Source organism: Methanoculleus taiwanensis (genome assembly GCF_004102725.1).
Lineage (GTDB): Archaea > Halobacteriota > Methanomicrobia > Methanomicrobiales > Methanoculleaceae > Methanoculleus_A > Methanoculleus_A taiwanensis.
The window spans coordinates 876,157-933,561 of the sequence record NZ_LHQS01000002.1 but is presented as its reverse complement, the minus strand read 5'-3'; the positions used below and the strand labels follow the sequence as shown (position 1 = coordinate 933,561).

53 protein-coding genes and 1 pseudogene (1 of these 54 only partly in view) are annotated in these 57,405 nt (G+C 60.3%); 20 read left to right on the top strand and 34 right to left on the bottom strand.

Annotated elements, in window-relative coordinates:
• The 3 genes from ABH15_RS09355 to ABH15_RS09345 form a co-directional block, all read right to left on the bottom strand.
• Positions 1–740: the 5' portion of an NAD(P)-dependent oxidoreductase gene (locus ABH15_RS09355; protein ID WP_128694069.1), read on the bottom strand. Its footprint begins 316 nt before the window's first position; only the first 740 of its 1,056 coding nucleotides appear in the window; its start codon is at positions 738–740; its stop codon lies off the left edge, out of view.
• A gap of 43 nt (positions 741–783) precedes the next feature.
• A complete protein-coding gene (gene gap / locus ABH15_RS09350) occupies positions 784–1,797 on the bottom strand; it encodes a type I glyceraldehyde-3-phosphate dehydrogenase (RefSeq protein ID WP_128694068.1) in 1,014 nt (337 codons plus the stop codon).
• A 194-nt stretch (positions 1,798–1,991) separates the two neighbouring features.
• Positions 1,992–2,324: a hypothetical protein gene (locus ABH15_RS09345; RefSeq protein WP_128694067.1), complete on the bottom strand. Its 333-nt coding sequence runs from the start codon at positions 2,322–2,324 to the stop codon at positions 1,992–1,994.
• 272 nt (positions 2,325–2,596) lie between these two features.
• On the opposite strand from ABH15_RS09345, the gene pfkA reads away from it, so the two are divergent.
• The gene (gene pfkA, locus ABH15_RS09340; protein ID WP_128694066.1) at positions 2,597–3,565 is read left to right on the top strand and encodes a 6-phosphofructokinase; all 969 of its coding nucleotides are present in this window, start codon (positions 2,597–2,599) and stop codon (positions 3,563–3,565) included.
• Positions 3,566–3,588: 23 nt separating this feature from the next.
• Here the strand turns inward: pfkA and ABH15_RS09335 are convergent, their stop codons facing one another.
• From ABH15_RS09335 to ABH15_RS09325, 3 genes are all read right to left on the bottom strand, one after another.
• Positions 3,589–4,824, bottom strand: coding sequence for a glycosyltransferase (locus ABH15_RS09335; RefSeq protein WP_128694065.1), 1,236 nt, complete (start codon positions 4,822–4,824; stop codon positions 3,589–3,591).
• Between the two features lie 125 nt (positions 4,825–4,949).
• The gene (galT, locus tag ABH15_RS09330; protein WP_164913698.1) at positions 4,950–5,945 is read right to left on the bottom strand and encodes a galactose-1-phosphate uridylyltransferase; all 996 of its coding nucleotides are present in this window, start codon (positions 5,943–5,945) and stop codon (positions 4,950–4,952) included.
• A 198-nt stretch (positions 5,946–6,143) separates the two neighbouring features.
• Complete coding sequence (locus ABH15_RS09325; RefSeq protein ID WP_128694063.1) at positions 6,144–6,596, bottom strand: CBS domain-containing protein; 453 nt, start codon at positions 6,594–6,596, stop codon at positions 6,144–6,146.
• A gap of 541 nt (positions 6,597–7,137) precedes the next feature.
• Here ABH15_RS09325 and glgP point away from each other — a divergent pair.
• Together glgP and ABH15_RS09315 are read left to right on the top strand one after the other, a co-directional pair.
• Positions 7,138–8,904 (top strand): alpha-glucan family phosphorylase, encoded by a 1,767-nt coding sequence (gene glgP, locus ABH15_RS09320; protein ID WP_206633434.1) that lies wholly within the window; start codon positions 7,138–7,140, stop codon positions 8,902–8,904.
• A 245-nt stretch (positions 8,905–9,149) separates the two neighbouring features.
• Complete coding sequence (locus tag ABH15_RS09315; protein ID WP_128694062.1) at positions 9,150–11,597, top strand: plasma-membrane proton-efflux P-type ATPase; 2,448 nt, start codon at positions 9,150–9,152, stop codon at positions 11,595–11,597.
• A gap of 110 nt (positions 11,598–11,707) precedes the next feature.
• Here ABH15_RS09315 and ABH15_RS09310 read toward each other — a convergent pair whose 3' ends face one another.
• Both ABH15_RS09310 and gpmA read right to left on the bottom strand, forming a co-directional pair.
• Entirely contained in the window at positions 11,708–13,066 is a 1,359-nt protein-coding gene (locus ABH15_RS09310; protein ID WP_128694061.1) for a phosphomannomutase/phosphoglucomutase, read from the bottom strand.
• A 5-nt stretch (positions 13,067–13,071) separates the two neighbouring features.
• On the bottom strand, positions 13,072–13,824 hold the full coding sequence (gene gpmA, locus ABH15_RS09305) for a 2,3-diphosphoglycerate-dependent phosphoglycerate mutase (RefSeq protein WP_128694060.1): 753 nt from the start codon (positions 13,822–13,824) through the stop codon (positions 13,072–13,074).
• A 212-nt stretch (positions 13,825–14,036) separates the two neighbouring features.
• Between gpmA and ABH15_RS09300 the strand changes: the two genes are divergently transcribed.
• The 10 genes and pseudogenes from ABH15_RS09300 to ABH15_RS09260 all read left to right on the top strand — a co-directional run bounded on the left by ABH15_RS09300 (position 14,037) and on the right by ABH15_RS09260 (position 25,145).
• On the top strand, positions 14,037–15,470 hold the full coding sequence (locus ABH15_RS09300) for a sugar porter family MFS transporter (RefSeq protein ID WP_241648063.1): 1,434 nt from the start codon (positions 14,037–14,039) through the stop codon (positions 15,468–15,470).
• A 1-nt stretch (position 15,471) separates the two neighbouring features.
• Positions 15,472–15,687: pseudogene (locus tag ABH15_RS14135) on the top strand (trehalase-like domain-containing protein); the annotation flags it as partial.
• A 95-nt stretch (positions 15,688–15,782) separates the two neighbouring features.
• Positions 15,783–17,366 (top strand): glycoside hydrolase family 15 protein, encoded by a 1,584-nt coding sequence (locus ABH15_RS09295; protein ID WP_206633433.1) that lies wholly within the window; start codon positions 15,783–15,785, stop codon positions 17,364–17,366.
• 110 nt (positions 17,367–17,476) lie between these two features.
• Positions 17,477–18,811 (top strand): APC family permease, encoded by a 1,335-nt coding sequence (locus ABH15_RS09290; protein ID WP_128694059.1) that lies wholly within the window; start codon positions 17,477–17,479, stop codon positions 18,809–18,811.
• Positions 18,812–19,032: 221 nt separating this feature from the next.
• Positions 19,033–20,328 carry an APC family permease gene (locus ABH15_RS09285; protein ID WP_128694058.1) on the top strand — a complete coding sequence of 432 codons (1,296 nt, stop codon included), beginning with the start codon at positions 19,033–19,035 and terminating at the stop codon, positions 20,326–20,328.
• A gap of 88 nt (positions 20,329–20,416) precedes the next feature.
• The gene (locus ABH15_RS09280) at positions 20,417–20,806 is read left to right on the top strand and encodes a hypothetical protein (RefSeq protein WP_128694057.1); all 390 of its coding nucleotides are present in this window, start codon (positions 20,417–20,419) and stop codon (positions 20,804–20,806) included.
• Entirely contained in the window at positions 20,766–20,978 is a 213-nt protein-coding gene (locus ABH15_RS09275; protein WP_128694056.1) for a hypothetical protein, read from the top strand. Before ABH15_RS09280 ends, ABH15_RS09275 begins: the two co-directional genes overlap by 41 nt.
• Before the next feature lie 370 nt (positions 20,979–21,348).
• Entirely contained in the window at positions 21,349–23,445 is a 2,097-nt protein-coding gene (locus ABH15_RS09270) for a PAS domain S-box protein (RefSeq protein WP_128694055.1), read from the top strand.
• 87 nt (positions 23,446–23,532) lie between these two features.
• Positions 23,533–23,868, top strand: coding sequence for a hypothetical protein (locus tag ABH15_RS09265; RefSeq protein ID WP_128694054.1), 336 nt, complete (start codon positions 23,533–23,535; stop codon positions 23,866–23,868).
• Complete coding sequence (locus ABH15_RS09260; RefSeq protein WP_128694053.1) at positions 23,856–25,145, top strand: chloride channel protein; 1,290 nt, start codon at positions 23,856–23,858, stop codon at positions 25,143–25,145. The genes ABH15_RS09265 and ABH15_RS09260 overlap by 13 nt, the downstream gene beginning before the upstream one ends.
• A gap of 686 nt (positions 25,146–25,831) precedes the next feature.
• On the opposite strand, the gene ABH15_RS09255 is transcribed toward ABH15_RS09260, so the two are convergent.
• From ABH15_RS09255 to ABH15_RS09245, 3 genes are all read right to left on the bottom strand, one after another.
• Complete coding sequence (locus ABH15_RS09255) at positions 25,832–26,335, bottom strand: hypothetical protein (RefSeq protein WP_128694052.1); 504 nt, start codon at positions 26,333–26,335, stop codon at positions 25,832–25,834.
• Between the two features lie 111 nt (positions 26,336–26,446).
• Positions 26,447–27,814 (bottom strand): hypothetical protein, encoded by a 1,368-nt coding sequence (locus ABH15_RS09250; RefSeq protein WP_128694051.1) that lies wholly within the window; start codon positions 27,812–27,814, stop codon positions 26,447–26,449.
• A 149-nt stretch (positions 27,815–27,963) separates the two neighbouring features.
• Positions 27,964–30,342, bottom strand: a complete 2,379-nt coding sequence (locus ABH15_RS09245; protein ID WP_164913697.1) for a hypothetical protein — start codon at positions 30,340–30,342, stop codon at positions 27,964–27,966.
• Positions 30,343–30,650: 308 nt separating this feature from the next.
• On the opposite strand from ABH15_RS09245, the gene ABH15_RS09240 reads away from it, so the two are divergent.
• Positions 30,651–30,896 (top strand): hypothetical protein, encoded by a 246-nt coding sequence (locus ABH15_RS09240; protein ID WP_128694049.1) that lies wholly within the window; start codon positions 30,651–30,653, stop codon positions 30,894–30,896.
• Between the two features lie 157 nt (positions 30,897–31,053).
• On the opposite strand, the gene ABH15_RS09235 is transcribed toward ABH15_RS09240, so the two are convergent.
• The 14 genes from ABH15_RS09235 to ABH15_RS09175 form a co-directional block, all read right to left on the bottom strand.
• Complete coding sequence (locus tag ABH15_RS09235; RefSeq protein WP_128694048.1) at positions 31,054–31,284, bottom strand: hypothetical protein; 231 nt, start codon at positions 31,282–31,284, stop codon at positions 31,054–31,056.
• A 132-nt stretch (positions 31,285–31,416) separates the two neighbouring features.
• Positions 31,417–32,010: a DUF1016 N-terminal domain-containing protein gene (locus ABH15_RS09230; protein ID WP_241648062.1), complete on the bottom strand. Its 594-nt coding sequence runs from the start codon at positions 32,008–32,010 to the stop codon at positions 31,417–31,419.
• Between the two features lie 174 nt (positions 32,011–32,184).
• Complete coding sequence (locus ABH15_RS09225; RefSeq protein ID WP_128694046.1) at positions 32,185–32,652, bottom strand: hypothetical protein; 468 nt, start codon at positions 32,650–32,652, stop codon at positions 32,185–32,187.
• Between the two features lie 142 nt (positions 32,653–32,794).
• Positions 32,795–33,019: a Fic family protein gene (locus ABH15_RS14130; protein ID WP_394342496.1), complete on the bottom strand. Its 225-nt coding sequence runs from the start codon at positions 33,017–33,019 to the stop codon at positions 32,795–32,797.
• The gene (locus tag ABH15_RS14000) at positions 32,913–33,182 is read right to left on the bottom strand and encodes a hypothetical protein (protein ID WP_241648085.1); all 270 of its coding nucleotides are present in this window, start codon (positions 33,180–33,182) and stop codon (positions 32,913–32,915) included. Before ABH15_RS14000 ends, ABH15_RS14130 begins: the two co-directional genes overlap by 107 nt.
• Before the next feature lie 123 nt (positions 33,183–33,305).
• Positions 33,306–34,808, bottom strand: coding sequence for an ATP-binding protein (locus ABH15_RS09210; RefSeq protein ID WP_128694045.1), 1,503 nt, complete (start codon positions 34,806–34,808; stop codon positions 33,306–33,308).
• Positions 34,809–34,991: 183 nt separating this feature from the next.
• Positions 34,992–35,228 carry a hypothetical protein gene (locus tag ABH15_RS09205; RefSeq protein ID WP_128694044.1) on the bottom strand — a complete coding sequence of 79 codons (237 nt, stop codon included), beginning with the start codon at positions 35,226–35,228 and terminating at the stop codon, positions 34,992–34,994.
• Between the two features lie 39 nt (positions 35,229–35,267).
• Complete coding sequence (locus ABH15_RS09200) at positions 35,268–38,129, bottom strand: hypothetical protein (protein ID WP_128694043.1); 2,862 nt, start codon at positions 38,127–38,129, stop codon at positions 35,268–35,270.
• The gene (locus ABH15_RS09195) at positions 38,126–38,464 is read right to left on the bottom strand and encodes a hypothetical protein (protein ID WP_128694042.1); all 339 of its coding nucleotides are present in this window, start codon (positions 38,462–38,464) and stop codon (positions 38,126–38,128) included. Before ABH15_RS09195 ends, ABH15_RS09200 begins: the two co-directional genes overlap by 4 nt.
• On the bottom strand, positions 38,457–38,630 hold the full coding sequence (locus ABH15_RS13660) for a hypothetical protein (RefSeq protein WP_206633432.1): 174 nt from the start codon (positions 38,628–38,630) through the stop codon (positions 38,457–38,459). Before ABH15_RS13660 ends, ABH15_RS09195 begins: the two co-directional genes overlap by 8 nt.
• Positions 38,631–39,041: 411 nt before the next feature.
• The gene (locus ABH15_RS09190) at positions 39,042–40,196 is read right to left on the bottom strand and encodes an ORC1-type DNA replication protein (RefSeq protein ID WP_164913695.1); all 1,155 of its coding nucleotides are present in this window, start codon (positions 40,194–40,196) and stop codon (positions 39,042–39,044) included.
• Positions 40,197–40,365: 169 nt separating this feature from the next.
• Positions 40,366–40,755 (bottom strand): HIT family protein, encoded by a 390-nt coding sequence (locus ABH15_RS09185; RefSeq protein ID WP_128694040.1) that lies wholly within the window; start codon positions 40,753–40,755, stop codon positions 40,366–40,368.
• Positions 40,731–41,894, bottom strand: a complete 1,164-nt coding sequence (locus tag ABH15_RS09180) for an HNH endonuclease domain-containing protein (protein ID WP_128694039.1) — start codon at positions 41,892–41,894, stop codon at positions 40,731–40,733. Before ABH15_RS09180 ends, ABH15_RS09185 begins: the two co-directional genes overlap by 25 nt.
• Positions 41,895–42,077: 183 nt before the next feature.
• The gene (locus ABH15_RS09175; RefSeq protein ID WP_128694038.1) at positions 42,078–42,257 is read right to left on the bottom strand and encodes a hypothetical protein; all 180 of its coding nucleotides are present in this window, start codon (positions 42,255–42,257) and stop codon (positions 42,078–42,080) included.
• A 203-nt stretch (positions 42,258–42,460) separates the two neighbouring features.
• On the opposite strand from ABH15_RS09175, the gene ABH15_RS09170 reads away from it, so the two are divergent.
• The 3 genes from ABH15_RS09170 to ABH15_RS09160 all read left to right on the top strand — a co-directional run bounded on the left by ABH15_RS09170 (position 42,461) and on the right by ABH15_RS09160 (position 45,178).
• Complete coding sequence (locus tag ABH15_RS09170) at positions 42,461–42,664, top strand: type II toxin-antitoxin system HicB family antitoxin (RefSeq protein WP_128694037.1); 204 nt, start codon at positions 42,461–42,463, stop codon at positions 42,662–42,664.
• Positions 42,661–42,888 carry a type II toxin-antitoxin system HicA family toxin gene (locus ABH15_RS09165; RefSeq protein ID WP_128694036.1) on the top strand — a complete coding sequence of 76 codons (228 nt, stop codon included), beginning with the start codon at positions 42,661–42,663 and terminating at the stop codon, positions 42,886–42,888. Before ABH15_RS09170 ends, ABH15_RS09165 begins: the two co-directional genes overlap by 4 nt.
• A gap of 799 nt (positions 42,889–43,687) precedes the next feature.
• A complete protein-coding gene (locus ABH15_RS09160; RefSeq protein ID WP_128694035.1) occupies positions 43,688–45,178 on the top strand; it encodes an arylsulfatase in 1,491 nt (496 codons plus the stop codon).
• A gap of 159 nt (positions 45,179–45,337) precedes the next feature.
• Here the strand turns inward: ABH15_RS09160 and ABH15_RS09155 are convergent, their stop codons facing one another.
• The 3 genes from ABH15_RS09155 to ABH15_RS09145 are packed head-to-tail and all read right to left on the bottom strand — an operon-like array spanning position 45,338 to position 48,546.
• Positions 45,338–46,417 (bottom strand): mechanosensitive ion channel family protein, encoded by a 1,080-nt coding sequence (locus ABH15_RS09155; RefSeq protein WP_128694034.1) that lies wholly within the window; start codon positions 46,415–46,417, stop codon positions 45,338–45,340.
• 1 nt (position 46,418) lies between these two features.
• Positions 46,419–47,786 carry a DUF2254 domain-containing protein gene (locus tag ABH15_RS09150; protein WP_128694033.1) on the bottom strand — a complete coding sequence of 456 codons (1,368 nt, stop codon included), beginning with the start codon at positions 47,784–47,786 and terminating at the stop codon, positions 46,419–46,421.
• A gap of 13 nt (positions 47,787–47,799) precedes the next feature.
• The gene (locus ABH15_RS09145; protein WP_206633431.1) at positions 47,800–48,546 is read right to left on the bottom strand and encodes a hypothetical protein; all 747 of its coding nucleotides are present in this window, start codon (positions 48,544–48,546) and stop codon (positions 47,800–47,802) included.
• 326 nt (positions 48,547–48,872) lie between these two features.
• Here ABH15_RS09145 and ABH15_RS09140 point away from each other — a divergent pair, with 326 nt between their 5' ends.
• Complete coding sequence (locus ABH15_RS09140) at positions 48,873–49,145, top strand: hypothetical protein (RefSeq protein WP_128694032.1); 273 nt, start codon at positions 48,873–48,875, stop codon at positions 49,143–49,145.
• Here ABH15_RS09140 and ABH15_RS13995 read toward each other — a convergent pair.
• From ABH15_RS13995 to ABH15_RS09110, 6 genes are all read right to left on the bottom strand, one after another.
• A complete protein-coding gene (locus ABH15_RS13995) occupies positions 49,138–49,911 on the bottom strand; it encodes a Fic family protein (RefSeq protein WP_241648061.1) in 774 nt (257 codons plus the stop codon). The genes ABH15_RS09140 and ABH15_RS13995 overlap by 8 nt on opposite strands.
• Positions 49,912–49,949: 38 nt before the next feature.
• Positions 49,950–50,906 (bottom strand): hypothetical protein, encoded by a 957-nt coding sequence (locus ABH15_RS09130; RefSeq protein WP_128694031.1) that lies wholly within the window; start codon positions 50,904–50,906, stop codon positions 49,950–49,952.
• On the bottom strand, positions 50,903–51,295 hold the full coding sequence (locus ABH15_RS09125) for a type IV pilin (protein WP_128694030.1): 393 nt from the start codon (positions 51,293–51,295) through the stop codon (positions 50,903–50,905). The genes ABH15_RS09130 and ABH15_RS09125 overlap by 4 nt, the downstream gene beginning before the upstream one ends.
• Before the next feature lie 2 nt (positions 51,296–51,297).
• Positions 51,298–53,112, bottom strand: coding sequence for a type II secretion system F family protein (locus ABH15_RS09120; RefSeq protein ID WP_128694029.1), 1,815 nt, complete (start codon positions 53,110–53,112; stop codon positions 51,298–51,300).
• Positions 53,090–54,547 (bottom strand): type II/IV secretion system ATPase subunit, encoded by a 1,458-nt coding sequence (locus ABH15_RS09115; RefSeq protein WP_164913694.1) that lies wholly within the window; start codon positions 54,545–54,547, stop codon positions 53,090–53,092. The genes ABH15_RS09120 and ABH15_RS09115 overlap by 23 nt, the downstream gene beginning before the upstream one ends.
• A gap of 322 nt (positions 54,548–54,869) precedes the next feature.
• Complete coding sequence (locus ABH15_RS09110) at positions 54,870–55,556, bottom strand: hypothetical protein (RefSeq protein ID WP_128694027.1); 687 nt, start codon at positions 55,554–55,556, stop codon at positions 54,870–54,872.
• Between the two features lie 527 nt (positions 55,557–56,083).
• Between ABH15_RS09110 and ABH15_RS09105 the strand changes: the two genes are divergently transcribed.
• Entirely contained in the window at positions 56,084–56,785 is a 702-nt protein-coding gene (locus tag ABH15_RS09105) for a type IV pilin (protein WP_128694026.1), read from the top strand.
• Between the two features lie 2 nt (positions 56,786–56,787).
• Entirely contained in the window at positions 56,788–57,354 is a 567-nt protein-coding gene (locus ABH15_RS13990) for a type IV pilin N-terminal domain-containing protein (protein ID WP_128694025.1), read from the top strand.
• Positions 57,355–57,405: the final 51 nt, after the last annotated feature.

The window sequence follows — 57,405 nt, the reverse complement described above, 5'->3', positions numbered from 1 at the left end:
GCATCGGAGACGGCCCCCGTGTCCACCACTCTTCCCCGGGAGGTGTTGATGAGCAGTGCGGTATGCTTAAGCAGCCCCAGCCGCTCGGCATTGATCAGGTGGTGCGTGGATTTCGTGTAGGGGACGTGCAGGCTGATGACGTCCGACTGCCCGAGGACCTCCTCGAGGCTCAGGTAGGTCACCCCGTACTGCTCGGCGAGATCAGGTTTCGGATGCGGGTCGTAGGCGATCACCGTCATGCCGGCCGCCCATGCAAGGCGTGCAAGGTGCGACCCAATATGGCCGGTGCCGATCAGCCCGAGGGTCTTTCCCTTCAGGTCCGATCCCCGCAGACCCTCGCGGCTGAACTCGCCCTGCTCGACCCGCCGGAACGTCGGCCGAAGCTTCCGGGTGAGCGCCAGCATAAGCCCGAACGCATACTCCGCCACGGTGTTGTCGCCATACGACGGCACATTGCAGACGGCGATGTTGCGCTTCCTGCAGGCTTCCAGATCGATATTGTCAAAGCCGGTGGACATAGCGGCGATCATCCGAAGATTCGGCAATGTGTCCAGGATCTCACGCGTGACATGTGATTGAACGAATACCCCTACCCCGTCTGCATCCCGGGCAAGCGGTGCACTCTGGATTGTAAGCGGTTCGCCGTGCACGGCAACATCGTAGCCGCTCTCTCCCGCGAACGCATCACGGATTACAGCCTGCTCCTGCTCATCCAGATCGAAAAAAACCAGTTTTGTCATGATGATTCCCCCATATGGGCAGTCCGATCGTGTGGCTTTGGCATCATCCCTCCTCCCGGGACGCCATGTACGAAGCGAGGTCGACCATGCGCCGGGCATACCCGAACTCATTGTCGTACCAGACCATGACCCGGGCCATCCGCCCGTCGACGACGCTCGTGGATCGTCCGTCGACCACGCCGGAATGAGGGTCGTTGATGATGTCCGCCGAAACCAGGTATTCCTCCGTATACGCAAGGATTCCCTGCATGTGCCCCTCGGCAGCCGTTTTCATGGCCGCATTCACCTCATCCGCCGTCACCTTCCGCTGCAGCTCTGCAACGATATCGATGATCGATCCGTCCGGGATGGGTGCCCGCACCGCGATCGCATCCATCCTGCCGGCGAGTTCCGGCAGGACGTGCGTGGTGGCGACGGCGGCGCCGGTCGTCGTCGGAATCAGCGAGACCGCCGCAGCACGTCCGCGGCGCACTTTCTTCGCGGCCTTATCGACCAGCGCCTGGGTGGCGGTATAGGCATGAATCGCCGTCGCCATCAGGTGGTCGACGCCGAAGGCATCGTTGAGCACCTTCGCTGCCGGCGCCAGAGCGTTGGTCGTGCAGGATGCGTTCGAGACGACGGTATGCCCGGCCGGATCGTAGGCCGATTCGTTGACACCCAGCACGACCGTCAGATCGGGATTGTGCGACGGTGCGCTGATGATGACCCGGGACGCCCCGGCCTCGAGATGCTTTGCAGCATCGTTCCTGTCGGTGAACCGCCCGGTGCATTCGAGCACCAGATCGACGCCGAGATCGTTCCACGGCAGGGCGGCAGGGTTCCGCTCGCCGAGCACGGCCACCTCCCGCGACCCGAACCGGAGGCGGTCCTGCCCCGCCTCGACCGGGAAGGGCGCTTTCCCGTGCACCGAGTCGTACTTCACCAGGTAGGCGAGCACCTCCGGCGGTTTCGGATCGTTGACCGCAACTATCTCGATGTTGCCCGGTGGGTCGATCAGGTAATTAGAGAGAATCATCCGCCCGATACGCCCGAATCCATTTATTGCAACTTTTTTCATGGCAGTCCCCCCTCGCGGACGGGTGCCTATGCCACCCGAGTGTATAACCTTTGCCCCAATCCGCAGATGCCGGAATCGGTCGTGGCGGATGCTACTGACAGACGCAGTTCTACCCGCTCGTTTCGTGTGAGAAAGCCCCGTTCCAACCAAGCCTGCTTTACCACTGCCTCGGCAGCCCGGATTGTTGTCGAGGTCTATTGGATCACTGCACGGGGACTGCTTCCGTGCGCCGGGATCAGGGCGGTCTTGCCGCCCTGGAAGCGTGCCGTTATAGGATCGTGCCGGTACGGCAACGTCCGGTTGAGCGTATCATGCAGCGATTCGGTCGCCGGGAGGTCAGCAGGCTCCGGGTCTGGATAGCGGCGTCCCACGGGGGCGTCATAGCCGCGCCGCCGGAGGTGCACCTGTACTGTGCCGTACATTTCGGCGGTTTCATGTTTATCGAGACGCTGCAGGACGCCGTAACTCTCCTCGTTCAGCCCCCAGAACCGGTGCACGGCGATCTCCATGAGATCCGTATCGTCCATCACGACCTAGCGCACACCGGGAATGGATGCGACCCTGCCGAAGTCGCATCGACAGGAGAGCCGGAATGCGAAACATTCCCTGCCCCGAGAGGACGGCTGAGCCAACTCGCGCTCCATGGGGGAGAGGTGAGCAACATCATTATATGGTACTCACGCGCTGCATCGACGTATTCCTGCGGGAAAAACACTGCCCGGAGTGGAGGTGCTCCGGGATGCAGAAGCGTGAAGATATGAGAGAGGAGAAACCTGTTTTCCGGAGGAGCGGATGAAGCATGAGACGAATCGGTATTTTAACAAGCGGCGGTGACGCACCGGGCATGAACGCCTGTATCCGTGCTGCGGTACGCACCGCACTGGCAAACGGATTGGAGATCGTCGGAATACGCCGGGGGTACGCCGGCCTTCTCGAGGGAGATACCGTGCCGCTTGACCGGACGGCCATCCGTAATACCATTCATCTCGGCGGCACCATCCTCGAGACGTCCAGAAGCCCGGAATTCATGACCCGGGAGGGGCGGGCGCGAGCTGCGGAGGTTATCAGGCAGGCAGGCCTGGACGGTTTGATACTCATCGGCGGCGAAGGGACGTTCCACGGGGCAAGCCTGCTGGCTGCCGAGTGGGGAACGACACTTGTGGGGGTGCCGGGAAGCATCGATAACGACGTATACGGAACCGACTCATGCATCGGTTTTGATACCGCCGCGAACTGCGCTCTGAGCGCCATCGACCGGATCCGCGACACGGCACGGTCGCACGATCGTCTCTTCTTCGTGGAGGTGATGGGGCACCATACCGGGTTCCTGGCACTGGAGAGCGGCATCGCCGGGGGTGCCGAAGAACTGGTCATCCCCGAAGAGCCGCTCTCCAGTGCCGAGCTGAGCGACCGGCTCAAAGAGGGTTTTAAAATCGGCAAGAAAAGTGCGATTGTAGTGGTGGCGGAGGGGAAAAAACCGGGGAAGAGTTTCCGGATCGCCGACGAGGTTCGGAAATTCCTGAACTACGAGTCCCGTGTCGTTGTGCTCGGGCATCTCCAGCGGGGCGGACCTCCCACCGTGCGCGACCGCGTGCTCGGAAGTGTACTGGGCGTAGCAGCCGTTACTGCGCTCCAGGATGGTCGAAGCGGCTGTATGGCGGGGGAAGTGAAGGGAGAGATTGCGTATACGCCGTTCGACGATACCTGGCAGAAGAAAAAACCGCTCGATGCCGACGTCATGAGAATATTCTCGCTCCTCTCGGAATGATGGTGCGGGCATGAACGCCGCCATCACTCATACATTTTCACCGCATCGGAAAGCCGGAACTCAGGCTTAATTGCACCGATAAGGTCGAGGTCCTGTTCTATTGAGCGTGTAAGCAGGAAGTTCCGGCGCACCGATTCATGCGCTTCCCGCCCCAGCCGGTCTCTGAGGTCGGGATCGTTGATCACCTGCACGATCCGGTCGGCCGCCTCCTCCACGGACGATACCAGGAATCCATTCACACCGTCACGAATCTGGTAGCGGATGCCCCCCACATCCCCGCCGATGACCGGCGTGCCCTTCCACATCGCCTCGGCCACGGTGAGACCGAACCCCTCGCGGATCGATTTCTGCAGGACAACCGCTGCCCGACGCTGCAGGGCATTGACGAGCGCGCTATCCTGACGGCTGATAATGATGATGCGCTCTTCCCGGTTCTTCATGAGCGAACGATACACAGCCGGGCCTTCCGGATCGTCCGTCGCCACATTGCCCAGCAGCACGAGCGTACACGCTACCTTCTTCCTGGCGATCTTGAACGCCTCGATAACGCCTTCCGGGTCTTTCCAGCGGTCGAAGCGGGATATCTGCACGACGAGCGGAAGATCGGTGGGGATATTGTAGTGCTCCAGGCGCTCGTCGATCTCCTCCTCGGTCAGCTCTTTATTGGTAATGGTGAAAGGATCGATGCTCGGCATGAAGAAAACCTGCGGGATGTCCAGGTCCTGCCTGTAATCCCTGCTGCTCAGAATAACGGCATCGTACCGGCGGATAAACCGGAGGAGGTAGTCCCAGACCTTCTTGTCCGGCCGGGTCAGGTCGACATGGCATCGCCATATCCAGGGGTCGTCCTTCCGGTAATGACTGATCAGGGGAAGGGGCTGCGGATCATGAACGAAGACGATATCATGGTCGAGGTGATTGCGCAGTGCGTTCTCGTAAACGACCTGCTCGTAGAGCTGGATCTTCCTGTCGGTGAGGTTGATATCCGCCCCCTGGAGAGCATTGTGGAACTTCTTGGTGACGCTGAAGAAGTCCGGAGAGCCGTGAACCACCCGCCACCCGGTCTTGATACCCAGGCTATTCATCAGAAGTGTCGTCGATGAAAGAAACTGGGAGACGCCTCCCCCGTAATAGGTCGAATTGACGTTAACGATGTGGAGGTCCCGAAGCTGCCGTGCTTTATCCCGAATGCGTCTGACAGTTTCGGCCCCGATGTACTTTTCATAGTCTTTTATCCCTATGCCGGGTATTGCATCCATACGTGACTTCGCCTCCACTCACGGACAGTGTGCTCAACCAAAAACCCCCGCGCCTGCATACACGGGGCATCCGGATGGCCACGCCACCGGCATATCTGCAACACATCTTTAATAGATTCCGACCGCTATTTTTCCGATAGATCACGTATGAACTGTGCGGTATCCTCAGGCATGGCAGGATTGATGTATAGACCGGATCCGAGCTCGAATCCTGCCATTGCAGAGAGCCTGGGAATGATCTGCAGGTGCCAGAGGAAATACGTCGTATCCTCCTCCCCCACAGGGGCAGAGTAGACGATGTAGTTGTAATCCGGGTTATTGAGTCCATGATCCAGCCATTGAAGCGTTTTTTGAAGTACCCCCGCAAGCGGCATCAGATCTTCATCAGGAACGGTGCCGAATGACGCGTCTTGGGTTTTCGGCATGATCCAGGTTTCAAACGGTCGCTTTGATGCAAATGGATGAAATACCACGAACCGCTCCGTCTCGAGTATGATGCGCCGGCCTGCCCGGCATTCGTGCTCTCTCAGGTCAGGATACAGGCAACGGCCGGTCTTATCGTAGTATTCTGCGGCTACAGCGTGGCGGAGCCTCATCGTCCGTGGTATCACCGGCGTTGCTATCAGCTGCGAATGAGAATGTGCAAGCGACGTGCCTGCCGACGGGCCGTGGTTCTTGAAGATGACAATTGCCCTGACAAACGCTACGGTGCGGAGCGCGTTGTACCGCTCCCGGTAAGCCCGCAGAACACGCTCTATGTCCCGCAGATCCATCCGGGCGAGGCGTTCGTTATGCAGGGGTGTCTCGACGATGACTTCGTGCGCCCCTACACCGTCCATAACCCAAAAAAAACCGTCTTCCGTATGGTGTGCCGTACTGCCGACGGGGGAGAGGGCAGGGTATTTGTTGGCAAAGACCCGCACCTGCCAGCGTCCGGTGCCCTGATCCTGATACGAGAGGAACTCCGGCGGCGTCATGCTCTCATTGCCGGGACAGAACGGACAGGTGGGCGAATAGTCAGGTAGAGACGGCCGATCGTGCTTCTGTACAAACTCGTGGGGTCTTTTTGCCCGGTCTCGGGCGATAATGACCCATTCCTTCGTCGTCGGATCCCGCCGCATCTCAGTTTTTGTGCCCCCCGCACCAGGGAGAGACTGCTCAATCCGATCTGTTTCATCAGGCATCTGTTTCAACCACACGAATCTTGAGAAGATTTGCCGCTCCGACCCCAACCGACGGAATACCTCCTCAAAAGGCATCGTCCGTCACTGCCATCCCATGATCGTCCGGAAAGCAGGTTATTGAACGTGGAAGCACGGTTATACGATGGGATACGGGTAAAAGGGGGAGCCCGGCAGGCTCTGCTTCTCGATATTCCGGGTAATGTACGATATCTCGTCGCCCAGCAGGCGAATGATGTCGTCCGGGATTACAATCCCGGTTAACCTGCCATTCCGATCTACGATCGGCATTCTGCGGATCCCCTCTTTCATCATCCGCTCCATGGCATCCGTGACCTGCATGCCTTCCGTGAAGGCGGTGGGATTTCGGGTCATGATGTCCCGGGCTTTCATCTCCTCGGGACGTTTATCCCTGGCGACGACCCGCACGATCATATCGCGGTCGGTGATGATCCCGGTCGGCCTGCCGTCCCCGTCGACGACGACGACACTCCCGACGTTCTTCTGCTCCATGATCTTTGCCACATCAACGCCGGACGTGTCGGGCGATACTGATACGACATCTTCACGGAGGTATTTCATTGGGTCCATGCATCATCTGCTCCTGCCGCCGCGACCCTTTACACCTGGAGTAATATGAAGGTAACCCGACGGGGAACATCAGCAGATCCGGCTTTGATCAGGCATTGCACCCCGAAGGGAGATGCAGTATCCATCTTGCCACGCGTTCTGCCGCCGTTCTATCAAGAGTACGATCCGGCCTTGATAAGGAGTGCACCATCTGCCGGGGCCGGAGCACTCTGGAGGCAGGCGGCCGTCCGAGATGCGGCAGTGGCCCGGCTGTCCGGGTGATCGGTGCAGTATTGCCCCCGTCTATACAATAACGGCGTCTGTCGCTCCCCGTTTGATGGCGGAACCTGTCCGGCCGGCAGGTAGTGTCCGTGATCCGCATAATCCCAAAGAGCGATACCTGTATATAGCACGGTCTATGAGACAGCCTCTCGATCGGGTATACAGCCCCATCCGGCCATGGCCGGTGTGATGCGGACTCCCTTGACAAGGGTTTCTGCAGCATGGATGGTCCGGCGACGTATGCCGGAGTGGTTCCACCCGAGGGGAGGCGAAATACGCCGTGATTGTAAAAGATCCCATATCCGGAAGCCCGGTCGACACCGAAACCGCGGAGTACAGGGCAGATGCCTGGGGGAAGACCTACTACTTCGACAGCGAGATTCACAGGCGCCGTTTTCTGGAAGGTTCACGCGTCGCATACTTTTCGATGGAGATCGGACTCTCAAGCGACATTCCGACATACAGCGGAGGGCTGGGAGTTCTCGCCGGAGATGCGGTCAGATCCAGTGCGGATCTCCGCATTCCGCTCGTCGCGGTCACGCTGGTCAGCAGAAAAGGATATCTGAGGCAGAAGATAACCGGGGACGGGGTGCAGCAGGAACTTCCGGACGAATGGAACCCCGCTCAGTACATGCGGCTCCTGCCCCGGACGGTCACCGTACGCATCGAGGGACGGGATGTCCATATCCGTGCCTGGTTCCATGACCATGAAAGCCCGGTAGGTGGCCTGGTTCCCGTCATCCTCCTCGATACGGATATGGAGGAGAATGCGCCGGACGATCGGCAGATTACCAGTTACCTCTATGGCAGTGACAGTGCCTATCGGCTCAGGCAGGAGATCGTGCTGGGTATCGGCGGTGTCAAGATGCTGAAAGCCCTGAACTTCAGGGTGGAACGATACCACATGAACGAGGGGCACTCCAGCCTTCTCACTCTCGAGCTCATGAGGATGAACGGCTATGATGCCGATACGGCAGGCGACATGTGTGTGTTTACGACGCATACGCCCGTTGCTGCTGCAATGGATACCTTTTCGTATGACGATGTCGAAAAGGCGCTCGACTTCCCCATCGATACCCTGAAGAAGTACGGAGGCGAGGATCGGCTGAACCTGACCCTGCTCGCGCTGAATATGAGCAAATACCACAACGGCGTTGCCAAAGCCCACCAGGAGTACTCCCAGAAGCTCTTTCACGGATACCACATTCGCGAGATTACCAACGGCGTCCACCCGTTCACCTGGACCAGTCCAGAGTTCCAGAGACTGTTCGACCGATACATGCATGGGTGGGCGAACGAACCCGAACTGCTCGTGCGGGTCGGGAAGATCCCGAACGAGGAGATCTGGGATGCCCACGTAAAGGCAAAAGCGGCACTCATCGACGACGTTCACGAATCGACCGGAGTGACCCTGGATCCCGAGGTCCTGACGATCGGGTTTGCACGCAGGGCCACCGGGTACAAACGGGCAACCCTGATCTTCTCCGATCTCGACCGGCTGAAAGAGATCAACCGGAAATGGCCGATCCAGTTGCTCTTTTCCGGAAAGGCGCACCCGCATGACGAGGGCGGTAAGCAGCTCATCAAGGATATCTATGCATTCCGCGATCGGCTGAAGGGGGAGATCGAGGTGGTTTATCTGGAGAACTACTCAATGGACCTGGCAGGCAAACTCACGTCCGGCGTGGATGTCTGGCTGAATACCCCGCTTCCCCCCATGGAGGCATCCGGGACGAGCGGGATGAAAGCAGCGTTTAACGGTGTCATGAACTTCAGCGTTCTGGACGGCTGGTGGGTCGAGGGGTGCGTCGAAGGCGTCACCGGCTGGGCGATTGGCCCGGGACCCGATGAACCGGTCACCGAAGAGCGGCGGAGAGCGCAGGAACTCCGGGATCTCTACAACAAACTCGAGTACGTCATTCTGCCCCTCTACTATAGCATGGAGGACGAGTGGACGCACCGTATGAAAAACGCCATCGGTTTGATTGCGTATTATTTCAACAGCCATGTGATGATGCGCAGATACGCCTCGGAAGCGTATCTGTAAGCTGCCGGGAGCGTCCGGCCTCCCCCATACACATTTTTCCGGAGTGACCGGACGCTCCTCTCGCCGTTCCTGATCGGTCCGTCCGGTATGGCGCCCTCCCCGGATGCATCGGGGCGTCTCTATGCTTCGATCGCTCACCCGATTCGATGCCGGATAAGCCCGGCAGAGAGGGAGCATCTCAGGCTCTTCCGGCGGCACCAGCAAATTATATACCCCCGGCGGTAAGAGGGGCGCGGGGGAGGTCCATGGGGAAGGATGCGATCAGCACGGACGATGCCAAAAAAGCGTCCGTGGATGATATATATCAGGCCCTGTCTACCGGCGGGAAAGGTCTTTCCGCATCGGAGGCGCAGAACCGGATTTTGCAGTACGGATATAACGAGATCCCGGAACAGAAAAAAAATCCGATTCTTGAGTTTTTACAGTATTTTAGAGGCCCTATCCCCTATATGATCGAGGCTGCGGTGGTCATCTCCGCAGTTACCCAGAAGTGGGAAGACTTCGCGTTCATCCTGGCGCTGCTCCTGATCAACGCGATCGTCGGTTTCTGGCAGGGCCGCCAGGCGGGAAACGCCATTGCAATGCTTAAAAAACAGCTTGCAGTAAAAGCACGGGTATTGCGGGACGAGGAATGGCAGGAGGTCGCTGCACGGGAGCTCGTCCCCGGCGATATCGTCCGTGTGCGGATGGGGGACATTATTCCCGCCGATATCAAGCTCGTCGAAGGAGACTACCTCTCGGCAGACGAATCCGCACTGACCGGGGAGTCGCTGCCGGTCGATAAACACGTAGCGGATGTTGCATACTCCGGCTCCATAGCAAAACAGGGCGAAATGACCGGTGTCGTGGTGACGACGGGACTGAAGACTTTCTTCGGGAAAACCGCCGAACTTGCCGAAGAGGCGGCAACCGTCAGCCATTTCCAGAAAGCCGTCCTGAAGATCGGGGATTACCTGATCGTCCTCGCACTCAGCCTGGTCGCAATCACGTTTTTTATCGCAATCGTCCGGCAGGAAAGCATTCTGTCTACACTCCAGTTCGCCCTCGTCCTGATCGTAGCAGCGATTCCCGCGGCAATGCCGGCCGTCCTGTCGATCACCATGGCCGTAGGAGCGGTGGCGCTCACCAAGTACAATGCGATCGTCAGCAAACTGGTTGCCATCGAGGAGATGGCCGGGGTCGACATCCTCTGTTCCGATAAAACAGGAACGATAACGGAGAACAAGCTCACCCTCTCCGAGATCGTGCCGTTCGGCGATGCCGGGAAGGAAGATGTACTGCTTGATGCCCTGCTCGCATCCAGAGGGGAAGATCGGGATCCCATCGATATCGCGATCATCGACTCAAAAGAGGGGCAGGCCCTCACAGAGAAACTCGGTACCTACACCGTTGCCAGGTTCGCGCCCTTCGATCCCGTGGTCAAACGCACAGAGGCCACGGTAAAAGACAGTGAAGGGCGTCAGTTCAAGGCGGCAAAGGGCGCTCCCCAGGTAATCCAGAACCTTGCGGGTGGAAACGAGGAGATCGGCAGGAAGATCGATGAGCTCTCGAATACGTTTGCGAAAAAAGGGTTCCGCATGCTCGGCGTCGCACGGAGCGGCGATGGGGATACCTGGACGTACGTCGGCGTGCTCGGGCTCTACGATCCGCCCCGTGAGGACTCGGCAGCGACCATCAAGACGGCGGAGGAGATGGGGCTGGACGTAAAGATGGTCACCGGGGATCACGTGGCGATAGCCAAAGAAATCGCAAAAGAGGTGAACTTAAAGACGAATATCACCACCGCCGATGCCTTCCTGAATGAGCATGACGCCGAAGCGGCGGAGATCGTGGAAAAGGCGGACGGGTTTGCCGAGGTGTTTCCCGAACACAAGTACCGTATCGTATCCCTCCTCCAGTCCCGGGGGCATATCGTCGGCATGACCGGCGACGGCGTGAACGATGCACCCGCTCTGAAGAGGGCCGATGTCGGCATTGCCGTTGCGGGTGCCACGGATGCGGCGAAGTCGGCGGCATCGATCGTGATCACGAAGCCGGGACTTTCGGTGATCATCGAGGCGATCAAGGAGAGCCGGAGAATCTTCCAGCGCATGGTTCATTACGTGATCTACCGTATCGCCGAGACCATCCGCGTGCTCTTCTTCGTCACGTCCATCATCATCATCTTCAACGTCTTCCCGATCACCGCACTGCTGATCGTGCTCCTCTCGCTCTTAAACGACCTCCCGATTATGACCATCGCCTACGATAACGTCCTCTACTCACAGTCTCCGGAACAGTGGAAGATGCGGGAGATCATCACCCTTGCGACACTCATCGGATTTGTGGGGGTCATTGCCACGGTTATTCTCTTCTATCTGGCCTATATAACGTTGGGATTGAGCCTTGCGGTCGTCCAGTCGCTCATCTTCCTGAAGCTGGCGGTGGCGGGGCACCTCACGATCTTCGTCTCCCGCACCAGGGGGCCGTTCTGGTCGATCAGGCCGGGATCGGCTCTGCTCTGGTCGGCGATCATCACCAAAGCCATTGCGACCGTCATCGTCGCCGTCGGTATCGGGGTCACGCCGATCGGCTGGTACCTGGCCGGGCTCGTCTGGCTGTACTCCATCGTCGAAGAACTCGTGATCATGGACTGGGTGAAAGTTCGGGTCTACAGGCTCATCGATCACGGCGAGATCAAATGGGCCAGGTAAACGGGGTGCGGGTTTTCCCGCCTTTCGCCACGTCATCCGCAAGACCGTCTTCGACCGAAACGAGGGGATACCGGAAGACGAGAGAGGTCTCGATCGTCCCGGCGGCGTTCTTACTCCATGATGCGCATAGCCGGGTCGGTCTTCGAAATGGCTGCCAGAAGTTCCCGTTTCCGCATCTCCATGGCCTCCTCGTCCCATGCCTCCAGGTTGAGCCGGAGGACGGGTTCGGTCTGGGAAGGGCGGATATTAAACCACCACGACGGATACTCGACCGTCAGGCCGTCGAGGTGATCGATCCCCGCGTCGCCGTAGCGCTCCTCAAGGCCGGCAAGGACGGCGTCCTTGTCCGTCACCCGGATGTTAATCTCGCCCGTCGACGCGTACTTCTTCAGCGGTGCGACGAGGCGGGAGAGCGGCTCCTGCTGCCCGGAGAGGAGGTTGAGCAGCTGGATCATCGTCATCACGGCGTTGTCGGTGTAGCCGGTATCCCGGTAATAGTAGTGCCCGGAGAGCTCTCCGGCGAACAGAGCCTCCTCCTCGCGCATCTGCGCCTTGATAAACGCGTGCCCCACCCGGCACCGCACCGCTCTCCCGCCGAACTGCCGGATCGTCTCCGGGACGATGCGGCTTGACCGGAGGTCGTAGAGGATCGTCGCCCCCGGATGGCGCTGCAGAAAAACCCGGGCGATGAGCGCCGTCACCAGGTCTTCCGGGACGCGGTTTCCCGCCTCGTCGATGAACCCGCACCGGTCGGCATCCCCGTCGAACGCGACGCCGATATCGGCCTGCTCCCGCACCACCGCCGCCTGCAGCTCCCGGGTCGTCGCGGGGATCAGGGGGTTTGCGATATGGTCGGGGAACCTGCCGTCGGGCTCCATGTCCCTGAAGATAAACGTCCATGCCGGGATCTCTGCCGCAAGGCGGGGGACCTCCGGCCCGGCCATGCCGCTGCCGGCATCGACGACGACCTTGAGCGGTCGGGCCGGCCGGACGAACGAAACGAGCGTCCCGATATAGCGTTCCATCACGGAGTCCCTGCGGTACGGCCCGGTTATCGGCCGCGGCGGGACCGGCGGCGATTCTGCGACCAGGCGTTCCAGTGCGGGCAGTCCCGCATCCCCGCTGAGCGGGATCGCTTTTGCGCGGCAGAGTTTGAACCCGTTCATCCGGCCGGGCAGGTGGGACGCCGTCACCATGGCGCCCCCGTCGAACCCCCCGTCGATGATGGCATGGTAGAGGAGCGGCGTGCTCACCATCCCGATATCGACCACCGACGCTCCTGCAGCGAGCGCCCCCTCGATGAAGGCTTCGGCAAGCGACGGCGAGGAGAGCCGCATGTCGCGCCCGACGACGACCGTCTCTGCCTGCAGGAGCCGGGCAAACCCGGCACCTATCCGGCGGGCCATGCCTTCATCGAGCTCGTCCGGATAGGCTCCCCGGATATCGTATGCTTTGAAGATCGTTCCCATACCTATCATCCCCGTGGGACCGTGGCCTGCTCTGCCACCGCCGCTGTAGCCCGGGCAATCTCGTCCGGATTTCCCAGGTAGTAGTGCCGGACGGCATGCAGGCCCTCGTCCAGTTCATAGATCAGCGGGTAGCCCGTGGGGATGTTGAGGTCCGCTATCACCTCGTCCGGGACGGCGTCGAGGTACTTGACCAGCGCCCGGAGGCTGTTGCCGTGCGCCGAGATAAGAACAGTCTTCCCGTCCTGCAGGCGTTCCGCAATCTGCTCGTGCCAGTAGGGGAGCGTCCGGTCGAGCGTGTCGTGCAGCGATTCGGTCGCCGGAAGGGCGTCCGGGTCCTGACCCGCGTAGCGGGGATCGAACCGGGGGTGCCGCGGGTCGTCCCACAGAAGCGGCGGCGGCCGGACATCGTAGCCGCGCCGCCAGAGGTGCACCTGCTCCGCACCGTACTCTTCAGCGGTCTCCTGTTTGTTGAGACCCTGCAGGGCGCCGTAGCTCTTCTCGTTCAGCCGCCATGACCTATGCACCGGGACGTACATACGATCCATATCGTCCATGACGATCCAGAGCGTCCGGATCGCGCGTTTGAGCACGGACGTGTAGGCGACGTCGAACGTATACCCGCCGTCCCGCAGGAGCCGTGCAGCATGGCGGGCTTCCGCGATACCGTTCTCGGAGAGATCCACATCGGTCCAGCCCGTGAACCTGCCGTCACGGTTCCAGAGGCTCTCGCCATGCCGCAGCAAAATCAGCAGTACCATTGCATTGCTCCTCCAGACCGGGTGCCCGCTGCACCCTTCCGCCCCTTCGATCTTCCTCCGCTCATTAATACCTATCGCACCTGGAATACCGTGCTCCGCCGCACCTGCCCCGCGACCCGGATTGGCCGTTGGAGAACGCAGGGCACACCTGCACCACTACCTTTATGCTGATACGGGTGAAGCGTCCCGCCGCCCGACAGAAGCCACACGGCATGGAGAGATGGAAAATGAAGGCACGAAGCAAAGAGCCGAGGAGGTCCGGTCTCACGCGATTCGTCTATATTGCCGTTGCAATAGCGGCCATCGGGGGGATCCTCTTCGGGTACGATACGGGCGTCATCTCCGGAGCAATCCTCTTCATCACCGGCGAGTTCGGCCTCTCGCCGACCCTGGAAGAGGTGGCGACCAGCTCCGTGCTCGTCGGCGCGATTCTGGGTGCGATCGCCGGCGGCCTCCTTGCCGACAGGATCGGGCGGCGGCGCTCGATCATCGCCGCATCGGCCGTGTTCCTCGCAGGCACGGGGATCGTCGTCGCTGCCACGGCCCTGCCCGTCTTCCTCGTCGGCCGCGTGCTGATCGGTATGGCCATCGGCGTCGCGTCGTTCGTCGTTCCCCTCTATATATCGGAGATTGCACCATCAGCGCTCCGCGGCGGCATGGTCTCGCTCAACCAGCTCTTCATCACGCTCGGGATTCTCGTGTCCTACGGCGTCGATTACCTCTTCTCCGCAACCGGCGACTGGCGCGCCATGTTCGCATTCGGTGCAGTGCCGGCAACCATTCTCCTCATCGGGATGTTCCTGCTCCCGGGCAGTCCCCGGTGGCTCGTGTCCCGGCACCGTTCCGACCAGGCGGCCGACGTTCTCCGGAAGATCCGCGGGACATCGGACGTGTCGGGCGAACTCGACGACATCGAGCGGTCGGTCGGGATACAGAAGGCCGGCAGCTGGTCCGACCTGCTGGCATCGGCGATGAGAATGCCCCTGATCGTCGGTCTCGGCCTGGCCGTCCTGCAGCAGCTGACCGGCATCAATACCGTCATCTATTACGCCCCGACGATCTTCCAGTTTGCCGGACTGCACTCTGCCGGCGCCTCGATCGCAGCGACTGCAGGCGTCGGTGCCGTAAACGTCCTGACAACCGCCGCTGCCGTCATTCTCGTAGATCGGGCAGGGCGCCGCCCGCTTCTGCTTGCGGGGATCGCCGGCATGGTCGTGAGCCTCGCCGTGCTCGGGGCCGGGTTTGCTCTCGGCGGCACGGTTCAGGGCGGCAATCTCCTGGGACTGATCACCGCGATCAGCCTGATGGCATACGTCGCCTCATTCGCCATCGGCCTCGGACCGGTCTTCTGGCTGCTGATCGCCGAGATTTACCCCCTCAATGTCCGAGGGCGTGCCATGAGCGTCGCAACCATCGCCAACTGGGCTGCGAACTTTTTCATCACCCTGACGTTCCTGACACTGGCAGGGGTACTGGGACGGGCAGGCGTCTTCTGGCTCTATGCACTGGTGGGCATCGTTGCCTGGGTTTTCGTCTTCCGGCTGGTGCCGGAGACAAAAGGACTCACACTCGAAGAGATCGAAGAGCACTTCAGAGCCGGCAGGCACCCCCGCGACCTGAAGGGTGCATCGGGGCAGGCCGATTGATATGGCGGACCGGTCACAGACTCCCATGCAGTCCCGCCGCCGTGATGAGTACCTGCCCATCGAAGACTATGGTATCATCGGGAACGGCCACACCGCAGCACTCATCAGCAGCCGCGGGTCCGTCGACTGGCTCTGCTTCCACCGGTTCGATTCGCCGTCGCTCTTTGCCCGCATTCTCGACCCGGATCGCGGTGGCTACTGGAGCATACAGCCGGAAGAACCGTCGACAGTTCGCACCGGTATCGTGAGGGAACAACCATCCTCGAGACGACGTTCCGGTGCACCGATGGGACCGTCGTCCTGCGGGACTTCATGGACATCGCACGTGTCGCCCGGTTCCGCCGGCTTCCGGCTCCGGGCAGAATCGTACGCATCGCGGAATGCACCGACGGGAAGGCAGAGATTGTCTCCACCTGTCTGCCCCGCCCGGACTACGCCCGCAGACACCCGGAGTTTGCGCGTCGCGGAGACCGGGTGACGTTCGGGACATTCACGATCGCCGGGCCGACGGCGTGGCAGGTGGATACCCCGGGCAGGGCACTGACCTGCCGGATCACGCTTCACGCCGGGGATGCGGCCGCGTTCACGCTCGCAACGGAGGAAGATGCTGCCCTGCCACAGCTTGCTCCGGAAGACGCCCTGAAGGTGACGACCGATTACTGGCGGAGATGGAGCGGTGCCTGCACGTACGAAGGGCCGTATCGCGATATCGTTATCCGCAGCGCCCTCACCCTCCAGCTGATGACCTATGCACCGTCCGGTGCTATCGTTGCGGCGCCGACGACGTCGCTCCCCGAAACCTTCGGGGGCGGGCGGAACTGGGACTACCGGTTCACATGGATCCGCGACGCATCGTTCACGCTGTACGCACTGCTCCTTGCCGGCTACCTCGATGACGAACGACCGTTCTTCGACTGGCTCGTGCGTACGGTCAGATTGAAAGGAACGGGTATTTCGATCCTGTACCCCGTCGTCCCGGAGAGCGGAACCGCCGAAGCGATACTCGAGAACTTCCGGGGATATCGGGACTCCCGGCCGGTGAGAATCGGGAACGGGGCGGCGACCCAGAAACAGCTCGACGTCTACGGAGAAGTTATGGGTGCCATTCAGTTTGCCTGGCGGATCGGGAAGTACGATCCGACGCCGATCTGGGAGACGGTACGGCAGATGCTCGACTGGGTGGCCGACCACTGGCGTGACCGGGGAAGCGGGATCTGGGAGGTCCGGGGCGGTGTGCGCCACTTCGTCTACAGCAAAGCCATGACATGGTTCGCCCTCACCTGCGGGATCGAGATCGCGGAAAGCATGCAGCTCCCGGGTGATGTTGACCGCTGGCGGCGTGAACGCGACCTGATCCGTGAGGAAGTATTCGAGAAAGGGTGGAGCGACGACCTGGGCGCATTCAAGCAGTCGTACGAAGACGAACTCCTCGATGCCGCGAACCTTCGTCTCTCTTCCATCAATTTCATCGCAGGAGACGATCCACGGATGCTCTCGACGATAGATGCCACGCTCGAGCACCTCGTCGTCGACGGTCTCTGCTATCGCTATATCGACGCTCCCGAAGGCGTAGGCGGGGAAGAGGCATCGTTCGTTGTCTGCACGACCTGGCTTATCAACGCGCTGATTCACGCCGGCCGCGTGAAGGAGGCAAACCGGCTGTTTCAAAACCTTCTTGCACGCGCAAGTCCGCTCGGCCTGTACGCCGAAGAGCTCGAACCACGGACAGGAATCCACAGGGGCAACTTTCCGCAGTCGCTCTCCCACATCGGGATAATAAACGCCGCCGTCTCGCTTGCCCACGCAGGATACGTCGGCACGGTCAGTCCGCACCACGCTGCCGCCGCAGATGCTGCAGGACACGGCGGCGGGGGTCAGCGCGGCCGCCGAACCTGAACGGACAGAGCCCGGCTTCCGCCATCGGAAATCTCTCGCCGGGCAGGCATGGGCACAGCCCGGCCCGCTGTTCGGAATCTTTTTGTATATTCAGCCGAATCCGGGATACTATGCAGAACGGTGCACGGCGGACCGGGGGCCTGAGCCTGTACGCCGCCATCGCGTTCGCAGTCGGGAATATGGTGGGTGCCGGGGTCTTCGTCCTGAGCGGCCTCGTCGTGAATATCGCCGGCCCCGCGGCGGTCTTCTCCTACCTCCTCTGCGGCCTCCTCGTCGTCTTCTCGGGCCTCTCCTATGCGGCGCTCGCCAGCATCTATCCCGAAGACGGAGGCGGATACCTCTACGCCCGGCGCATCCTCGGAGCCTATCCCGGATTCCTTGCGGGGTGGGCGATGTACATCAGCGTCACCATCGCCACTGCCTTTGTGCTCCTCGGGTTCGGGATCTACGCAAACCTCCTGACCGGGGCGAACCTCGACCCGCGGTACGGGGCCGTCGCCGCCCTGGTGCTGCTCACGGCGCTCAATCTCAGGGGGGTCTCGGAAGCCGGGAAGGCCGAAGTGGCCCTCGTCGCCGCGAAGGTGGCAATCCTCGTCGGCCTGATACTGGTCGGGCTCGTCCATATCCGGATCACCGATTTCACGCCGCTTCTCCCGGGGGGCGTGGGCGGCATGCTGCAGGGGGTGACGATGGTCTTCTTCGCCTACATCGGCTTTCAGGTCGTGGCCATGATGGGCGGGGAGGTGAAGGGCTCCTCGAAGAGCGTGCCGCTTGCCACCCTCGCCTCCATCGGCATCGTGGCAGCAATCTATACGGGGGTCATCGTTGCGCTGCTCGCAGCACGGCTCCCTACGTACGGGAGCGAGAGCGTCTTCGACGCAGCGGTCGTCCTCTTCGGGTCCGTCGGGGGAACCATCGTCGCACTGGGGGCACTCTTCTCGACGCTCTCGTCGGCGAATGCCAATATCATCGGTGCTTCGCGGATCATCCTGGAGATGGCGAGCGAAAAACAGATCCCGGGACGGTTTGCCCGGCTCAGGAAGGATCAGCCGATCAACTCCATCCTGCTCGGGGCCGGGCTTGCGCTCCTCCTCATTCTGATCGGGAACCTCTCGTTCATCGTCGAGCTCACCAATGTCACGATCCTCGTCACCATGGCGCTCGTGAACATAAGTGCTCTCATTCTGGTGAGGCAGGAGGCGCTTCTTCCCCCGGAGAAGAGCTATTTTGCCGTTCCGCTCGGGGTACTGTTCCCGCTGCTGGGCGCCGCATCCTGCGTGGCGATGCTCCTCACCCTCGCACTGCCGATCGTCCTGCTCGGCATCGGCGTCCTGTTAGCGGGCTCCGCCCTCTTCGTCCTCGAGGATACCCCGGAAGGAGAGAGGATTGTCCGGGAGATACGCCTTCTGCTTCGCCGGCCCGGAGACATGGAAACCGTGGATTAAAGCCAATCACGTGCTTGCAACCTCCCGAAGGCCATCCAACCGGATAGCGGCCGGAGCATGCCGAACCGTCATACCGCGCCAGGAACCTGCGGGTACCTGCATACCATCCGTGGAATGCTCGATGCTGCGTGGAAAGGGAATTGAACCGTGCCACTGAACGGTAAGGAGGGTTTAAAACCTTCGGCACATACAGACGGGCAAGAAACACCGGGGGATCGGGAATGAAGACCGATGAAAGACAGAGTATCGGCCTCCTCGAGGCTGTCGCGATCGGGATCGGCGGCATGGTCGGCGGCGGGATCTTCGCGGTTCTCGGCCTCGCAGTTGCCCTCGCGGAAGGCGGCACCCCGGTTGCCTTCGCCATTGCCGGGGCAGTCGCCCTGATCACCGCCTACTCCTATGCACGCCTCTCGGTGGCCTATCCGAGCCAGGGCGGGACCATCACGTTCCTCAATAAAGCGTTCGGCACCGGCCTTTTTACCGGGAGCCTCAACATGCTACTCTGGATCAGTTACGTCGTCATGCTCTCGCTCTACGCCTACGCCTTCGGGAGTTACGGTTCCACCTTCTTTCCAGAGGCCGCTCGGCCGGTCTGGCAGCACATTCTGATCTCGGCGAGCGTGCTTGCCATCGCCGCCCTCAATGCCTTCGGTGCAAAGATCATCGGCCGGGCGGAGGACCTGATCGTCGGGCTGAAACTCGCCATCCTGCTCCTCTTCATTGCTCTCGGCATCCGGGGGATCGATACCGCGTACCTGGAGCCTGCAGCCTGGTCACCGCTCGCCGAACTGGTCGCGGGCGGGATGATCATCTTCGTGGCCTACGAAGGGTTCGAGCTGATCGCAAACACTGCAGAAGACATCAGAGATTCCCGCAAAAATCTTCCGAGGGCGTACGCTGTGGCGGTCACCTTCGTCATCGTCCTATACATCGCGATTGCGATCGTGACGGTGGGGACGCTTCCGGTCGACCAGATCGTCGCCGCCCGCGACTACGCCCTCGCCGAAGCGGCAAAACCGTTCATGGGTCAGGCGGGGTTCGCCCTCATCGCCCTCGCCGCCATGCTCTCGACGACGTCGGCGATCAATGCGACCCTCTACGGCGCCTCCCGGATCAGTTACATCATCGCAAAGGACGGTGAACTGCCGGCGTTCCTCGAGAAGAAGATCTGGAACCGGCCGCTCGAAGGGTTGCTCATCACCACCGGAGCAACCCTGCTGATTGCCAACCTCCTCGACCTCTCAAGCATCTCCGCCATGGGCAGCACCGGTTTTCTCCTGATCTTCGCTGCCGTAAACCTGGCGAACGTCCGGCTGGCAGCGAAGACGGCGAGCAACCGGTTTATCCCGATGCTGGGATTCGCCGGGTGCATCGGGGCGTTTATTGCTATCCTCTGGTACGTTGTCCGGAACAAACCCGGCCAGGTGGGGGTGCTTGCCGGGATGCTCGGTCTTGCGATCGCAATCGAGTGGATCTACCGGACTACCCGGCCGGAGCGGCGGGCCAGACTTATCTGACCCAGCACCCTGCCTGCGAAAACGCAGGTATTCGCCACGCACCGTGCCGGAGAGAGGCCTATATACCCCAAGCACCTCATCAGCCCCGATGGTATCGGTCGTCGTCCTGACCCTGATCGCCGCAGCCGTTCTGGTCGCCGGCAATCTGCGGTTCCTGGACATCATCCCCCGGAGCCGCTGGCTTTCATTCGCCGGCGGCGTTTCCGTGGCATATGTCTTCGTCCGCCTGCTCCCCGAAATCGGCGCCGGCCAGGAGGTCGTCCTCCGGTCGCTCCACGCCGGGCTGCTCGTTTCCATCGAGAACCATATCTCTATCATCGCCCTGCTCGGCCTCGTCGTCTTCTACGGGCTCGAACGCACGGTCCGGGCATCGCAGGAGACTGTGCTCAAGAGGCTGGTAGTCGCCTGTCCACAGCAACTCCACGAGCATTCGACTGGTGAACAATCACGACCTCGACACCACCACGAAGAGCACTGACGTCACTTACGATCGGATCATCATCACCGACGGTGCCGGCACCGGCTATGCGGGCGAGGCAGGGATTTTCCGGTTCGACACGGCCTATGGACTGAACCAGGCGATGACGGAAGACGTTTCGGACCACTACCCGGTGTATGCGGTCTTCTGGACGGGACACGGCGGGGACTGAAGAGATACTCTTTTTCGATGAGATTCCGGGCGTGCAGGTTCTCGTTGTGAGGTGGTTAGCACCCCCTGTGGTGGGGGACTGCCGTCACGCTGCGAGGCCTCGCCGAGCGAGTGAGGGCGCCCGAGACCCAGGACACCGGGAAGAACCGGGGCAGTTGTTCCGAAGCGAGCATCGCAAGTGAGGAATCTCGCCCGATTGCCCACATTCATACCTCAGGTTAGCGTTATCTCAGGAAAATCGGACCATTATCAACAGGCAAGCACGTTTCATTACCGCCCGAAGGTCGACCCTGAGCAGGCCAAGAGAGCTACTGTTATTACAACCTGTGGGAAAGTCACTGTTACTGCTTTAAATAGGAGCCCCGATCAGGATGCCAGCGCCTCCAGAAACCACACAGAATCATTCCACCCCTACCAGACAGGACAAAACGGTACGGGATCTCTCTGCAAAAGTCGAAGAGCTTCAAACCGAGATTGATTCCCTTCGGCGGGAGAATGCAGAACTCAGACGGGCTGATGGTGAACACGGGGAGCTGGAGGAGGCACAGCGAAGTGAGCGCCACGAGAGTGATCGGGCAGAGCAGGCACTGTGGGCGAGCGAAAAACAACTCCGCGCCCTGATCGCCGCCAGTGCCCAGGTACTCTACCGCATGAGTCCGGACTGGAGAGAGGTGCAGGAGCTGCAGGGCGGAGAGTTCCTGGCGGATACCATAGAACCGAACCGTAACTGGTTGCAGGAGTACATCCACCCCGATGACCAGCCATGGGTCTGCGAGGTGATTCGCAGAGCCATCCAGACCGGGACCGTCTTCAAACTGGAGCACCGGGTCCTGCGTGCCGATGGGACACTCGGGTGGACGGCTTTTCGAGCCGTTCCGGTGCACAACGCGGACGGAGAGATCGTGGAATGGTTCGGGGCGGCACGCGATATCACCGAGCGGAAACGGGCCGAGGAGGACTTGATTATCAGCGAAAGAAATCTTGCAGCCTCCCAGGCAATCGCGCATGTCGGGAGTTACTCCTGGGATCTCGAAAAGAATCTGCTGACATGGTCCGATGAGTTATATCGGATTTTGGGGCTGGCTCCGCAGGAAATCCTGCCTACCTCCGATACGTATACGGCCTGCATCCATCCTGACGATCGGGACGAGGCGATCCGAAAAATACGGAGCGCAGTCGATGATGGATTCCCCGAGTTCAATGAGCATCGCATCGTGCGACCCGACGGCACCGTGAGATTCGTGCAGGTCAGGAGCAGGGTATGTCGCGAAGAACGTGGCAAACCGAAACTGATTCAGGGCGTCGTTCAGGATATCACCGAGCGGAAACAGACGGAAGAAGCCCTCCGGGAGAGCGAGAAGAAACTCCAGACCCTCTTTCAGCTCCTGCCTGTCGGCATCTCGGTCCTCGACGAACACAGGAAGGTACTGGACGTTAATCCCATTCTGGGAGATATCCTCGATCTCTCGTGTGATGAACTCCTGCACGGAGCCTACGAAAATCGTCGATACATCCGGCCTGACGGAACCGAGATGCCGGCGGCGGAATTCCCCAGCAGCCGTGTAATCACGGAGCAGACCGCGATCAGAAATGTCGATATCGGCGTCGAGAAAGAGGACGGCAGCACTATCTGGACGAACGTGAGTGCGGTACCGCTCCCGTTTTCAGACTGGCGCATGCTGTTGACCACATCGAATATTACCGAGCGCAAACGGACGGAAGAGGCGCTGCGCCGCCGCACCGACGACCTCGTCCGGCGGAGCCGGGAACTCGAAGCGACACGCGACGAGGCGAACATGTACCTCGACATCATGACCCACGACGTCCGAAACGCGAACAATGTCTCGAGCATATACGCCGATCTGCTGGTCGAACTGCTTGCGGGCGACCAGTGGCTCTACGCCCGTAGACTGCGTGATGCCGTCCAGCGAAGCAGTGAGATTCTCCAGAACGTCGCCACCATCCGGCGGCTTCAGACGGAAACCGGCCGTCTGGTGCCGGTGAATCTCGATGCGGTCATCAGGGAGGAGATCGGCAATTTCCCCGGAGCGTCGATCCGGTATCAGGACTCGCAGGTCGAGGTGCCGGCCGACAATCTGCTGCCGGTGATCTTTACGAACCTGATAGGGAACGCGGTCAAGTTCGGCGAACCAGACGTGGAGATTACGATCCGTGTCGTGGAGCAGGACGAGGGGGTGCTGGTCTCTGTGGAAGATACCGGGCCGGGCGTGCCGGATGAGATAAAAGAGCGGCTCTTCCATCGGTTTGAACGGGGCAGAGCGCATGGCAGAGGCGAAGGGCTCGGGCTCTACATCTGCCGGACGCTTGTTACGCGCTACGGCGGAAAGGTATGGGTCGAAGACCGGGTGGCAGGCCGTCCTGAAGAAGGGGCGGCGTTCAAGTTTACGCTCCCGGTGGCAGATTGCAGCAGACTGAGGGGCACCGGATCCAGAGCGGAACGGTCGTGAGTGGTAGCGGGGAAGATCGTTCTGCAGTCTCGCCTGCAAGAAAAAGTTCGATGAGAACCCCGGGATGTACCTGCGGGGGATGCAGAGATGAAGATCGTCGTCCCCGACCCGATCTTCCTGACCGAGGAGGACCGCCGCCGGCTCGACCGCCTCGGAAAAGTCGAGATCTTCGAGACGTACCCGGCCGACGCCGCCGCGTTCCAGGACCGTATCCGTGATGCGGAGGTCGTGGTCGTCGGGCGGTACGGGATAGATGCCGCCGTTGCAGAGCGGGTAACAGAGGCTGCAGCACACTGCCGGGATACCGGGGTCCGTTCCCTTCCCGCCCGGACGGAACGGTGCCTATTTATACCAAAACCGCCTCCGGAAAACGCAATGGGAGGACGGCCTGTAGCGGAAGGCTCGATCGCATGCCGGATATGACCGGGACAGCAGGCGATCCGGCAGAACTGCCGGTATGCCCGGCCGGCGGGGCGGATCCGAAGCTTACGCAGATCATCTTCATTGCACTCGTCGCCATCGCCTTTACCGCCGGGTACATCACCCTCTATGCAACCCTGATCAACGCCATCTGGTTCAGGAACGAGGCTGTAACCGCCAACCGCTGGCTGATCCCGGTCGGGGTGATGACGTTTTCGCTGCTGGTCGGTCTCTGCCGGAAGTACCTGCACGCCCCGACCGTGATGGAGGGCGGGTTCATCGAGTCGATGAAGGGCGGCGGGCATAAGGTCGACTACAGGACGTTCCCCGGCGCCCTCGCCTCGTCGCTCTTCTCGCTCCTCGCCGGGGTGAGCGTCGGGCCGGAGGGGGGGATCGTCATCCTCGTCGGCGACGTCACCGCCTTCCTGCAGGAGAAACTCCGGATTGCACGCGAATCCGCCGAGACCTCGTTCGGGGTCAACGTCGCCGCCCTCGCCTCGGCCTTCAACGGCATCGTCGGCAGCCCGCTCTTCACGGGGGTCTTTGCAACGGAGTTCCAGGTGGGCGGCAACCGAAACGCCCTGAAGTTCCTGACCTGGAACCTGCTCGCAGGGTGCATCGGCTTTCTCTTCTACCTGCTCATCGGGCTGCCCTCGTTCGCCCGGAGCATCGCTTTCACGCCGATCGGCGAGTTGCACTTCGTCTACGTTCTGTACGCGATCGCCCTCGGCATCGTCGGGTCGCTGCTCGCGGTCTTTGCCGGCATCGCCATGCAGGCGACCGCGAGCGTCATGGAGCGGGTCTTTAACGACCGCATCTTCGCTCCCATCCTTGCAGCAGGAGCCATCACCTCGATCGTCGGCTACTTCATCCCGAACCTTCTCTTCTCGGGCGAAAACCAGATCCATGCGATCATCGCCGATCCGGCCGCGATCGGCGCCGGAATGCTCCTTGCCATGGCCGTTCTCAAGATCCTCCTGCTCGCGCTCGCGTTCCGGAGCGGCTACATTGGCGGCCCTCTCTTCCCCATCCTCTTCTCCGCAACGATGCTCGGGCTTGCCACGAACCTGATCGTTCCGGGCGTGCCGGTCTCGATCTGCATCCTCTGCATCGAGGCCGCCGCCCTCGCCCTCGCCATGGGAGCGCCCCTGACCGCCATTCTCCTGGTCGCGGTCGTGGGCACGGCCGACACCACCATGCTCCTGCTCCTGACCATCTCCTCCGTCACAGCCATGGTTCTGGCAACGGGCCTGAAGCGGAGAAGAGCGGTGCCGGACTGAATGCGGGGACGGTTCAGCACCCCTGACCGCCGGTGATGCACGGTAGCAGCAGGGGCATAGCCTTCCCGGTTTTAACGGGTTTTCGCAACGATACAAGCTCGATCAGATCTGCGGGATCTACACCGGAATACTGGATTGGGTCGGGAGTAATCGACCTACTCCGTGGAGGGGTTGAGGCCTTCCGCGTCACCGCCGATCTCCTGGGCTGTTTTCCGATAATCCTGCGCGGGTCTCCTGGCAGTCTGCGTGCACCTGGTAAAGACAGACCCCATCTTCTGCTTCTGGCGGAGGCACCCCGGGCACTTGAATGAGCCAAAAATCGTCTTAACGAGATTTTCCCGCTGGCATCGTGGACAGAGGGTCATATCTGCTCTTCAGGTTCCTTCTTTCTCCCTGGGCATTAAATAGGTCGTTGATCACGGTTCTGATTGTTATGGGCGCATATGTTCCGAAAGAAACGTCTACCGGCTCTTCTGTCCCTGCGGTACGGCCGCCATTTCGGTAAAGCAATACATAAATACCCGAAGTTCCGACCAAATCCGCCGGAAAAACCACCCGCACAGACGCCCACAGACGGCCGATCTCGAGGCGAGGCAGGGTCTCCACCCTCCATAAGCAGCCTCAAAACCGGTAACTACCCAAAAAAATAGCCCTCTTCCAGGACGGAAAGAGAGGGGTATTCCCTCTCATCCGAGCGCCGGCACGCCGTCCGCCCAGGTCTCGACCGTGGTGCGGATCGCGTCGTCCTGGTAGCTCGTGATCCTGACCGCGTTCCTGCTGAACGTGACGTAGTAGATCTCGCCGGACGGGTCGTGGCACCGAAGCTGGCACGAGTAGGAATCGTGCTCGGCGTCGCGGACGGCATCGCCGCCCATCGCGGTTGCAAGGGCCGCATCGCCCATGATCTCGGTAGCGACGCTGCCGAACGCGGCGACCGTCGGCGCCCGTGCGGAGACGGCACCAACGCGCTTGCCGTCGTCGTCCTCGTAGTTCACCTTCGCGGTGTAGGACTCGCGGTTCCGGGTCACGCCGTCATACGTGACGCCGCCCTCGATGTAGTCCACGCACCCGAAGGGGTTGTCGGCAAGCACGCTTCCGACGATAGCGTCGAAGGTGCTGATGTCGGCGATCGGGATCGAAAGATCCCTGACCGCCGTTTTGGTGTTGCTCTTCTCGACAAAGTCTGCCATTGGTGTTTGCTCCTGCCTGCCGAGTCCCGGGATGACAGACAATCATAGAATATTACCCGGGGAGATATCAATCTGCCTTGACCGGACGGGGGAAAAAAGGGATTCTGCTCTTCAGTGCAAAACTTCGTAGCCGGGAATCCCGAGGACGTGGCGGGCGAGGTAGGCCGCATCGGCGAGCGAGAGGGCATCGCCGCCCGCAACCATCCCGACGCTCTCGGTCATCGGGTAGCTCTCGATCCCGAGGACGTGCCGGGCGGTGTAGACCGCGTCGTAAAGCGTAACCCGGTTGTCCTGGTTCGCATCCCCGTTCTTCACGACCGTGAGCGGGATGGAGACCGACGTATTGCTGATCCCGTCTGCGCCGGTGGCTTTCACAGGCAGGAGGACCGGCTGGTAGGCACCGTCCACGAACGGCGAGGGGACGATTGCCGCAGTACTTACCGTCCAGATGCCGTCGCCGGTATCACTCATCACTGCCGCCGCGGAGCCGCCGATCGCTGAGAGAGCGGCCGTCACCGAAACGACATTCGCCCCGGTAGCTGTCACCGAGAGCGTGGCGGTCTCGCCCGGTCCCGGGACGCCATCGGTGTCGGTCGGGATGAGGGCGGGCGTCGCCCGGGGATCGGTCAAGGGCTCCACTACGCGGAAGTATGACCAGGCATACGCGTCGGACTGTGACGTACGGATGGCCTGAATGAGGGTGCCTACTGCGACTTCACGTGACAGCACACCAAGATCGATCTCGCTCCCTGCAGCGTCACGGATCCAGGTTTCGTTAATGGGGACGACATCCGGCTCCCCGTCCTTTCCCGGGTGCTGGATTATAACAGAACACCACCCGGCCGTCATATTCAGCGTCTCGCTGCCGGTAACGACGTTTGCGAAGGAGCCGTCGCCCGCACCGCCGGCAGGCCGTGCGAAACTGCGATACCCCTCGGCGAAGAGCCAGACTGAAATATTGTCAGGGAAATCATGCAACGTACCGGAGATCGTCAGGCTGTCGCCCCTGGCAACGGAGTCCGCGCTCAGCGTCACGGTGACAAAGTCTCTCTTCACAACGACCGATGTGGTGCCGAACGCCGCTTTGGAGACATGAGCCCTGTCCCGCGGGGCTGAAACGGCGTAGATCGTGTACGTGCTGTGATCCACGCCCGCGACCTGGCGCACGGCGGAGGTATCCCACGTGTACCTCCAGGTGTTATCGGGCCCGACGCCAGCCTGGACGAAGGTACTGCCCTGCCCGTCGGCTACGGGCACGGTGACGTCGTCGAGTTTGACGCCGTTCTCCGGGAGGTCAGGACCGGTCAGGAAGAGGTAGGTGGTCGTGTTGCCGGTGTTGGTGCCGCCAAGCAGGATTCCATCACCGATCCAGTAGACGCCGGTGCCGGATGCGGTCACGGTGACCGATGCGCCTTCGGCGAGGACGCAGAGGAACAGGCAGAGTGTCAGCGTCAGGAGAATACGGTGGGCGGTTATCATAGGAAAGGGATATCTTCTCTCCGGTAAAAGAGTTTTTCGAGATTTCATTTGATTAGGGAAACCCGATTCAGATAATGACCAATAAAACAAGGCTATTTTGATTTAAGGGCATTTTCAGGATTAAAACGATGGAAAAGGGATTCTGCTTTTCAGTGCAGAACCTCATACCCCGGCATCCCGAGGACGTGCCTCGCGAGGTAGGCCGCATCAGCGAGCGAGAGGGCATCGCCGCCCGCAACCATCCCGACGCTCTCGGTCATCGGGTAGCCCTCGATCCCGAGGACGTGCCGGGCGGTGTAGACCGCGTCGTAGAGCGTAACCCGGTTGTCCTGGTTCGCATCCCCGTTCTTCACGACGGTGAGCGGGATCGAGACCGACGTATTGCTGATCCCGTCTGCGCTGGTGGCGTTCACAGGCAGGAGGACCGGCTGGTAGGCGCCGTCTGCAAACGGCGAGGGGACGATTGCCGCAGTACTTACCGTCCAGATGCCATCGCCGGTATCACTCATCACTGCCGCCGGGGAGCCGCCGATCGCTGAGAAATCGACTGTCACCGACGCGACGTTCGCCCCGGTCGCCGTCACGGAGAGTGTCGTGGTTTCACCCGGTTCGGGTGTGCCGTCGATGTCGGCCGGGATGAGGGCAGGCAATGCCGCGGCGTCGGTGATGGCGATCCCGGCGGTAACCGGGGGGGCGAATATCTGGATCCTGCAGTTCTCTGTGTCCGCGACATAGACATTCCCGTCTGCATCGACGGCTATTCCTTCAGGGTAATAAAACTGGCCGAGACCAAATCCATACGTCCCCCATCGAGAGAGGAGCGTGCCATTCGGACTGAATTTCTGGATCCTGCAGTTCTTCGTATCGACAACAAAGACGTTCCCAAGCGCGTCGAGTGCGACGGCCGAGGTGCCGTAGAACTGTCCGGCCTCAGACCCGTACTCTCCCCACGTATCCAGAAAGGTGCCGTTCGCGTCAAACTTCTGAACCCGGGAGTGATCCGAGACATAGACAGTATCGTGCGAATCGATGGTGATGCCTTTCGGGGATTGGAACATCCCATCGCCGGACCCTTCGCTTCCCCATTTCATCAGGAAAGCACCAGTCGAGCTAAACTTCTGAACCCGATGCAGATACTCGTCCGTGACATAGATATTCCCCTCTGCGTCGAGTGCAACACCGGCGGGATTAAAAAACCTACCATCCCCGGTTGTTCCCCAGCTCCCGCACTTCCCCATATAGCCCCCGTTTGGGCTGAACTTCTGGATCCTGCCGTTTCCCGAGTCCGAAACATAGACGTTCCCCACCGCGTCACAGGCGACGTCGGAGGGACCCTGAAATTGCTGACTGTAATACCCAAGACTTCCCCATTTTAGTAAAAACGTGCCGTTTAATCCGAATTTCTGGATCCTGCTGTTCCCATAGTCTGCAACATAGACATTCCCCACTCCATCGATCACAAGGCCGCGTGGCCTGAGAAAACGCCCATCACTGAAGAGATCGCTCCCCCACTTGGCGAGAAACGCGCCTTCCGGGCTTACCTTCTGGATCCGGTAGTTGTAGGTATCCGCAACGTAGACAGTGCCATCGGCAGCCACCGCGAGATCCTCCGGATAGCGGAACTGTCCATCCCCGGTTCCTTCACTCCCCGAAGTCCAGAGGGATGTGCCGTTCGCGTCGAACTTCAGTATCCGATCGTAGTCTGATACATAGACGTTCCCTTCCAAGTCGACATCGATACCCTGAGGCCAGAGGAACTCCCCGTCACCGCGCCCGTAAACACCCCATGCCATCATAAACGTGCCGTTTGAGTCGAATTTCTGGACTCTCCGGTTCGAGCTGTCTGCGACATATACATTTCCCCGGCTATCGACTGCAATCCCGTACGGGCAGTTGAACTCTCCTTCACCGGACCCTTCACTCCCCCATGCCAGAAGGAATGTGCCGTCAGCAGCGAACTTTTGAACGCGGTTACTATCCGTGACATAGACATTCCCGTCTGCATCGACGGCAATGGCATATGCAGTGACGAACTGCCCTTCGCCAGAACCTAGACACCACCATTTCATCAGGAACGTGCCATTTGAATCAAACTTCTGAACCCGGCCATTCTCTGCGACGTAGACATTCCCCGCCGCATCGGTCGCGATGTCACCCACAATGGCGGAGAACCTTCCATCGCAGCTGCCGCGACCGCCCCATTTCAAGAGGAAGTCTCCGTTTGAACCAAACTTCTGGATCCGATAGTTCATTGCGTCCATGACATAGACATTCCCATCGGTATCGACGGCCACGTCCCTCGGGTAGCAGAGTTTTCCGCTGCCGCGGATATCGGATCCCCACCAGTCCACAAAGACGTAAGCCTCCCCGGATGCAGCGTCCTGCACCGTCTGCTCCTCCGTTCCGTCCGGCAGCGGCACCAGGAGATCTTCAAGCGGCGGAAAGCCGTCAGGGTATGGTATATCCCTAACCTCCGGTTCTTCGGCGAGCGCCACCGGCACCATCGCCGCCAGTGCAAGAAGTATCATGAGCGGGAGCAACTGTCTGCATATCATCGTATCACGTATCACACATGTCAATCGGAGGCCTTTTCCGGGGGATGGATGCGGATTGCTGAAGAATAAACCGGCCTATCGCCGGAAGAGTCGCTGTAGTATTTGCATGCCGGAAAATGCCGTATAGCAAAACCCCTTTACGCCATCCGGCCTGTAACCTGTTTTCGTTGTTCGGGAAGGAAATAGATTTCGCTTTATCCTGCGCGAGCCCGCACCCGTATCCCGTCAAGTAACGCATATCCCCCGCCGGTGCATACGCACTCCAACGGAGGGATGCAACGATGCCGGAGGAGAAGACCACCCGGGAGCTCGTCTACGAGGTCAGCCGGGATGTGAAGTGGATCTGCAGGACGCTGCAGCGGATGGAAGCGCGGGACGAGGGTTTTGAAACCCGCATCCGCGACCTCGAGGGCTGGCGGCAGCGGAAGGCCGGCGAGGAGCAGCGAATGCAGCGGATCAGTGCCGGGGCTGGTGGGCTCGTCGGCGGGGTCGTGGCGGTGCTGGTGCGGGTGCTCGGCGGGCGGTAGGCCCTGCAGGATGGGATCGCCTCTCTGATCGCTCTCACCTGCCGCCACGTCACGATCAGGTCAAACACCTCTCCTCAAACAGTGCTGTACTCCGCACGAAACGTCCCGGCCTCCGTGAAACACTGCTCCTGTCCGGCAGTGTGATCGGCCCGAGGTCTCAGGGTCTTCCGATGCGCCTTCCGCTTATGACAATGACAACAACCCCGATAATGAAAACAACCGCCCCGGTTACTGCCCAGACCGGGGATCCGCCGACAATCTCTTCACAGTTCGTAAAGCATAGAATCGGGCGCATCCGGACAATGTCTGTGCCCTGCAGAAACCATAACAGGCCAAGAAATGCTATAAAAGCACCGAAAAGTGCTCCCGCTATCTGTTTTCCGTTCATGTTCGATCGGATGCTCTCTGCAGCACCTGCTGAAATAGTTTCTCAACAGCACGCCGGGCGGCATCATCACCTCCCCGGCTCCAGCCATCTCCGGTATCGTGATCTCCGGCTGTCGTCGGATCATGTCCAGGATTAACCCCGAAGGTTCTGCCCCACCCCGAGATCCAGGAGAAACTCGCGGATGTGGTCGATCAGACCCCGCTCCCGCACCGCCTCTCCCATCTCGAGAAAGTCAGGGACATACGGATCTTTTATCGTCTGGATGGCGAGATCGGACTGCTCCGGCGGCAGCGTCGCCGAAAAGGTGGTGACTGCCCGTCCTTCGCGTTCGTAGAGGCCGCTCTCGATCTGGTGCACGAGCACGTTCCGCGACCAGCCGTTCGCGATGGTTTTGCGGATGTACCACTCCCGCTGCACCGGATCCTTCACCTTGTCGAGCAGCGTGACCGTGTGGTACCAGGTAATGTGTGCAAGCACCTCCTGCACAATTGCCTCGTCCGGATATGCCCGTGCGAATGCGCTCATGTACTTGAGGTCCCGGGGAGAGAAGCCCATTATATCCGGAAACTCCCGCCGCAGATCCGCTGAGAGCCGGTCGATCACCTTCGCTCCCCAGCCCTCTTCCTGCTGCCGCTGTACGATCTCCCGCCCAATCTGCCAGTAGAGCTGGATCAGTTCCCGGTTCACCGAGAGGGCAGCCCGGACCTGAGCTTCGCGAACCCGCACCTTCAGAGCGGAGAGAAAAGCGGGATAGCCGTCAGGGGGATGTTAGCGCTGCTCATGCCCGATGCTCCGCACTATCACTTCTTCCGGCCGTGCCGATTCTGAAAAACGCTCCGCGAAATCTGCCCTTTCCGGTGCCATTGAGTTTACATTGGCAATTTCCCAGTGATGTATGTATCACCGCACCCCCTCCCTTGCGTTCCCCTCCCGCACCAGCCGGGCATAGCACCCCTGGCAGATACTCGCCCGCGCCTCGCGTGAGTGGTAGGCCGCCTTCCCGGTGTCGCAGATTGTGCACCGCCCGAGGTCGACGGACACCCGCTTGAACGTCCGGTGGTCGAGCGGCCCGGGCAGCGGCCTGACGGGCGTTGCAACACTGTTGTACATGGTGTTGCAAAGGGGTGTGCAAACAGGAGTGCAAACACTTTCGGTCTGCGAACTCTTTGTTACGCCGGGCGTTACAGCATTTCCTGATGAATTGCCATTTTCGATTTTTTCGTTTGCAACAGATCCGAAAACACACCGTTCGCTCCGGCCGTGCATGCGAGTCAGGGCGATCTTCCGGTGCACTGCTCTGCCGCCGGCTTTCAGGACATTTGTGATGTAGTGCGGCCGTTCAAGCCCCGCCCGGCGCTCATCACTCATCTTCGATCAGCTCTTCTTATTCATTCATCTCTCATTCACCCACGCCAGGAGGGCATCTGCCCGGTTTTCCGACCTGGATCAACCCCCTGTTCTGCCGAAAATCCGTGATACTATCCACACCCGTCAGACGAAACCCACTCCGTCACGGCATGTCTCCCTCAGAACCGGGTTTCGCGAGCGTTGCCCGGCCTTTCCCGGTGAGGCGGTACTTCTGGAACCGGCTACTCGGTTTTTCGGGGATGGTATACTCGATCAGCTGATCAGCCAGGAGCTGGCGGACGACCTTGCTCTGCTGGCCCGAGATCTCTTTCTGTCCGAGTTCCCTGGAGAGCTCTGCTTTGGACTTCGGCTCGCCCTCGAGGAGCAGGAGGACTCTCGCTTCCAGTGATTCCGGCCGCGACCCTAGCTGCGGCCCCTGACCGGGAGCCGAAGCCCGGCACCGACCCGTGCGCCTGCCGCAGTTTCTCGAGCGTCAGGGACGGCGGGAGTCTGCCCGGGTTCCAGACCTCCAGCCGGTCCGCAAAGAGCATCACCTGGACGCTGCCGTTGCTCGTGTAGTCGCGGTGGGCGACGGCGTTGACGACCGCCTCCGCCACCACCTCCTTTGGGATCTCGCAAGCGCACCGGCGCCTGCGGGCCGGCCTCGCGGGTGATCACGGCGTATCCCTCCCGGCAAGCAGGGCACGCCCCCTCTCAGTGACCCGATACTTCTGGTTGCCGCTCCGGGGCCTGTCCGGGATGGTCATCTCGATCAACCCCGCCTGCATCAGTGGCTTCAGTATGGCGTTCCTGAATTTGGTGCGGTTCGTCCTCCCTGCAATATCCATAAGTTCAGAGATGGGTGTCTCTGCCATACAGGCGCGCAGCACTTCGACTTGGTCCCCGCTTAGTCCCAACTTGGTCCCCACCTGGTCCCCTGTTTTAGCACGTATTACCCGGTCTCGCCCGGGGCGCCATAGAACCTGGACGAACTGCTCGCCATTCTGCCGGAATTCCGGCGGCGGCAGGCCGGCCTGGATACACTGCTCGATCATATCAAGGGTTCCGGTGCCGGCTTTATCAATATAACGAGTCAGGAAGAGCGGTTCTGCAATGAGAGGGTTGCGCGGGATAGAGGGATGCGGGACACGGAGCGCCTCGGGCGAAAGGGACGGCGGCAGTTGACCGGGATTCCACACCTCCAATCGGTCGGAAAAGAGCATGACCTGAACCGAGGCATTTGAAGCATAGTCGCGGTGCGCAACAGCATTGACGATAGCCTCGCCCACAGCTTCTGGAGGGACCTCGTATGTCGCCGGGGCCGTAGGCCCCTCGGCTCGGGTGCCGATAGAACGGGCAATCTTGGAGAGGACGAAGTCAAGCGACTGATCGACCAGTTCAAAGACAGTGCCCTTGTAAATCTGGTAGGAGGGAATGGGTTTGCCCACAACGGTTCCGTGGAAGTGAAGGCACTTGACCTCGGAGCTGGCGAGGAAACGCTGAGGCTGTTTACCGAATAGGAGCACAGCCGCGTTGTTGGGGAGACTCCCATCAAGCAGGTTAAGGTGCGCCAGCGCTTTGCGCACCGGGGTATTGGGGCTGAGGGCATACCCTCGACTTTGCTGAGCACGGGAAAGAAACTCCCCGACCTTCTCCTGCGAGATAGCATCGAGCGTAGCATCGGCACATGCGGAGGCATCAAATGGGCGGGTTCGCAGTGCGCCGGTGCGGTCCAGGTGTTCGACAAGGCTGGCATAAACCTCCACAGTCAACTCCGGGACGCTGCCGAAACGACGGCGGATGAGCTGGCTGTCAACATTGCGGAGAAGAGCAAGCACCCTCGGATCGCGCACTGAGTCGTCATTGCCTTTAACGAAGACCAGGCGCTCCTTACCTCCGGCAGTGGCGCGATCAAACTCCCGTTCGGTGGGCGAGCGACCGTCGGTATCCGCACGGCCGTACTCGTTACCAAGCAGACAAAGGTAGACGCCACAGCGGTCTACCTCTGCCAGATAGGTCTCATCCGGCCGGCGCCCGGAAGCCGGCAGGTCTTCGAAGAGGAATACATTGTAAAAACGACGCAGCAGAGGGTCGCTCCTGATGTAATCGAATAGCACCCGCCGCTCCTCAGCGAACTCCTTCTGCACGCTGCTGACGAAGATGCGAATGGGGGTCATCGCGCCTGCTCCCGAATGGGCCGGAGGATTCCGATCTTTTCGCCTGCCACGTCTTCCCTCTCTCTATCTTTGCTATCCTTCTGAGTACGTTCCCGGGTGTGGAAATACTATGACGTTGTGTTCTGCGGATCCGGCAATTTTTGCCGCTACCGGTGTTTAAATTCAATTTGAGACGCATCGGTGTTAACCGTTTGCACCGGGCGACGCTGGTTGAGCCCGGTCACAAGGCGTTCCCAATGCAACGCAGTTCTTCAATCCCCAGAACGCCGTAACCCCGTAAAACCCGAAGAGAATACTCAGATACGGGTCGGCGGTCAGGATCCCATGCAGTAACCAGAGCAGATTCCCCACGACCCAAGCCGCAAACCCTGCCCGCCGGATGCCCGGCGACCGCGACGCCACCAGCACCGCTCCAACCATCCCGAGCACCACCGCCGGCCTGCAGGGGATCGACGGGGATCACCGCACCCCCTCCCTCGCGTTCCCCTCCCGCACCAGCCGGGTATAACATCTCTGGCAGATACTCGCCCGTGCCTCGCGTGAGTGGTAGGCCGCTTTTGCGGTGTCGCAGATCGTGCACCGCCCGAGGTCGACGGACACCCGCTTGAACGTGCAGTGGTCGAGCAGGCCGGGCAGCGGTCGGACGGGTGTTGCACCACGGTTGTACGTGGTGTTGCAAAGGGGTGTGCAAACACTTTTCGTCTGTGAACTCTCCACTGCGCCAAGGGATTCTTGATTCGCCGACGAATCACGATTTTCGAGTTTTCCGTTTGCAACAGATCCGAAAGCACACGGTTCACTCCGGTCGTGCAGGCGATCAGGGTGCTCTTCCGGTGGAGTCAACCAGGGGGAACTGCGTGATCCGGAAAGTGTTGCAAACGACCTCTCATCGTCGCGATAAATCTCTCCCAATATCCCCCCGTTCTCGAAATTATCGCCATAATGCCGAGAATCTGCACCCTCGAGCTCTTTGCACTCCCCTTTGCACACCCCCTTGCACTCCTGTTTGCAACCATCGTTGCAACACCCATCCGGAGGCGGCGGGGAGCCCTCCTCCCCGGGGTCTGCATCCTCATCCTCCAGCCAGACCGCGAGCTCCGCCATCCACTCCCGGTAGCGCTCGATATCGAACTGGAAGTGGAGCTCGTGCCGGCGGACGGTCGTCCCCGAACTCTCGTCGATCACCGTCGCATCCACCACGCTGATGGCCGGGCACTTCTCGAGGAGGCCGCAGTAGGTCATCCCCCGCGCCGAGTAGCCCTGCAAGATCCGCCTGACCTGGTGGTACGACAGCCCGGTGACCTGCTGCAGCATCCGGACCGTGAACGTCTCCCACCCCATCCGGGCGATCGTCTGGAGTGCCGCCGCTTCGTTCCGGGTCATCTTCGACTCCTGCCCGCCGCCCTCCCGGTTGATCGCGCCGTAGAGCCGGGCGGCCGCGTCGAAGTCCTGGCGGGTTGCCTCGATATGGAGGACGCTGCCGATCTCCTTCGGGGAACGCTGCAGGAACCGCAGCGCCGCGTGGCACTTGATCAGGTCGAAGAGCATCGCGGGATTGCGGCGGTTCGCCGGGTTCGAGAACTGGATCCGCCGGGCGAAGGGGATCCGGACGGAGATCCGCTGCTGCTTCACGATCGACCAGAGCGCCCGGGCGGTCAGGACGTCCGGATCATCTCCATTGGTATGTTCGCCCGCCTCAATCCGCTTGAGGTGCTCGAGCACCGCCCGGTCCTGCTCGGCCGAGTCGTCGATCCAGACCGTGAGCATCCGGTTCATCACCTGGTCGTCGCCCGGGTTCTCGACCTTGGCGAGCCACCAGACGCACCGCTCGGGGATGCTGCAGACCCGGAGCTGCCGGTCGGCCGTGACCGTCCGGTGCTCGATCGGCTCGTGGAACGAGGAGGTCGCGGACTTCAGGACCTCCTGCAGGTCGTCGGAGAGCGTGGTGTCGTCGAAGAGGATCACCGTCCCGGGCCGGAGGTCGTCTGCGTAGTAGAGCGCTTTGTTCGAGACGGTGCCGGTCATTTTGTAGGCCTCGGGGATGAGGGCGAGCATCGTCGAACAGGCGTGGCTCTTGCCCTTGCCGGAGTTCCCCGAGATCGCGACGTGCAGGCCATTCGTGTTCGCCACCGACTGCGAGGCGACCGACATCGCCAGGCACTCCGCCACGATCCGGTCGCCGACGTGGCTCTTGTTGAAGGTCGCGAGCAGGAACGCAAGCGGATCGCCCTCTTTCAGGATCTCCATTGCCCGGTGGTGGTGCTCATTCTCTGGTGGGGGATGGGGGGAGTTGTTCTTCTTCCCCTGTTCCTGCTCCCTCTTCTCCCGTTTCTGCTCCCGCTGCTCGTAGCGTGCCCGGAGCTCCGGCCAGCGCTGCGTCCCGCCGCCGCAGCTCGTGTGGTGGCAGCCGGCGAAGATGGCACCGCTCGCAAACTGGATGGCAAACGCCCCGTCCCTGTGCGCCGCCGAGAACGGGCAGTCCTCGAGGGTGTAGAGCGTCCCGCCCCGGTAGGGTTTTGCGGACCGGACGGCGATCCTGTGGCCTGCGAGCCAGGCGGCGAGGTCGATGCCGGTGCCCCTCTTCGGTGCCGGCGGTTCATCCACCGGGAGCAGGCCGGCGAGGTGCCGTAGCCGTTCCGCCGGAACCACTGCGATCCCGTCGGGAACCGCGAGCAGCCTCGCCCGCCGGTGCGGCCGCTCTGGCGTGGAATCGCCCTTCCGTGATGCGGTGCCGTAGAGCTTCCAGATCCGGGCGGCGTTGTAGTTCGCGGTATCGACGGTGACCACTTCGTTCGAGAAGAGGGCGTCGAGGGTCGCGAGGCAGCCCTTCACGAGCCCGGTCGCCGCCTCGTCGTTCGCAAGGTCGATCCGGTAGAGCAGGTGGGCGCCGTTCCCCGAGTCGGCCTTTATTGGGTCGGGGAACCCCTGCTCGCTGAGCCAGGCGGCGATCTGCTCGGCGGTGGCGAGCGCGAGGTCGTGCTCTGCGTCCGTCGATGAGACCCCGCTCGGCCGCACCGGGTCGATATCGACCGGCAGCCACCGGCGTCTCACGATATCGGCGTCGGCCGTCGTCGCGTCCTTCCTCGAGAGCCGCAGCTTGATCCGGTTCGCCCGCCGGGCGAGGAGCGCCCCGTTCACGGGATTGAGGGTGACGTAGATCCCGCCAACCGCCGGATCGGCGTCGAGCACCTCCGCCCGGGCGGCGAGTTCGGCGCGGTCGTCGAAGTAGCCGGAGTGAACGGCGCTCTCGGCGAGTGCCCGCACCTCCACCACACCGTCCGGGGCGATCACCTCCGCCGCACGGCGGATCGGATCGCTCACCCCGTCACCCCCGGGATGAGGGGGAAGAGGGGGGCGCTCGCCGCCTCCCCCCGGGCGACCCGCTGGAAGCTGACGAGCGGGATGATGAACGAGCCGGCGCGGGTGTGGAGCACCACGGCCTTGCCGGTGCAGTTCACCGCGGCATGGCCTTCGATCGTCGTTTGGCCCATCGGCATCCCGCCGTCGCGGACGACGCAGTCCTGCTGGATCGGCACCACCCGCCCGGAGAAGAGCAGGTGTTTCGCGTCCTCCGGTTCGATCCGGTAGTGTTCGGCATCGACCGCGACGTGGAGGGTGCCGCCGCTGCCGTAGGCGAGCGTTCCCGGCTCAGGCATCGGTATCCCCTCCGGCAACGACGGTGGTGACCGCGTAGTAGTGGCCGGCGGCGCCGACGACGTGGATCTCCCGGAGTGCCCGCTTGTGCCGGGCGACCTCGGCCGCGACGACCCCGGCGATCAGGTAGAGCGGCACCTTCCGCGGTGCATCTCCCGGGGCGGACACGCTTATATCGTTGGAGTGCCGAGTACCATTGGCGGTCCGGTGCATCCGAGTGCTGGAAACAATTGGTTGTGCCTGGCTGCCGTCGCAGATTCTTTTGCGTTCTCTCGTCGATCCGGCCGGGACAGAGGAGCCCCGCCGCTCTCCGGGGGCTGCAGTCTCGTCCCGGGGTATGGGTCGTGATTTCTGTTTCATGCGTAGCCTCGCTGCTGCATTTCGCGGTGCACCGGCAATCCCGGAGGGGAAGAGCCATTCTGCATGCACCGCTTGGTTGAGCGTGCGGGTACACGGCTTAAAAAGGTGTGGGGAGAATGGTGCGGGTGAAAATAGGGGTTACTTAACCGTTACTTAACCGGAAAAGGGTGAAATGGCCGGAGAAGGGGCGGAACGGCTATTCCCCGCCGGAGAGAGGCACTATGCCGCGCCGGTTTTCCCCCGCGGTTCACAGACGGCGAGCACCTGCTCGGGGGTAAAGCGGAGCAGAACCTCCCGGGTTCGCCCGCGGTCGGTGCGGAGCGGCAGGTCGATGAGCCCCGCCTCCTCGAGCCGCTTTAACCGTGTCCGGTAGGTCGTCTCGCTGCTTACGGCGTACCCCTGCACCGCCTCGTAGACCGCACCCGAGGTCATGTCCGCGCCGGTATCCCGTGCCATCTCTGCGATGCGGGAGAGCAGGGCACGCTCGCCCTCCTTCAGGTCAGCGGCCCGCTTCTGCAGGGTCGGCGTGATGACCGACCGGGAGGCGGCCATCACGTCCTGTCTGGTGACCGTCCGGCGCCCGTCGCTCTCCGCACGCTCGGCCGCCGTCCGGACGAGGTCGATCCCGACCCGGACGTCCTGCTCCTGTGCGGCGATCTCCGCGATGAGGGCAGTGTTCGCCTGCGACACCACGTTCGGGTAGAGCCCCTGCCGGATCCGGCCCTCCAGGATCTCCCGGATCTCCGGCTTTGCGTACGGCTGGAAGAAGACCTCCGTCGGGTGGAAGACCGACCGGACCTGTGCGTCGACCTCGGCGGCGAGGTTCAGGGAGAGGTCACTTAAGACCGCGAAGACGCCGGCCTTCCGGACGTCCCACGATTCGTAGAGCCGGAGGAGCCGGTAGAGGAGGTCGTTTAAGTGCCTGGCCTCGTGCAGGTAGTTGGCGTCGTCCAGGCAGACGAGGAGCGCGGCGTTTCGGTCGCCGAGCCGTTTCGTGATGCTGCCGACGACGTCGTCGAGGTGCCGGCCGGCCGACGGGGGAGCGTAGCCGACGAGTTTTTCGTAGATGCACGCAAAGACGGCGAACGGCGTCCGGTGCTGCTGGCAGTTGACATAGACCGGGACGATCCTCTGCGTCGCCTCCTCGATCTCGGCGAAGAGCCGGTGGACAGTGGTGGTCTTGCCGGTGCCGGGCGGACCGCGGAGGATAGCGCTCCTCGGGCTGCCGCCCCGGACGGCCGGCCGGGCGAGAAGGGCGAGTTCGCGGATCTGGGCGTCGCGGTGGTTGAGCTGGTCGGGGACAAACGTGAACTCGAAGACCTCGCGGTCGCGGAAGAGCGTCTGGTCGTAGCGCAGGGTTTCTTTCTGCCTCATAGGTAAGCGTTCAGGAAACGGGGGCATATAAAAGCGCGGCGGGCGCGGGTTGAAAGTGAACGAGGGCATCCGAGATCTGATTCGGAGGGGGCTCGACGGGAGCGGCTTCATCACGTATAATCGGAGCGAGCCGTCATTGGTTCTCGTAAACCGGCGTGACCGAATCTCCTCAATACACCCGCCTTTCCGGAATAACCCCTCGCACCCCGCCCCGCAGCTCCTCCATATCCCCGGTATACCGCGGGATGACGTGCACGTGCAGGTGCATCACCGTCTGCCCGGCAGCCTCGCCGACGTTCACGCCGATGTTGTAGCCGTCGGGACGGAAGCGTTCATCAAGGAGATGTTTCGCCTCGCGGACGAGCGCGAAGAGGGCGGCCTGCTCCTCGTCCGTCGCGTCGAAGAAGCCGGCGACGTGCCGGAAGGGGATGACGAGGAGGTGGCCGGGGTTCACCGGGTACTTGTCGTAGCGGGCGTAGCAGAGATCGCTCGCGAGCACGATCTCCTCGGGGCGGGGATTGCAGAACGGACAGGTCAGCATGCCCGTGTTTTGTACCATGCTTCGTAACCTCTGATATCGATCAGGTAGGCGCACTTATGCATCATCCGTTCAAACGCCTGATCCTGCCAGTCAGTCCATGAAGCATATGGACCCAAGAGCGAAACCGAGATCTCTTTCTCAAACTGGTGAGGAGAACGATCATGGAGCAGATCCCAGTATTCGATGATGCACTCCCGGCGGGATTCCAAGCGTGAACGGTCGGGAATGCGATCACGCTTTTTGGCGTTAACCGACGCGAGGGTGGGGAGGAGGTTCCACAGATCGTTGTTCTTCCAGACCGAAAAGGGGAGGACGTGGTCGATATGCATCGCGTCCGGTGAGGAAATGGCCTTCCCCGACCAGACACAGGTCAGCGACCCCTCCTCCTCAAAGACTGACCGGTAAATGCTGCGAGCATCCGCAACCGCCCGTTCGGTCGTCGGCATCGCCGTGAGCAGGGAGAGCATGCACTCCTCAGTGACGGTGCGTGTCTTATCCGCCGCTGCGGTAAATGCAGCCCACTTCTTCAGCAGGCACTCTTCCCCCGAGATGAAACTCCCGAAGTACTCGAAGATCGTGCAGAGATCCCGTGAGAGGGAGAACCGGCCGGCGTGCTCGATCAGGTATGGTCGGTCGACCGGACTATCGTTCGGGAGCCGAGGCAGCGGCCTGGTATAGTCGAAGACTGAGTAAGGCCTTTTCGACTGCGAATACCCGAGGTGATTCATCGGCATCTGGGTGATGGTCTTTCGGATCTCCTTCACCAGACTTATGAACGCCGGCTGGATCTCGGCCGGGATAGAACTGCGAATATAGTCATTGTAGAAGACCGACATGCCACCCCGTTCTTTGTAATAGACAATGATCGGCATGAAGTGCTTCCGGAATGAAACAACCTTCCCCGCATCCTGATCCGGCGTCTCCCCGTTCTTCTGCGGGATGAACCTCGCTGCCGCGAAGATCGGGTAGTAGTAGAGCAGCCACTTCTCGACGAGCAGCCCGAGGGGAAACCAGACCGTATCGCCGTCATCCTCCCGGAGGTGCGAGGACTGCTGGCAGATCTCGATGACGCCCCGGAGGAGGGCGTACTTGTAGGTCGCGTCGGCGCTGTCGCGCTCGATGATGGTGTTGATCCTCCGGTATTCAGCGAGATCCATGCTCTTCAGGAAGAGATTGAGAAATGGGATGATATGGATGCCGGTTTTCGTTCGGCAGGGTTTCTGCAATCAGATACATGCCTTCCCGATCAACTCCGGGACCTGCAGGCATCAGCGAGACCCGGAGAGCAAAATATTATGCCGGAGACTGCCGCTCTCCTGCATGGAGCGTCCCAGATGCAATTAATCATCATCGCCGGGTTTGGGGTGGGCGATATCGATACCTATGAGATCGTACCGGCGGTTCTCGAGATAGCGGTGGATCCGGAGCGAGGCCGTGCCGTGGACGACATACTCCTCGGCCACGCCATATCGCTCCCGGATGGTGCGAAGGTTCTGCCGAATCCGGGTGAGAGGATGCATAGGTACTGTTGGATATCGCATCCAGACACTTATACCCTCCGAAACACCGGCGTTGACGATGCAGTCCCCGATGCCCGAGCTCTTCCAAGAATCTGACCCTCCTTTGCCAAAGGTTTCACGGGCGACAGTGCCGGGTCAGCAATCTCACCCAATGTATCCATGTGCCAATTAAGTATAAATTCCCCGGATTGACACTGTAGGGTATGAGACTGCGTGTAGTGCTTGAGCCCAGTGAGGAAGGGGGCTATACGATCTATGTACCAAGCCTTCCCGGCTGTATCAGCGAGGGCGACACAAAGGAAGAAGCATTGGAAAATATCAGGGAAGCGATTGACCTGTATCTTGAAACTGTCGAGGATGATCTCACTTTTAGCGAAACAGCCGAGCAGATTGAGATTGCCGTATGAGCAAGGTACCTGTTCTTGATTATGACAAAATCGTTACCGCTCTTCAACGGGACGGGTGGGTCGTCGTCCGCACGCGTGGCAGCCATATCCGCCTGCACAAGCATCTGCCGGACAAACTACTGAAACTGACAGTCCCTATGCATAAGCCGGTCAAGCGTTCAACGCTGTCGCACATTTTAAAGCAGGCCGATATGACGGTCAAAGATTTGAGTGATCTGCTCTAGGCGGTCATTCCCTCGCCGGGCAATCCTCGATAAAATCTTCGATCGTCCACCCCCCTCCCCACGATCGGACGGCAGTGATGGCGTCTCTGCTATCCTCGCGGCATGATCCGGGTATCTCTCGAGAGGTGATCTTGCGAAAGACGGAACCCACGAATCCGGGGCTGTAAGGGATCGACAACATGAGGTCAGCCCGAGGGGGAACCAGACCGCATCGCCGTCGTCCTCCCGGAGGTGCGAGGACTGCTGGCAGATCTCGATGACGCCCCGGAGAATGGGCGTACTTGTAGGTCGCGTCGGCGCTGTCGCGCTCGATGATGGTATTGATCCTCCGGTATTCAGCGAGATCCATGCTCTTCACGGAAGAGATCGGGGAGCGGGATGATAGGGATGCCGGTTTTTGTTCCGGCAGGGATGCTCAACTGAAGCGATTTTACGGGCAGCATCACCACCGGCCGTGTGCACTTTCCGATTGCAAGCAGCATATCCACGGTACGTGAACAAAATGGTTCTTGGTTCGTGAACAAGGAGATCCGTACTGTGCTTCCTGAGCGGTTCAAATCGAAGGAACGGATCCACATTCTCCGATAGTATTGACCCACCCTGACCAAATCAAGGGCGGATGCATAAGGGGCGCTGTAGTGAGTGGCAGGGCCGGTTAACGGGGACGCCAATACCGCCCGGGTGAAGAACGTGTTCTATCAGAACAACGACGCCACGGCTGTCCGGAATCAGAGGTATTTCTCTAAAAATATAAATACTCGGGCAATAATAAGCAGCCAAATACTCAAGGAGGAACAATATGGCACAAAAGCATCCAAATATCCTCATTCTCTGGGGGGATGATATCGGCTGGTGGAACATCAGTTACAACAACCGGGGCCAGATGGGCTACCGAACACCCCATATCGATCGCATCGCCAACGAGGGCGTCGCCTTCACCGACTACTACGGCCAGCAGAGCTGCACGGCAGGGCGGGCCGCCTTCATCACCGGCCAGAACCCGATCCGGACGGGGCTGACCAAGGTCGGGATGCCCGGCGCGGATGTCGGCCTCCAGGCGGAAGACCCGACCATCGCGGAACTCTTAAAACCGCAGGGGTACGTCACGGGCCAGTTCGGGAAGAACCACCTCGGCGACAAGGACGAGTTCCTGCCGACAATGCACGGGTTCGACGAGTTCTTCGGCAACCTCTACCACCTGAACGCCGAGGAGGAGCCCGAGGACCCGGACTACCCAAAAGACCCGGCCTTCCGGGAGCGATTCGGGCCAAGAGGCGTCCTTCACGCCGTGGCGGACGGCCGGGGCGGGCAGACGATCGAGGACACGGGGCCCCTCACGAAAGAGCGCATGGAGACGATCGACGAGGAGGTGACCGACCGGGCTCTCGCGTTCGTAGAGAAAGCGCACAGAAACGGGAAACCGTTCTTCGTCTGGTACAATACCACGGCCATGCATTTCCGAACCCACCCCGCAGAGAAGCACAAGGGCAAGAGCGGCCAGGGGTTCTACAACGACGTGATGGTGGCCCACGACGAGAATATCGGGCGGATGCTCGACAAGCTGGACGAACTCGGTATCGCGGAGAACACGATCGTGATGTACTCGACCGACAACGGGCCGCACTTCAACAGCTGGCCGGACGCCGCGATCACCCCGTTCAGGTCCGAGAAGAACACGAACTGGGAAGGCGGATGGCGCGTCCCGGCGTTCGTGCGCTGGCCGGAAAAGATAAAACCCGCAACCGTACTGAACGGCATAGTCGCCCACCAGGATTGGCTGCCGACGCTCCTTGCCGCCGCCGGCGAGCCGGCGATCAAGGAGAAACTCCTCGAGGGGCACCGTGCCGGGTCGAAGACCTTCCGGGTGCATATCGACGGCTACAACCTGCTCCCGTACCTGACGGGAGACGTCGCGGAGAGCCCGCGGCAGACCTTCTTCTACATCAGCGACGACGGCGATATCCTCGGCATCCGGCACAAGGACTGGAAGGCTGTGCTGATGGAACAGCGGGCGAAACAGCTCGCAACCTGGATGGAGCCGTTCGTGCCGCTCCGGATCCCGAAGATCTTCAACCTGCGGCAGGACCCGTTCGAGCGGGCCGACGAGAACTCGAACACCTACTACGACTGGCTGATCTCCCATGCATACCTTATCTACGGCATGCAGGCGCTCGTCGCAGCCGAGATCGAGGCGTTCACGAAGTACCCGCCGCGCCAGAAGCCGGCCGCGTTCAACCTGGACGCGGTGCTTCGGCAGCTCGAGGAGGCGGGGAGCGGTAAACTCCATTGACCCCTTCTCTTTTCGATCCGACCCGGAACGTCCCGCACGTCCGGATACGGGAAGAAGGAACCTTGCGTCCGTCTTCCGGCTGCTGGTCTCCGGACGTAGACGATTAACCGTGCCGGCGCCTTCCCGGACCCATGCGATCGTACCCGGAGGAAGGGGCAATCACGCACCCTCTCTATGCTCTTCACCTTCTGCCGTATGGAGGGCGATATCCGATACCGGCCCCGATACGAAGCCTCTCTCGAAGAGCCGCCTGTAAATCGCCGTGTTCAACTGGTCTACAACGATTCGGGTATCGACGTAATCCTCGATCCAGCATCTGGCCCGGATCAGCACCCCGGTATCCCGGAACTCCCACAGCAGCACCTGGATCGGCCTGTCCCTCACCACCCAGTCCTGCTCCTCCACGGCCTCCTGTATCAGCTGCCGGACAACTTCGATATCCGCTCCATACGCCACGGCCACGTCGGTCTCGACCCGGAAGAACTTATCAGGGATCGAGTAGTTCGTGACGAGGTTCTTGCCGATGAGAGAGTTCGGGATCGTGACCATACGTTTATCCCGGGTGAGGATGCGGGTCGACCGCCAGCCTACCTCCTGGACATCGCCCCAGGTGTTCAGCTCCAGTATCTCGATACGGTCGCCCGGCCGGAAGGGCTGATCGACCCTGATTACGAGCCCGGTGATGATGTCGTTGATGATATTCTCGGCGGCCAGCCCCACGACCAGCGTCGTCACGCCGAGTGCGGCAAGGCTCGTCGTGAGGGCTGTGCCGGTAATGCCGAAGAAGTCCATGAGGATGATGGCGGCCAGTGCGAAGATGACGATGTACAGGATGTACTTTATCGGAGAGACGACCTTTTCGTGGGTGGTTCCATCGAACCGGGGGGCGAGCACGCCCAGGTACCAATCGGCAGTGGCGGAGACCAGGCGTACCGCGAAGTAGATCCCAAGGAGCCAGTAGAAGAGGAAGAAGATATCGTCGAAAAGAAGAACGCCCGGTGCGACGACCCGGACGACCTGGTGCAGGCCGAATACAATGATGAGCAGGTAGACGAACTGTTCGACAAGCGAGAGCATCTGCCGGCTCGGTGCGAGGCGGGGTTTTCTGAGCGCCGGCCAGAGCACCCGCCGCATAACGACCCGGGCGGCGACGAGGGCGATGCCGGTCACAATAAGAATGATAAGGGCTTGCCCAACCTGGGCACCGAGATCCGTGATAGAGTCCGGAGTCACGTTCATTTCAATGCTCCTCCGGCTCGTTCCGGGCCGTGGCACCGGAATCTGGTATCAACCCCGCACATGGCAGTGCCGCCTCCAGGAGGTCCGCGTTCCGGCAGATCGAGCGCCGGTCCTCGTCGATCAGGCCGCTCGCCCGGGCTTCCTCCCGGATGAGGGCGACCTGGCGGCGCAGGGGCATGCAGGACTCGGCAGAGGTGATCTCCGTGCCGATCGTCGCGATCACCTCGAGCATATGCTGGAGCACCGGGGCGCTGTCCCGCCCTGCATGGCGGAGCATGGCGAAGGAGTCGCTGACGAGCTCATCGAAGGTCACCGGCTCGAGTACGAGGCGAAGCCGACCGTGACGGTCGTAGTGGTGGGAGGCCGGTTCGCCCTGCCGGAGGAACAGCGCCAGGCCTTCGCCGAGATAATCCAGGCAGATCGTCGGCGTGTAAGAATCGTTCTCCGACACCGCCCGCAACGCCGTCTCCGTGAGCAGGGTGACGGCATAGACGACGTCCTGGGCGGGCGAACGTCGGTCTCCGATGTGGATGGCCTGTCGCACCTCTCCCGCGAGCCCGACGTCCACCTGACCAGATCGCCTGACGTGGGCGATGACGACCCCGGGGCCGACGAAGTCGCCGGTCTTTCTCCGCACCTCGATGACGGCGTCCTTCCTGGTCGCGACCGCCAGAAGGTGGTCGTGATCGATGTACTGGATGTAGCCTGCCTTCACCGCCCGTACCGGGTGGCTGCCGGTCTCCGCCACGGCCGGTCCCCCGCCCGAGGCGCTTCGGCGCCCTTCCGGAGCCAGAGAGCGGATCGCGTCCTGCAGCTCCACTCCCGCCTTCGCCACGATCGTGGGGGCCTGGATCATGGTGCTCAGGTGCTGGATGAGCAGGATCAGCGAGGCGAAGGATGCGAGCAGCAGGAGCACCCCCGCAGTCAGGGTGAGCTGCGGTATCCTCCAGCCCTCATCAGCCAGGGGAAGGGTCTCGGCCACCGCCCAGAGGTAGACGACCGTGCTCACGAACATGCCGAGGATGAACTGCGTCGTACGATCGCCCATGAAGAGCCGGACTAATCGGGAGCCATACTGGGCCGCCATCGTGGAGAGCGGCAGGGTGAGCAGCGTGAAGACCACGCCCGCGGTGAGGATAATAGTCGTGCCCATGTTGATCAGGAACGTGCGTGTCTCGGCTACGCCGCCCATCAGGACGAGGCGGCTGATCAGCGTAATATCGTAGGGGATACGGGCGTCTACCCAGAGCAGGACCCAGGCGAGGATGATCGCGCCAAACGACATCAGCAGGGGAACAAACCAGAAGTTCACCCGCATCCGATCCCGGGCGTACCGGATCCGGGCTCGCCGTATCCTCGAGCTGCTCATGCGGCACCAGCGTTCAACGCACCTCACCGCTTGCGGCGTCGGGCGGGTTGCGGAGGTTCAGGACGAGCAGGTGAACGCTGACTGCCAGCACCCATGCCGGGAATATCAGGAGCACCCACAGCGAAAAGCCGATACTTAAGAGCAGCACCAGCGCCAGCACATAGGTTACGATAGCCCAGGCACGGTGCATCACCCCGGTGCGGAGCCAGATCGTCGCCAGGGATATCATGAATACGCCCGCCATGCGGATCGCGTAGAGGTTGAGAACCTGATAGAGAACCGACCTGCCGTAGAGGAAGACGCCGCTCTCTATCAGCGTGCTCGATATGATGGCATAGCTGCTCAGAAGCCCCCCAACCAATGCCGCCGCAATAAACGTGAGAGCCAGGAAGAGAAGGCCGCCGCCAAAGAATACCGTGGAGAAGAACCGATCCTCGGCATCGCCGAGCTGATCCCGGATTACGCCGATGAACCAGAGAAAGGCGATCCCGGCGAACGGAACCAGGATCAGCGCAAAGTCGACCATCCGTGCGTGCGTTCGCACCCATTCATAGTCGGCGATAGCGTAGGGAGGAATCGAGAGAACCATGAGCACCAGGGCCGAGCCATACAGGACGGCAAACAGGATGCCGGCGACCGCCGCAGAGCGAGGCGGTTTTATCGATTGCTTGAGTGGGGTGACCGGTCGTTCGGAGGTTCCGTCATGCAGTATCGGCATATCCGCTTCACCCATATCATCAGCCGGTTCAATGACGGTCATACTATATATGGTTTGTTTCAGTATAGCCGGCGGTGCTGCTCCACGGCCTAAAACCGAGGTTTCAGATCCGCCGGGAGGGGAGTCCCACACAAACGCAGGTGCCTGCTCCGCACAGAGGCAGGGAGGGTTACGGGAGGTCGCCAAGAGTGAGACAAAAACCTACCAGAAAGAGGTGGAGAAGCAAGGCGACAGTCGGCCGGCCTTCAGGTGCAGGGATCTCGTCCGCCTCGCACACCCGTCAGGGAATTCCAGCCAAATGCTCTTTGAGGGAATGCTCACTGTTATCGGATCCGTTTGTTATATCTCCATACAACAACAATGAGAGCATGTCGGTGAGCACCGGATCCGCCCATTCCCCCACCCTCGATACGATCAGAATGGTCGAAGACTTCATCCAGGAGCACAGCGGCGAATACCGTCGCCGGGCACTGTGGGAGCGCCTGCCGCGAAAGGTCATGCATCAGACGTTCAAGACGATCATCGAATACCTCCTCGAGTCAAACAAGATCGCCATCGACGCACGGGGGAAGGTCTGCTGGATCTACGATCCGGATCTCGCCCGGCGGTACCTGGCCCGCAAGGATCTGCGGATCAGATGAAGGCGGCAATCTCTTTTGCGAGAAGCAAAGGTAAAAGAAGCCTTCGAGGCTCTGCTCTGAAAGCATCGCCCCGGACGGAAGACCGGGAACCGGCCGCCCTCCGGGATAAGGCCATCGCGGCGATAGCAGCCAACGCTTTTTGCGGCACCAGGTCCCAAAGAGGCAGATCCCGCAGGTCTACCTGCAGCGGCATCCGCCGATACAGAACCTCTGGAAGTACAACCTCTCCAGATTCGGGTACTGATGGCAACCTTCCGGAGATCTGCCGCGAGGGTGCCGGTTCGATCGCGCCGCCTTGCGGGAAGCGTCGGTTGCCGGCATCCATTTGCTCCCCGCCTACCCGGAAACAGCATCTGCTGGAACGTCCGGGCGTCGGCTTACGACCGGAGCGGTGCCGCTCGAGGTAGGCGCTGATGGAGAACCTCGGGCTGCCTATCAATCCCTTCTCGTACAGGATCAGTAGGACGAGCATCCGTCCGATACGTCCGTTGCCGTCGCAGAACGGGTGAATGAGTTCGAACTGCATTGTTAAAACGGAGATCTGGACGAACTCGTCCTTCTCCTCGCGCTGCAGGTAGGCCGCCCAGTCTGCAGAAGGCACTATGCGCTTCAGATACGGGGGCTTGTCCTTCCTTGCACCGTTATCATCGGGCAGGGCATATTGAAACCAGCAATCCTCCACAATGCAACCAGCCCGAGGATTGACGGTGCGCCGACCAGGGGCGAAAAGAGAGAGGGGATCTGCGTTTCCGGCTCTTTTCAGCATCCCATCGCAGACCGGCGGTTTGCGGAGATGGAGGAGCATCAGTACGCCATGACCGTGATCACCGTTTCCACGACCTGGACGGTGACAGGGGTGCCGCTCCGGCTGATTCCGATGGAGAACTCATCAAACTCCGGAGTCGTCGCGAAAGCGTAGTTGCCAATGTTTGTGCAGGCCGTATCGAGTGCCCAGGCCGTGGCATTGCACTTCTCCCAGAGCGGCACATCCAGGGGCACAGGGAGGTTGCGGTTCACACGGATGGTAACCTGCTCCGGGTTCTCCACGGTATCGATCGCGGACCGCGTACAATCAAGAGCCAGGGTGCAAAACCCGTTTCCGCTGGCAAAATTTCGCTCACCGGCAGTGACGTTCACGATGCCGATGGCGATCGAAGTGCAGTTCGTGTCAAACCCGGTCACCGTCGCGTTTGCATCGATCACCGGGACGGTTGCGGGAGAGTACTCGAGGTCGAGCAGGGTTGTGCCGAACCCCGAGGAGCCCGCCTGCTCGATGACATCCGTCATTGTGGGGAGTTCAAGCGGGGTTTCAACGCGCCCCTTTGAAATGTTCGTGTACCCGTACTGCCACCGGTAGCCCTGATCCTGCCAGAAATTCTCGGATGAGGAGTATGAGACATTGACGAGCATTGCGGAGCGGGTCACCGAATCGGTCGCGTTCCTGACGGTGACGTTCACGATCCAGTTCGGCTCCTGCAAGACCCGGAGCGTCCCTGACGAACGGACCGGATTTAAGAGAAAGTCTCCCCCGCCAAGCGGTATCCGCTCGCTCAGCCTTATATCCCGCTTGAGAGAGGCCGCGAGTTCGATATCGGAACCGAACCTCAGGAACGACTCCTCAACTTTCCCGAAATGCTCGATCTCCGACTGTGCTTTCATCGACGGAACGATAATCGTGTGAGAGATCGAAACAAAGGTCACCACGATGGCGAGGATGAGCATCACCGCGACGACCGGCGAGACAGCCGAATCCTCCATCATGAAAACCTCCCGGTCATGAGCACGATTCGTGGCGTAAACACCCGGAACTCCTCGTCGCCCTGCACCTGGTAGGGGACGGTTATCGCACCCCCGAGGTCGAACGTGGTAGCGTTCGGCACGCAACAGAACGTAGTACCATTAAATTTCTCCATTCTCGTACTGTTGCTCACCGTCACCGTAATCTCAGAAACCCTCACCCAGTCGCCACCCTTGTGCCAGAGGGTGAAATTATCGCTCGTGTTCGTCACAAGAAGCGTAATCGTGGGGTCCCGGTCGTGAGGGATGAGAGAACCGATCGAACAACCAAAACCGGCAACCAGAATAAGAACGAGGGCTATCATCAGCATCTCGCCGACAACTTCAGATACCGCATCCGCATTTCCCGCCATGATTATGCTCCGATATGATATACAAAGAGCCAGATTGCAGCAAGCAGGAAGAGGATCGCGTGCTTGAATCCGGCCAGAATGCTGTTCGCGCTGAACTGCCCCGCCATAATCCCCGAGATTGTTCCGAGGATGATCGAGATCCGGAACATATCGGTCAGGTTTTCCGAGACATTCAGGCTTGTGCCCCCAAGGGCGACAAAACTGGATAGAAAGGCTCCGTTCAGTTCGTATGCCGTGTAAAGGAAGATGCCAAAGGAGAGATACACGATCATCACGTAGGTGAACGTCGTGTTGAACCGCTCCTTCTTCATCTTCAGGTAATGCTCAAAGTCGCTGATTGCGATCGTCAGGATCTCACGGAGGTTGTCGGTGACCTGGCTCGCCCTTACCACCAGGGAAATGACCCTTTTGACCGAGACCAGCCCGATACGCTCCTCCATCCTGACAAGGGCAGTGTTGAGGCTGGACCCGCGCTTGATATCGAAGGATACAACACAGAGTTCCGAGGTGAGCACCCCCATCTTCGCCCGGGAAATCCGGTGGATCGCGCCCTGGAGCGTCATGCCGATATCCTTCATGTCGGAAACCTCCCGGAGAAATCCGGGGATCTGTGCCTCGACCCGGGAAACGTACCACCGCCGTCCCTCGTAGGCGACGAGCACCGGGATCATAAAGCCGATAATGAGCAGACAGAACGTCGCCTCCATCTGATATACTCCAAAGAAATCCTGGAAAGGGCCGATGAAGAAGAGATAGGCAAGGATTGCCGTTGTAAGGACCCCTGCAGCGACGGAGAAGGTATAATCAGCGATATAATGCCGTAGCGGGTGGCGGAGGACACCAAGAACTCGCAAATAGGTCTTCTTCGAACGTATACTTTTCGTGAATTTAGTGTCGGCCGACGGGTCTACCGCAGCGGATACTTCGGAACCGTATTCCACTTCTTTGACCTCCTGGCGGGAGATCGAGAGGGGATCGCCCGGTACGAGAAGATAGAGCAGCAGGATCATCACGATAGCCCCGGCGGGCAGTCCACCGTAGATAAGCGGCATGATATACTGAAGTGTCCCGGTACCGGCAAGATTTTGGGAGATCAACATGATAATCAGGGCAATCGGCCCGGCCACGAACGCGGTCACATACACCTCGGCCATGATCTCGATCGTCTTCAAGGTCATCGCCATCTCCTGGCGGGCATTCTCCCTGAATTGATCCGAACGGGCAGCAAGGAAAGCCGTGACGCTGCCCCCTGAGTCCGAGAGGGAGATCAGATCGTTTAAGAAATCTCCGAACGTTTCGGAGGGAGTGATTGCAATAAGGGATCTCATCGCAGTGGTGAGATCATCGCCGAAGACCTCGACATCCCTGACAATGGTGCCGAATTCGCGGGAGACTTCTCCGAAGAGGGCAGCTTCTTCACAGACTTTTCGTAGCACCTCGTACAGCGTGAGGGTGGTTGAAAGCGCCTGCATGTAGGTGACTGCGTGGGGAAGGTCGAAATCGATTCGCGTCTTCCTTCCGGCGGCGACGATTGAAGGATAGAAGTACAGGGCAAATAAGAGGCCCGGCACCATCAGCATGAAGAGGATCACTCGTGCAGGAAGGTCGGGGATGACCGAGAAGAGTGTAACCTCGAACCTGTTTGCGGAGAGGTAGGTGTTGATCGCAATGAAACCGAGGAGGGAGAGAACCGTTCCCAGGATCATAAACGTGCAGTACCGGTCCGCTGCGACGGGGATGTGGGCCGCCCGCAGCGTCCGCCGGAGGTCTGTCGTCTCATGAAGATGGAGGAATTTATGCCTCAGTCTTCCGTACATCGTGCGAGACCTCCAGATTCCTGATTGCCGCAAGGAGCGCGGTTGCAGTTGAGTATTCTTCCTTCCTGCCTTCTCTGAGGAACCGCTCGCGCAGAGCAAGCTGCCGAACGACCGTTTCGTCGTCCCACCCATGCATGGCAGCAATTTCATCGAGGACCTGCGATCGGACCGCAACCCGGCGGAACTCCCGCGTTGTAGGGTCGTTTTCGTACAGTGTCGACCACCGGATCTCCCCGTCCGGCGTCAGAATGATTTCGTGGACGGAATCACACTGCCGATAGATCTCTCCCCCCCGGTAATGGAGGGACTGAATCACGATGAGGTCGAGCGCCCCGAACATCGCTCTCGGGATGCTGATGGGATCGTGGGCAAGACGGTTGATCGCCTCCTGTATCGTGCCGGCGTGGAGGGTGGAATAGGTAGTATGGCCGGAGTTCATGGCCTGGAAGAGCGTCTGCGCCTCCCTTCCGCGGACTTCGCCGACGATGATGAACTCCGGGCGCTGGCGGAGCGCAGAACGCAGCAGGGAGAAGAGATCGATATCCACCCGGGTTGAGCTGATAGTCGTCTCGCGGGTCTGGGTGGGGAGCCAGTTCTCATGGGGGAGCTGGATCTCGCGTGTGTCCTCCAGGGAAACGATCTTCGCATTGAAGGGAATAAAAAACGAGATAGCGTTCATCGTCGATGTCTTGCCGCTGGCCGTGCCGCCGACGACGATCATACTTTTTCTGTTCTCGACAGCAAGCCAGAGGAAAGCAAGCACTTCCGGGGAATATGTCCTGTATGCAATGAGATCCAGGGGCGTCATCGGATCCGCCTTGAATTTCCGGATGGTAAACGAGCTCCCCCGCGTTGAGACGACATTGGAGAAGGTCAACTGGGTGCGCGATCCGTCCGGAAGAGCGGCGTCGACAAGAGGGGTCGTGAGGGAGATGTGCTTGTCGGCCTTCTGCGCAAGTTTCATGATGAACAGGTTCAATTCATCTCCGCTGAACCGAATTGTCGTCGGGAGGCTCGCATGTGCACGGTGGTAGACGTAGACCGGAACCCCGTCACCGTTACAGCTGATATCCTCGATATTCTCGTCATGCATAAGCCCGTCGATCTTCCCGTACCCCAGGAAATTCCGTTCCAGGTAATAATGCAGGATCCCGACACGCTCCTCCGGGATACCGGGGTCAAAATGGCGGATGATACGGGCGACATCCGATAACTGCAATTTGACACGGTAGTTCTCATGCGGATCTTCAAGAACGACTGTATCTCTGAGATATTCATGCGTCTCCTGAAGGAGAATCAGCTCCCTGGAGGTCAGGGGCGGTTCGACAAGCGTGTAGGTAAGGATATTTGCTGCGTTCCTGATTATCGCCGCATACGAGTAAGGAGGTCTAAGCCAGTAGCGGTCGATGCACGTCAGTCCATCCGCATGCGGCATCTCCGGAAACGCGCAAACGTCCGATCCATTCCCGGGCTGATCCTGTGGCACGGCAGGTGTTTCGTCAGGTTTCCCCGCGCCTCTCATCTTTTGCCAGGGAATTGAGGAGCGGACAGCCCTGAACGCATCTGTCACGCCGAGTCTGCTGTATCTACCACCCATACGCATAGTTCTGCACCAAAGATGCATATAAGTGTAGTCATTTTTGTTACTAAATGTTATTTTTATGAATTATCATATGCAAACAACCAGGTGTGGGATGCGGCTGATCCTACGCCGGCATAACGATAACCAAAAAAGAATGTGAGGGGAGACGCCCGCTTTAGAAGTACTCCCACATCTCATACGGATTGGGGGTTGCCTGCCCGGAGGGCATTACGGTCTCTTCCAGGAGGGGGGCATCTGCAGTGAGTATTTTAAAATCGACGTGGATTTGCCGCGCTTCGATGTTGATATGATAGGTCCCCGCTCTGTAGAGGGTGATCTCCTGCTCCTTGCTTCCCGAATGCACCTGCCCGTATCCGCCTTGAGCGGCAACCTTGCCCGAGTTCCGATCCCTCACCGTTACGATGAAGAAACTCTCTCTCGTGTCGTCGTACCGGGGTTCCACATCAAACCAGAGAACAAGCGGCGGGGACGCAACGTCTACGACATATGCGTAGTTCTCTAGAACAATCGACCGTTTTTCCTCAAAAAGGGTGCCGAGCACGTCGGAAGAGCCAATCTCAAGGTCGGGTGGGAAGGCCAGGCCGAGCTTCTTATCGTCCCCGGGAAGGAATGGTTCAGCAGCCACGACCGTACTCTTTGTTTCTCTCTGGGTTGCAGCGGCACCCCCAGGGTCAGGCACCAGGATTTCATGCGCATCCGGAGTCTCCATACCGGCCGTTTCAGGTTCTGCGTCCACATTTTTTGATATCGTAATGCATCCTGCGACCAGTGATGTCGCCACAATAATTGCAAATATCAGAACAAGTATGAAGAAAATTTGATTATTTCCGTAAAATTTCATAATTTTTCATATCTTTGACTTAATATTAATGACTTTTCATCTGTATCGTTAATAGCGTGTTCCGATCCTGCAGAACGGGACACCCGGCTACGCCACGGCAATGGATCGGCGTATGCACGGGCATGTCTCTGGCCGTAGGCGACCGGAGTAATTGTTCGTACCCACCGGGTTCAGGGGTGCGATACCATCCGTCACCAGCACGATCTATCCGCGCACCTGGTGGTTTGCGATCCCGGCACGTCTTCCGGCACCGTCCCGTGCACCTCCAAGCAGCGGCATGATGGATGCGAGAGGGAGTTTGGGCGACAAAGCAGGGGAAAGACGAGAAGACACCGAGAACAAGAGGAATGCACCAGTCCGTCCGGCTAGAAAAATGAAGATATGATAAATGTATTTTCTTGTCAGAATATTATTGCACCACAGTTACAAAAAATATAAATTAATAAGTTTTATATTGCACATTGTTACATTTGGTATTACATCGGTATAGAATTTTCATACCATGGAATTCTGATTGGAGTGGTAGCATGAAATCTCATAGAAAAGACAGCGAAGAGGCAGTCTCTCCCGTGGTGGGAGTGATGCTGATGCTGGTCGTCACGCTCATTATTGCTGCGGTCGTAAGCGGATTTGCAGGCGATCTCGCCTCAAGCCAGAAGAAAACGCCCACAATTACCATGACGACCGAGATCGTGAACACCGGGTACTACTACGGGAGCGGGATGACGATGCGGGTCATCTCGGTGAGCGAACCGATACCCACCAGCGACGTGAAAATTGTCATTGACTGGACGGCGAAGAACGGCGAGAAGAACTCCACGGTCGTTCTGCCGAACGTAAACAACGTCAATTACGGCTCTTACCTGTTCCCCGCACCATTTGCAACGGGGCCCGGGGTTGAGTCGTTCGGGATGAACAACGTCAAGACCGTCGATCAGCATTTCGGGAACTACACCCTTACGGCGGGCACCCTCATGCGTGCATACCCTGCCGGCGCGTGGGGCCCTAACTCCGATGAGAGTTATGGTGGATACGGTGTGACCACGCCGACGTACGAATACAAAGATGGTACCGGGTTTACTGCAGACACGGATATGGACTTCATCCAGGGAGTCCTCGGCAAAAACTGGAACAACCTCCACGAGGGCGACGTGGTCAACGTGAGGCTGGTTCACACACCCTCCGGAAAAGTGATCTACAACGAAGAAGTGAAAGTGAGGGGGCTTTGAGCATGGTTTCAAGAGATGACAGTGCAGTCTCCCCGGTTGTGGGAGTAATGCTGATGCTGGTCGTGACCGTCATCATCGCAGCGGTGGTCAGCGCATTTGCCGGGGGGCTCGCGGAGACACAGTCCAAGACACCGCAAGTAACCATCAACGCCAAGTACAGCCAGTCTGAGGGCATGACCATCTACCACGAAGGGGGGGACATACTCTCCATCGGAGAATTCAAGATACTCCTGCATCCTTCGTCCAACTACGGAAGCATTGAGGAGCAGACGTACGTAAGTGCGATCAATCTAAGCCTCCTCCAGAACGGCCAGGGAGGACTGTCGTGGTACAAATCCGGCAAGGGCGGAAGGCAGGTCTCCAGGTTCGCGCCCGGAGACATCGCGTACATCAGCGCCGTGAACTGCACGACACAGAACCTGACGCCGAACATGTACGCTGTCAGCGGCACGAGAGTGACTGACGTCGGGATTATTAATCCCCAATACGTCGGGTCGTCGTTCTTCCTCGAAATGGTCACCCTGGACGGAAAGATGATTGCAAAAGTGGAGGTGCCCATCCAGTCATAACTTTCCGGCATCCCCTTCACGCGCCGTGTGCGGGAGAAACCGCACACAGGC

Bases quoted from the DNA above. Each gene is read 5' to 3' on its own strand.
- ABH15_RS09155 (WP_128694034.1), bottom strand. From the start codon at position 46,417: ATGAACGTGACTCCGGACTCTATCACGGATCTCGGTGCCCAGGTTGGG.
- ABH15_RS09120 (WP_128694029.1), bottom strand. From the start codon at position 53,112: ATGTACGGAAGACTGAGGCATAAATTCCTCCATCTTCATGAGACGACA.
- ABH15_RS13995 (WP_241648061.1), bottom strand. From the start codon at position 49,911: ATGCTGAAAAGAGCCGGAAACGCAGATCCCCTCTCTCTTTTCGCCCCT.
- ABH15_RS09260 (WP_128694053.1), top strand. From the start codon at position 23,856: ATGCCGGATATGACCGGGACAGCAGGCGATCCGGCAGAACTGCCGGTA.
- ABH15_RS09190 (WP_164913695.1), bottom strand. From the start codon at position 40,196: ATGAGGCAGAAAGAAACCCTGCGCTACGACCAGACGCTCTTCCGCGAC.
- ABH15_RS09170 (WP_128694037.1), top strand. From the start codon at position 42,461: ATGAGACTGCGTGTAGTGCTTGAGCCCAGTGAGGAAGGGGGCTATACG.
- ABH15_RS09195 (WP_128694042.1), bottom strand. From the start codon at position 38,464: ATGCCTGAGCCGGGAACGCTCGCCTACGGCAGCGGCGGCACCCTCCAC.
- ABH15_RS09285 (WP_128694058.1), top strand. From the start codon at position 19,033: ATGAAGACCGATGAAAGACAGAGTATCGGCCTCCTCGAGGCTGTCGCG.
- ABH15_RS09345 (WP_128694067.1), bottom strand. From the start codon at position 2,324: ATGGACGATACGGATCTCATGGAGATCGCCGTGCACCGGTTCTGGGGG.
- pfkA (WP_128694066.1), top strand. From the start codon at position 2,597: ATGAGACGAATCGGTATTTTAACAAGCGGCGGTGACGCACCGGGCATG.
- ABH15_RS09255 (WP_128694052.1), bottom strand. From the start codon at position 26,335: ATGGCAGACTTTGTCGAGAAGAGCAACACCAAAACGGCGGTCAGGGAT.
- ABH15_RS09165 (WP_128694036.1), top strand. From the start codon at position 42,661: ATGAGCAAGGTACCTGTTCTTGATTATGACAAAATCGTTACCGCTCTT.
- ABH15_RS09310 (WP_128694061.1), bottom strand. From the start codon at position 13,066: ATGGGAACGATCTTCAAAGCATACGATATCCGGGGAGCCTATCCGGAC.
- ABH15_RS13990 (WP_128694025.1), top strand. From the start codon at position 56,788: ATGGTTTCAAGAGATGACAGTGCAGTCTCCCCGGTTGTGGGAGTAATG.
- ABH15_RS09250 (WP_128694051.1), bottom strand. From the start codon at position 27,814: ATGATAACCGCCCACCGTATTCTCCTGACGCTGACACTCTGCCTGTTC.
- ABH15_RS09210 (WP_128694045.1), bottom strand. From the start codon at position 34,808: ATGACCCCCATTCGCATCTTCGTCAGCAGCGTGCAGAAGGAGTTCGCT.
- gpmA (WP_128694060.1), bottom strand. From the start codon at position 13,824: ATGGTACTGCTGATTTTGCTGCGGCATGGCGAGAGCCTCTGGAACCGT.
- ABH15_RS09145 (WP_206633431.1), bottom strand. From the start codon at position 48,546: ATGACCGTCATTGAACCGGCTGATGATATGGGTGAAGCGGATATGCCG.
- ABH15_RS14000 (WP_241648085.1), bottom strand. From the start codon at position 33,182: ATGCTCTTTGCGGACCGGCTGGAGGTCTGGAACCCGGGCAGACTCCCG.
- ABH15_RS09140 (WP_128694032.1), top strand. From the start codon at position 48,873: ATGTCGGTGAGCACCGGATCCGCCCATTCCCCCACCCTCGATACGATC.
- ABH15_RS09185 (WP_128694040.1), bottom strand. From the start codon at position 40,755: ATGGTACAAAACACGGGCATGCTGACCTGTCCGTTCTGCAATCCCCGC.
- ABH15_RS09265 (WP_128694054.1), top strand. From the start codon at position 23,533: ATGAAGATCGTCGTCCCCGACCCGATCTTCCTGACCGAGGAGGACCGC.
- ABH15_RS09205 (WP_128694044.1), bottom strand. From the start codon at position 35,228: ATGGTTGGAGCGGTGCTGGTGGCGTCGCGGTCGCCGGGCATCCGGCGG.
- ABH15_RS09235 (WP_128694048.1), bottom strand. From the start codon at position 31,284: ATGAACGGAAAACAGATAGCGGGAGCACTTTTCGGTGCTTTTATAGCA.
- ABH15_RS09160 (WP_128694035.1), top strand. From the start codon at position 43,688: ATGGCACAAAAGCATCCAAATATCCTCATTCTCTGGGGGGATGATATC.
- ABH15_RS09280 (WP_128694057.1), top strand. From the start codon at position 20,417: ATGGTATCGGTCGTCGTCCTGACCCTGATCGCCGCAGCCGTTCTGGTC.
- ABH15_RS09225 (WP_128694046.1), bottom strand. From the start codon at position 32,652: ATGAGTGATGAGCGCCGGGCGGGGCTTGAACGGCCGCACTACATCACA.
- ABH15_RS09105 (WP_128694026.1), top strand. From the start codon at position 56,084: ATGAAATCTCATAGAAAAGACAGCGAAGAGGCAGTCTCTCCCGTGGTG.
- galT (WP_164913698.1), bottom strand. From the start codon at position 5,945: ATGCGGCGGGATCCGACGACGAAGGAATGGGTCATTATCGCCCGAGAC.
- ABH15_RS09175 (WP_128694038.1), bottom strand. From the start codon at position 42,257: ATGCATCCTCTCACCCGGATTCGGCAGAACCTTCGCACCATCCGGGAG.
- ABH15_RS09115 (WP_164913694.1), bottom strand. From the start codon at position 54,547: ATGCCGCATGCGGATGGACTGACGTGCATCGACCGCTACTGGCTTAGA.
- ABH15_RS09180 (WP_128694039.1), bottom strand. From the start codon at position 41,894: ATGGATCTCGCTGAATACCGGAGGATCAACACCATCATCGAGCGCGAC.
- ABH15_RS09325 (WP_128694063.1), bottom strand. From the start codon at position 6,596: ATGGACCCAATGAAATACCTCCGTGAAGATGTCGTATCAGTATCGCCC.
- ABH15_RS09295 (WP_206633433.1), top strand. From the start codon at position 15,783: ATGGACATCGCACGTGTCGCCCGGTTCCGCCGGCTTCCGGCTCCGGGC.
- ABH15_RS09290 (WP_128694059.1), top strand. From the start codon at position 17,477: ATGCAGAACGGTGCACGGCGGACCGGGGGCCTGAGCCTGTACGCCGCC.
- ABH15_RS09150 (WP_128694033.1), bottom strand. From the start codon at position 47,786: ATGAGCAGCTCGAGGATACGGCGAGCCCGGATCCGGTACGCCCGGGAT.
- ABH15_RS09130 (WP_128694031.1), bottom strand. From the start codon at position 50,906: ATGATGGAGGATTCGGCTGTCTCGCCGGTCGTCGCGGTGATGCTCATC.
- ABH15_RS09335 (WP_128694065.1), bottom strand. From the start codon at position 4,824: ATGGATGCAATACCCGGCATAGGGATAAAAGACTATGAAAAGTACATC.
- ABH15_RS09240 (WP_128694049.1), top strand. From the start codon at position 30,651: ATGCCGGAGGAGAAGACCACCCGGGAGCTCGTCTACGAGGTCAGCCGG.
- ABH15_RS09300 (WP_241648063.1), top strand. From the start codon at position 14,037: ATGGAGAGATGGAAAATGAAGGCACGAAGCAAAGAGCCGAGGAGGTCC.
- ABH15_RS09125 (WP_128694030.1), bottom strand. From the start codon at position 51,295: ATGGCGGGAAATGCGGATGCGGTATCTGAAGTTGTCGGCGAGATGCTG.
- ABH15_RS09315 (WP_128694062.1), top strand. From the start codon at position 9,150: ATGGGGAAGGATGCGATCAGCACGGACGATGCCAAAAAAGCGTCCGTG.
- ABH15_RS09270 (WP_128694055.1), top strand. From the start codon at position 21,349: ATGCCAGCGCCTCCAGAAACCACACAGAATCATTCCACCCCTACCAGA.
- gap (WP_128694068.1), bottom strand. From the start codon at position 1,797: ATGAAAAAAGTTGCAATAAATGGATTCGGGCGTATCGGGCGGATGATT.
- ABH15_RS09245 (WP_164913697.1), bottom strand. From the start codon at position 30,342: ATGATACTTCTTGCACTGGCGGCGATGGTGCCGGTGGCGCTCGCCGAA.
- ABH15_RS09110 (WP_128694027.1), bottom strand. From the start codon at position 55,556: ATGAAATTTTACGGAAATAATCAAATTTTCTTCATACTTGTTCTGATA.